The sequence below is a fragment of the Olsenella massiliensis genome (assembly GCF_001457795.1).
Classification (GTDB): domain Bacteria; phylum Actinomycetota; class Coriobacteriia; order Coriobacteriales; family Atopobiaceae; genus Olsenella_F; species Olsenella_F massiliensis.
On sequence record NZ_LN898209.1, the window covers coordinates 1 to 57,671 of the forward strand.

45 protein-coding genes and 1 tRNA gene are annotated in these 57,671 nt (G+C 67.3%); 39 read left to right on the forward strand and 7 right to left on the reverse strand.

The window, feature by feature from the left end:
- Positions 1 to 155 precede the first annotated feature (155 nt).
- From BN3001_RS01195 to hisS, 31 genes are all read left to right on the forward strand, one after another.
- A complete protein-coding gene (locus BN3001_RS01195) occupies positions 156 to 581 on the forward strand; it encodes a 6-pyruvoyl trahydropterin synthase family protein (RefSeq protein ID WP_235815003.1) in 426 nt (141 codons plus the stop codon).
- A gap of 221 nt (positions 582 to 802) precedes the next feature.
- Positions 803 to 1,843: a glycoside hydrolase family 5 protein gene (locus BN3001_RS01200; protein WP_058270016.1), complete on the forward strand. Its 1,041-nt coding sequence runs from the start codon at positions 803 to 805 to the stop codon at positions 1,841 to 1,843.
- Complete coding sequence (gene rsmI, locus BN3001_RS01205; RefSeq protein WP_328585279.1) at positions 1,840 to 2,745, forward strand: 16S rRNA (cytidine(1402)-2'-O)-methyltransferase; 906 nt, start codon at positions 1,840 to 1,842, stop codon at positions 2,743 to 2,745. Before BN3001_RS01200 ends, rsmI begins: the two co-directional genes overlap by 4 nt.
- A gap of 62 nt (positions 2,746 to 2,807) precedes the next feature.
- Positions 2,808 to 4,466, forward strand: coding sequence for a helicase HerA-like domain-containing protein (locus BN3001_RS01210; protein ID WP_058270017.1), 1,659 nt, complete (start codon positions 2,808 to 2,810; stop codon positions 4,464 to 4,466).
- Positions 4,467 to 4,735: 269 nt separating this feature from the next.
- Complete coding sequence (gene metG, locus BN3001_RS01215) at positions 4,736 to 6,358, forward strand: methionine--tRNA ligase (protein WP_058270018.1); 1,623 nt, start codon at positions 4,736 to 4,738, stop codon at positions 6,356 to 6,358.
- A gap of 2 nt (positions 6,359 to 6,360) precedes the next feature.
- Positions 6,361 to 7,245 (forward strand): 16S rRNA (adenine(1518)-N(6)/adenine(1519)-N(6))-dimethyltransferase RsmA, encoded by an 885-nt coding sequence (rsmA, locus tag BN3001_RS01220; RefSeq protein ID WP_058270019.1) that lies wholly within the window; start codon positions 6,361 to 6,363, stop codon positions 7,243 to 7,245.
- Between the two features lie 14 nt (positions 7,246 to 7,259).
- Entirely contained in the window at positions 7,260 to 8,243 is a 984-nt protein-coding gene (locus tag BN3001_RS01225) for a TatD family hydrolase (protein ID WP_058270020.1), read from the forward strand.
- 82 nt (positions 8,244 to 8,325) lie between these two features.
- Positions 8,326 to 9,102, forward strand: a complete 777-nt coding sequence (locus BN3001_RS01230) for a ComF family protein (RefSeq protein ID WP_082629882.1) — start codon at positions 8,326 to 8,328, stop codon at positions 9,100 to 9,102.
- Positions 9,103 to 9,479: 377 nt separating this feature from the next.
- The gene (locus BN3001_RS01235) at positions 9,480 to 10,520 is read left to right on the forward strand and encodes a substrate-binding periplasmic protein (protein WP_082629883.1); all 1,041 of its coding nucleotides are present in this window, start codon (positions 9,480 to 9,482) and stop codon (positions 10,518 to 10,520) included.
- A gap of 160 nt (positions 10,521 to 10,680) precedes the next feature.
- Positions 10,681 to 11,283 (forward strand): ribosome hibernation-promoting factor, HPF/YfiA family, encoded by a 603-nt coding sequence (gene hpf / locus BN3001_RS01240; RefSeq protein ID WP_058270022.1) that lies wholly within the window; start codon positions 10,681 to 10,683, stop codon positions 11,281 to 11,283.
- A 16-nt stretch (positions 11,284 to 11,299) separates the two neighbouring features.
- Entirely contained in the window at positions 11,300 to 12,331 is a 1,032-nt protein-coding gene (locus BN3001_RS01245) for a DegV family protein (RefSeq protein WP_058270023.1), read from the forward strand.
- A gap of 73 nt (positions 12,332 to 12,404) precedes the next feature.
- Positions 12,405 to 13,478, forward strand: coding sequence for an NAD(P)-dependent oxidoreductase (locus tag BN3001_RS01250; RefSeq protein ID WP_058270024.1), 1,074 nt, complete (start codon positions 12,405 to 12,407; stop codon positions 13,476 to 13,478).
- 60 nt (positions 13,479 to 13,538) lie between these two features.
- Positions 13,539 to 14,318 (forward strand): NYN domain-containing protein, encoded by a 780-nt coding sequence (locus tag BN3001_RS01255; protein WP_058270025.1) that lies wholly within the window; start codon positions 13,539 to 13,541, stop codon positions 14,316 to 14,318.
- Between the two features lie 8 nt (positions 14,319 to 14,326).
- A complete protein-coding gene (locus tag BN3001_RS01260; protein ID WP_058270026.1) occupies positions 14,327 to 14,899 on the forward strand; it encodes a hypothetical protein in 573 nt (190 codons plus the stop codon).
- Positions 14,900 to 15,140: 241 nt separating this feature from the next.
- The gene (locus tag BN3001_RS01265) at positions 15,141 to 16,208 is read left to right on the forward strand and encodes a hypothetical protein (RefSeq protein ID WP_058270027.1); all 1,068 of its coding nucleotides are present in this window, start codon (positions 15,141 to 15,143) and stop codon (positions 16,206 to 16,208) included.
- 33 nt (positions 16,209 to 16,241) lie between these two features.
- A complete protein-coding gene (locus BN3001_RS01270; protein ID WP_058270028.1) occupies positions 16,242 to 17,441 on the forward strand; it encodes a purine-nucleoside phosphorylase in 1,200 nt (399 codons plus the stop codon).
- Between the two features lie 109 nt (positions 17,442 to 17,550).
- Positions 17,551 to 17,626: transfer RNA gene (locus BN3001_RS01275), tRNA-Thr, on the forward strand.
- A gap of 550 nt (positions 17,627 to 18,176) precedes the next feature.
- Positions 18,177 to 20,048: an ABC transporter ATP-binding protein gene (locus BN3001_RS01280; protein WP_082629885.1), complete on the forward strand. Its 1,872-nt coding sequence runs from the start codon at positions 18,177 to 18,179 to the stop codon at positions 20,046 to 20,048.
- A 298-nt stretch (positions 20,049 to 20,346) separates the two neighbouring features.
- A complete protein-coding gene (locus tag BN3001_RS01285; RefSeq protein ID WP_082629887.1) occupies positions 20,347 to 21,852 on the forward strand; it encodes an aminotransferase class I/II-fold pyridoxal phosphate-dependent enzyme in 1,506 nt (501 codons plus the stop codon).
- A 42-nt stretch (positions 21,853 to 21,894) separates the two neighbouring features.
- Entirely contained in the window at positions 21,895 to 22,716 is an 822-nt protein-coding gene (locus BN3001_RS01290) for a histidinol-phosphatase HisJ family protein (RefSeq protein WP_058270029.1), read from the forward strand.
- Positions 22,717 to 22,977: 261 nt separating this feature from the next.
- A complete protein-coding gene (locus tag BN3001_RS01295; protein ID WP_235815004.1) occupies positions 22,978 to 23,679 on the forward strand; it encodes a GTP pyrophosphokinase in 702 nt (233 codons plus the stop codon).
- A gap of 41 nt (positions 23,680 to 23,720) precedes the next feature.
- The gene (locus BN3001_RS01300; protein ID WP_407938263.1) at positions 23,721 to 24,332 is read left to right on the forward strand and encodes a response regulator transcription factor; all 612 of its coding nucleotides are present in this window, start codon (positions 23,721 to 23,723) and stop codon (positions 24,330 to 24,332) included.
- Positions 24,333 to 24,359: 27 nt separating this feature from the next.
- Positions 24,360 to 25,589 (forward strand): sensor histidine kinase, encoded by a 1,230-nt coding sequence (locus BN3001_RS01305; RefSeq protein WP_058270031.1) that lies wholly within the window; start codon positions 24,360 to 24,362, stop codon positions 25,587 to 25,589.
- A gap of 197 nt (positions 25,590 to 25,786) precedes the next feature.
- Entirely contained in the window at positions 25,787 to 26,854 is a 1,068-nt protein-coding gene (locus tag BN3001_RS01310; RefSeq protein ID WP_058270032.1) for an inorganic phosphate transporter, read from the forward strand.
- A 75-nt stretch (positions 26,855 to 26,929) separates the two neighbouring features.
- Entirely contained in the window at positions 26,930 to 27,562 is a 633-nt protein-coding gene (locus tag BN3001_RS01315; protein ID WP_058270033.1) for a DUF47 domain-containing protein, read from the forward strand.
- Positions 27,563 to 27,736: 174 nt separating this feature from the next.
- Positions 27,737 to 28,768, forward strand: a complete 1,032-nt coding sequence (gene nadA / locus BN3001_RS01320) for a quinolinate synthase NadA (protein WP_082629890.1) — start codon at positions 27,737 to 27,739, stop codon at positions 28,766 to 28,768.
- Entirely contained in the window at positions 28,765 to 29,970 is a 1,206-nt protein-coding gene (locus BN3001_RS01325) for an L-aspartate oxidase (RefSeq protein ID WP_058270034.1), read from the forward strand. The genes nadA and BN3001_RS01325 overlap by 4 nt, the downstream gene beginning before the upstream one ends.
- On the forward strand, positions 29,967 to 30,878 hold the full coding sequence (gene nadC / locus BN3001_RS01330; protein WP_082629892.1) for a carboxylating nicotinate-nucleotide diphosphorylase: 912 nt from the start codon (positions 29,967 to 29,969) through the stop codon (positions 30,876 to 30,878). The genes BN3001_RS01325 and nadC overlap by 4 nt, the downstream gene beginning before the upstream one ends.
- On the forward strand, positions 30,875 to 31,429 hold the full coding sequence (locus tag BN3001_RS01335) for a transcription repressor NadR (protein WP_058270035.1): 555 nt from the start codon (positions 30,875 to 30,877) through the stop codon (positions 31,427 to 31,429). The genes nadC and BN3001_RS01335 overlap by 4 nt, the downstream gene beginning before the upstream one ends.
- 183 nt (positions 31,430 to 31,612) lie before the next feature.
- Complete coding sequence (locus BN3001_RS01340) at positions 31,613 to 32,644, forward strand: branched-chain amino acid aminotransferase (RefSeq protein ID WP_058270036.1); 1,032 nt, start codon at positions 31,613 to 31,615, stop codon at positions 32,642 to 32,644.
- Positions 32,645 to 32,871: 227 nt separating this feature from the next.
- Positions 32,872 to 34,185, forward strand: coding sequence for a histidine--tRNA ligase (hisS, locus tag BN3001_RS01345; RefSeq protein WP_058270037.1), 1,314 nt, complete (start codon positions 32,872 to 32,874; stop codon positions 34,183 to 34,185).
- Between the two features lie 33 nt (positions 34,186 to 34,218).
- Here the strand turns inward: hisS and BN3001_RS01350 are convergent, their stop codons facing one another.
- Complete coding sequence (locus BN3001_RS01350; RefSeq protein WP_058270038.1) at positions 34,219 to 35,778, reverse strand: efflux RND transporter periplasmic adaptor subunit; 1,560 nt, start codon at positions 35,776 to 35,778, stop codon at positions 34,219 to 34,221.
- Between the two features lie 268 nt (positions 35,779 to 36,046).
- On the opposite strand from BN3001_RS01350, the gene aspS reads away from it, so the two are divergent.
- From aspS to BN3001_RS01365, 3 genes are read left to right on the forward strand one after another with little or no spacing between them, the layout of a single operon-like run.
- Positions 36,047 to 37,834, forward strand: coding sequence for an aspartate--tRNA ligase (gene aspS, locus BN3001_RS01355; protein ID WP_148362914.1), 1,788 nt, complete (start codon positions 36,047 to 36,049; stop codon positions 37,832 to 37,834).
- Positions 37,835 to 37,875: 41 nt separating this feature from the next.
- Positions 37,876 to 38,433, forward strand: a complete 558-nt coding sequence (gene crcB / locus BN3001_RS08095) for a fluoride efflux transporter CrcB (protein WP_235815005.1) — start codon at positions 37,876 to 37,878, stop codon at positions 38,431 to 38,433.
- On the forward strand, positions 38,430 to 38,753 hold the full coding sequence (locus tag BN3001_RS01365) for a glutaredoxin family protein (protein ID WP_058270040.1): 324 nt from the start codon (positions 38,430 to 38,432) through the stop codon (positions 38,751 to 38,753). The genes crcB and BN3001_RS01365 overlap by 4 nt, the downstream gene beginning before the upstream one ends.
- A 112-nt stretch (positions 38,754 to 38,865) precedes the next feature.
- Here the strand turns inward: BN3001_RS01365 and BN3001_RS01370 are convergent, their stop codons facing one another.
- Positions 38,866 to 39,417, reverse strand: a complete 552-nt coding sequence (locus tag BN3001_RS01370; RefSeq protein WP_058270041.1) for a glutathione peroxidase — start codon at positions 39,415 to 39,417, stop codon at positions 38,866 to 38,868.
- Positions 39,418 to 39,549: 132 nt separating this feature from the next.
- The gene (locus BN3001_RS01375) at positions 39,550 to 41,031 is read right to left on the reverse strand and encodes a lipopolysaccharide biosynthesis protein (RefSeq protein ID WP_235815006.1); all 1,482 of its coding nucleotides are present in this window, start codon (positions 41,029 to 41,031) and stop codon (positions 39,550 to 39,552) included.
- Positions 41,032 to 41,207: 176 nt separating this feature from the next.
- Between BN3001_RS01375 and BN3001_RS01380 the strand changes: the two genes are divergently transcribed.
- From BN3001_RS01380 to BN3001_RS01395, 4 genes are all read left to right on the forward strand, one after another.
- Positions 41,208 to 43,991 (forward strand): phosphoenolpyruvate carboxylase, encoded by a 2,784-nt coding sequence (locus BN3001_RS01380; protein WP_082629896.1) that lies wholly within the window; start codon positions 41,208 to 41,210, stop codon positions 43,989 to 43,991.
- A 228-nt stretch (positions 43,992 to 44,219) separates the two neighbouring features.
- Positions 44,220 to 44,471 carry a FeoA family protein gene (locus BN3001_RS01385; protein WP_235815007.1) on the forward strand — a complete coding sequence of 84 codons (252 nt, stop codon included), beginning with the start codon at positions 44,220 to 44,222 and terminating at the stop codon, positions 44,469 to 44,471.
- Between the two features lie 130 nt (positions 44,472 to 44,601).
- Positions 44,602 to 44,841, forward strand: coding sequence for a FeoA family protein (locus BN3001_RS01390; protein WP_058270043.1), 240 nt, complete (start codon positions 44,602 to 44,604; stop codon positions 44,839 to 44,841).
- A 225-nt stretch (positions 44,842 to 45,066) separates the two neighbouring features.
- Positions 45,067 to 47,733: a FeoB small GTPase domain-containing protein gene (locus BN3001_RS01395; protein ID WP_058270044.1), complete on the forward strand. Its 2,667-nt coding sequence runs from the start codon at positions 45,067 to 45,069 to the stop codon at positions 47,731 to 47,733.
- A 120-nt stretch (positions 47,734 to 47,853) separates the two neighbouring features.
- On the opposite strand, the gene BN3001_RS01400 is transcribed toward BN3001_RS01395, so the two are convergent.
- The 3 genes from BN3001_RS01400 to BN3001_RS01410 all read right to left on the reverse strand — a co-directional run bounded on the left by BN3001_RS01400 (position 47,854) and on the right by BN3001_RS01410 (position 50,739).
- Positions 47,854 to 48,648 carry an ABC transporter ATP-binding protein gene (locus BN3001_RS01400; protein WP_058270045.1) on the reverse strand — a complete coding sequence of 265 codons (795 nt, stop codon included), beginning with the start codon at positions 48,646 to 48,648 and terminating at the stop codon, positions 47,854 to 47,856.
- Complete coding sequence (locus tag BN3001_RS01405) at positions 48,648 to 49,640, reverse strand: ABC transporter permease (RefSeq protein WP_058270046.1); 993 nt, start codon at positions 49,638 to 49,640, stop codon at positions 48,648 to 48,650. Before BN3001_RS01405 ends, BN3001_RS01400 begins: the two co-directional genes overlap by 1 nt.
- A 100-nt stretch (positions 49,641 to 49,740) precedes the next feature.
- Positions 49,741 to 50,739 (reverse strand): ABC transporter substrate-binding protein, encoded by a 999-nt coding sequence (locus tag BN3001_RS01410; protein WP_058270047.1) that lies wholly within the window; start codon positions 50,737 to 50,739, stop codon positions 49,741 to 49,743.
- Between the two features lie 498 nt (positions 50,740 to 51,237).
- Here BN3001_RS01410 and nifJ point away from each other — a divergent pair, with 498 nt between their 5' ends.
- Entirely contained in the window at positions 51,238 to 54,777 is a 3,540-nt protein-coding gene (gene nifJ, locus BN3001_RS01415) for a pyruvate:ferredoxin (flavodoxin) oxidoreductase (protein ID WP_058270048.1), read from the forward strand.
- A gap of 192 nt (positions 54,778 to 54,969) precedes the next feature.
- On the opposite strand, the gene BN3001_RS01420 is transcribed toward nifJ, so the two are convergent.
- Positions 54,970 to 57,138: a HelD family protein gene (locus BN3001_RS01420; RefSeq protein ID WP_058270049.1), complete on the reverse strand. Its 2,169-nt coding sequence runs from the start codon at positions 57,136 to 57,138 to the stop codon at positions 54,970 to 54,972.
- Positions 57,139 to 57,671: the final 533 nt, after the last annotated feature.

The window sequence follows — 57,671 nt, forward strand, 5'->3', positions numbered from 1 at the left end:
GCCCAGGCGTCGCCGCCGTCACCGGGGCCGCGGCAGGGGAGGAAGCGACGGCGCGGGGACGCAGGGCGGCGGCCCGGCCTTGCGGGGCGACGAGTGACGCCTCTCTGCCCGTGCCGTCACGCACGGTTTGAGGCGCCCATGCGCCCAGGGAGGCCATGATGTACGAGCTCTCCACGGAATACTGGTTTGACAGCGCCCACTTTCTGACCGACTATCATGGCGCATGCGAGAATCTCCATGGCCATCAGTGGCGCGTGACGGCCTACGTGCGCGCCGACGCGCTGGGGTCTTCTGGCACGGAGAAGGACATGGTCGTTGACTTCGCACGGCTCAAGCGCGTCGTGCGCGAGGAATGCGACGCTCTGGACCACACCTTCCTCGTCGAGGAGGGGTCCCTGAGGCCCAGCACCCTCGACGCCCTGCGCGAGGAGGGCTTCTCGCTCACGATCCTCCCCTTCAGGACCACGGCGGAGAACCTCGCGCGCCACCTTGCCGAGCGCCTTGCGGCACGTGGGCTTCCCGTGAGCCGCGTCGACTGCAACGAGACCCCCAACAATCGCGCAACATATCTCGTGGGCTAGGAGGCGCAAGCGCCCCGCCTCCCGCGTCCGGCGTCGAGGGGCCGCCATGAGGCGTCGTGCGGGCCCGGGCCGCTCACGCCCGCCCGCCGGCCTGAAAAAAGTATGAGAAAGTGCCCGTCATGGCGCCCTTTGACGCCGTGCGCGCCCGGCCGTGCACCTATACTTGACCCAGTCGGCAGGGGACGGCCTGTGAAAGGACGCCCCGCGAGAGAGGGGGCAAGATGCCGTCACGGGCACTTCATGGCGTGAACCTCACGGGTTGGCTCACGCTTGAGCCATGGGTGACTCCGAGCCTCTTCGCCGACTCCGGCGCCCTCGACGAGGACGCCCTCATCGCCTCCATCGGCAGTCGTCGCTACCATGAGCTGGTGCGCGCGCATCGCGCGAGCTTCCTGGGCCAGGATGACTTCACGCGCATCGCCGGCCGTGGCTTCAACGCCGTGCGCCTTGCCGTGCCGTGGTACGTCTTTGGCGCCGTGGGCCCCCACACCGGCCCCTATCTGGGTTGCCTTGACTACGTTGACCAGGCGTTTGACTGGGCCGAGGAGATAGACCTCAAGATCGTGCTCGTGCTCGCCATCACCCCCGGAGCCCCCGCGCCTGACGTGCCTCTCGTCCGCAACCATGACGACTTTCAGCACTATCGCGACGACATGCTCGTGGTCGTGGGCGCCCTCGCCAAGCGTTACGCCTATCGCATGGCCTTCGCCGGCATCGAGCCGGCCGACGACGTCATCGCCCAGGTGCGCAGGGGCCTCTCGCTCACGGACGGCGTGCCGCTGCACGTCATGCGCAACTACTACCGCGACGCCTACGAGACCATCCGGGCCAACGCCCCCGACGCCACCATCATCCTTCCGGACGCCGGCCAGCCGGGCGCCTGGCGGCACTTCATGGCGCCGAGGCGCTACCACGACGTCTGGCTGGACTGCCATCTCTATCACTACCTGGACAGGGCCGGCGGCTCGGGCCCCACGGGCATCCGTCGCCTCTCGGACGCCTCCAGAAGGTCGCTCGCGCTCGCACGGAAGAGCGGCCTTCCCGTCATGGTGGGCAAGTGGTCTGCGTCCCTGCCGTTCTCTGACTCCTCCACCACGCCCGAGGGTCGCATCGCCCTCGAGCGCGTCTTCGTCTCGGAGCAGATCGGCGCCTTCGAGGACTGCCCCGCGTGGTTCTTCAACACCTGGAAGACCGAGGGGCGTCTGACGAGCTGGGATGCGCGTGCGGCCCTCTCGTCCTTTGAGCGGGCGATGCTCTCGTGAGCCCCGCCGCTCGCGCGGGACGCCCCGCCGTCCCGGACGCCCGTCTTGGCGTGCTCTCGATGGTGGGGACGCCCATCGGCAACCTGGAGGACGTCTCGCCCCGGGTCAGAAGGACCCTGGGCGAGGCCCAGATCGTCCTGTGCGAGGACACGCGGGTCACGGCCAGGCTGCTCACCTGCCTGGGCCTCAAGGCGCAGCTCGTGCGCGCGGACGAAAACACCCTTGAGGAGCGCGTTGGCCTCGTGCTCGAGCGCGTCGCGGCGGGATGCCGGGTGGCGTTCGTCTCGGACGCCGGGATGCCGGGCGTCTCCGACCCGGGCCAGCGCCTGGTGGACGCCGTCCTCGACGCCGGCCTTCCCGTGGAGGTCATCCCCGGGCCCTCGGCCGTCACCTGCGCCCTCGTGGCCTCGGGGCTGCCCATGGACCACTTCTTCTTCGAGGGGTTCCTCCCGCGCAAGCAGGGCGCTCTCAAGGCCCGTCTGACCGAGCTCGCCACGATTCCCGGCGCCCTCGTGGTGTACGAGTCGCCCCGGCGGGTGAGCGCCACGCTCTGTGCCATCGCGCAGCTGCTCCCCCAGCGAAGGGTCGCCCTCGTCCGCGAGCTCACCAAGCTCCACGAGGAGTGTGCCCGGGGCCTGGCCCCTGAGCTTGCCGCCGGCATCGCCGAGCGCCCGACGCTGCGCGGGGAGTGCGTCATCGTGATCGCCGGCCCCAGCCCGGACGAGCTTTCCGCCCGTTGTGCGGCGGCACGCCAGGAGGCGCTTCCCCTTGAGGAGGCGCTGCGGGCGGGCGTCGCGGCCGGCGAGCCCAAGAGCTCCCTGGCGCGGCGCCTGGCGAAGACCTACGGCATGTCGCGCGGCGCTGCCTACGACCTGGTGATCGCCGCCGCGTCAAAACGCTGAGCCCGCGTTGCGCCGGCCTTCGCCCCCCTTGTCATCATCCCCCCCGATAGCGAGGAGACGTCATGCTCGTGAACGACAAGATCTGGATGGCCCAGGGCGAGGACCCCTGCTTCCTTCTGCTTGGCCAGGCAAACCGACACGGCCTCATCGCCGGCGCCTCGGGCACGGGCAAGACCGTGACCCTCAAGGTCATGGCCGAGGGCTTCTCGCAGGCGGGGGTTCCCGTCTTCATGGCTGACGTCAAGGGCGACGTCACCGGCATGGCCGAGGCCGGCCAGATGACCGACTTCATCCGGAAGCGCTGCCAGGACACCTTCGGGCTCGAGCCCGACCAGGTGAGCTTCGTGGGCTGCCCCGTGCGCGTGTGGGACATGCTGGGCGACGCGGGCCTGCCCGTGCGCATCACGATCAGCGACATGGGGCCCGTGCTCCTGAGTCGCCTGCTGGGTCTCACGGACGTGCAGGAGGGCGTCCTCACCATCGTGTTTAGGGTGGCGGACGACAACGGCCTGCTGCTCATAGACCTCAAGGACCTGCGCTCCATGCTCGCGTACGTGAGCGAGCACGCCAAGGAGTACCAGGCCACCTATGGCAACGTGTCCGCCGCCTCCGTCGGCGCCATCCAACGCGCGCTCATGGTCGTCGAGGACCAGGGCGGCGACGTCTTCTTTGGCGAGCCCAACCTGGATCTGGCCGACTGGTTCTGTCGCGCTCCCGACGGGCGCGGTTACGTGAACGTCCTCAACGCCGCCAGGCTCATCCAGACGCCGCAGATCTATGCCATGTTCCTGCTCTGGATGCTCTCGTCCCTCTTTGACGCCCTGCCCGAGGTGGGTGACCCCGACAAGCCCGCGTTCGTCTTCTTCTTTGACGAGGCGCACCTGCTCTTTGACGGCATGCCCAAGGCGCTCCAGGACAAGCTCGTGCAGGTCGTCAAGCTCATCCGCTCCAAGGGCGTGGGCGTGTACTTCATCACGCAGAGCCCGTCGGACATCCCCGACGAGGTGCTGGCGCAGCTTTCCAACCGCGTGCAGCACGGCCTGCGCGCCTATACGCCCGCCGAGCAGCGGGCGGTCAGGGCGGCGGCCGAGAGCTTCCGCGCCAACCCCGCCTTCGACAGCGTGCAGGCGCTTCAGGAGGTCGGCACCGGCGAGGCGCTCGTCTCGTTCTTGGACGAGGAGGGCGCTCCCTGCGTCGTGCAGAGGGCCAAGGTCCTCTTTCCCCAGTGCTCCATGGCGGCCGCCTCGGACGCCACGATGCTGCAGGTGCAGGAGGCCCAGGCCGACCTCATGGGCAAGTACGGCGACGCCGTGGACCGTCAGAGCGCCTTCGAGCAGATTCAGGACCAGAAGGCCAACGACGAGGCGAGCGCCCGGCTTGCGGCCGAGCGCGAGGCTCTCGAGAGGGAGAAGGCCGAGTTCGAGGCCAAGCGTCAGGCCGAGGCCGACGCCGCCGCCAAGCAGAAGGAGAAGGACGACGCCAAGGCCGCCGCAGCCGCCCAGAGGGAACTGGAGCGTCAACGGCGTCAGGCCGAGCGCGACGCCCAGGCCGCCCTCAAGCGCCAGCAGCGTGAGGCGGAGCGCGTCGCCCGCGAGGAGGCGCGCCGCCGCGAGCAGCTAAGCAAGCAGGCGCAGCGCGTCGTCGGCTCCCTTTTGGGCACCTTCGGGCGCGAGGCCACGCGCCAGCTCACCCGCGGCCTGTTTGGGGCCCTCAGGCGATAGCCCGTCTCGCCCAAGGAGCCCAGGGAGGCCCCTTGGGCGCACAACGGCCTTGCCCCGACCCCTGCGGATGACCATGGGCGCGTCGTCTTCGCGGGCCTCTCGTCCTGGTGCCGCCGCGTCCTGGCGACGTCGTGGGAAAGACGCCCGCGTCCCATGACGCCCGCCCGCCCTGCGTGCCGTGAGGTAGAATGAACAACCGTGCGACGTCCCGCCGCCGGGATGCCGTCGGCACTCGGCCGCCCCCTTCCTCACACCAGGAGCGCAAAACCATGGCACAGCCCATCGACCACAGCAAGAGGCCCTTCTTCATCACCACGCCCATCTACTACGTCAACGCCAGGCCCCACCTTGGCACGGCGTACTCCACGATCCTCGCCGACGTCCAGGCTCGCTATCGCATGTCCATGGGCTATGACGTCAAGTTCCTCACGGGCATGGACGAGCACGGCCAGAAGGTCGAGGAGGCGGCCCGCGAGCACGGCATGAGCCCGCAGGAGTGGTGCGACAGCCAGGCCCCCCTCTTCAAGGAGCTCTGGCATACGCTCGAGATCTCCAACGACGACTTCATCCGCACCACCGAGCCGCGCCAGGTGCGCGCCGTCCAGTACCTCTGGGAGCGCATGAGGGAGTCGGGCTACATCTACAAGGGCTCCTACGACGGCTGGTACTGCGTGCCCGAGGAGACCTACTTCACCGAGAACCAGGTGCGCAAGGCCGACGAGGGGCGCCACGGCGAGGGGGAGCACCTCTGCCCCGACTGCGGGCGGCCCCTGGAGCGCGTCCAGGAGGAGTCGTGGTTCTTCAAGCTTTCCGCCTTCCAGGATCGCCTCCTGGCCCTCTATGACGAGCGGCCCGACTTCGTGATGCCCTCCTTCCGCATGAGGGAGGTCCGCACCTTCGTCGAGGGCGGACTCCAGGACCTCTCCGTGAGCCGCACGAGCTTTGACTGGGGCATCAGGCTTCCCTTTGACGAGAGGCACGTGACCTACGTGTGGTTTGACGCGCTCCTCAACTACCTGACGGCCGTCGGCTACGGGCAGGAGGGCCAGGAGGCGGACCGCGAGCTCGCCTACCGCTGGCCGGCGCAGTTCCACGTGGTGGGCAAGGACATCATCCGCTTCCACTGCGTCATCTGGCCCGCCATGCTCATGGCCATAGGCGAGGCCCTGCCCGAGCACGTCTTTGCCCACGGCTTCCTCATGGTCAGGAACGACGAGACGGGCCAGGGCGAGAAGATGAGCAAGTCGCGCGGCAACGCCATCGCCCCCCAGGAGGTCATCGACCTTTTGGGCGTGGAGGGCTATCGCTACTACTTCATGACCGACGTCGTGCCCGGCGAGGACGGCGCCATCAGCTTCGCGCGCATGGAGCAGGTCTACAACGCCGACCTCGCCAACAGCTGGGGCAACCTCGTGAGCCGCGCCCTCAACATGAGCGCCAAGTACTTCGACGGCTCCACGCCCGCCTTCGACGAGGGCTGGGCCGCGCGCGAGAGCCCCCTGCGCGCCGTGGCCGAGGGCATCGCCGAGCGCTACTGCGCCCACATGGACAAGATCGAGTACGTGGCGGCGAGGGACGTCGTCATGGAGCTCGTCCATGCGGCCAACCACTACGTGGAGGACTCCGCGCCGTGGACCGTCGCCAAGGACCCCGCTCGCGCGCGCGAGCTCGCGGACATCATCTGCAATCTGCTGGAGTCCATCCGCGTCTGCTCCCATCTGCTCATGCCCTTCATGCCCCAGACCTCGGCGGAGGTGCTGGGCCGCATGGGGCTTGCCGACGAGGCCGCCACCACGGACCTTCGCGCCGCCTGCGCGTGGGGACAGATCAAGGGCGGCGTGGGCGTCACCAAGGGCAGCGCCCTCTTCCCGCGCCTGGGGGGCAGGGACTAGGCATGGCGTACTCGCGTCTGGCCAGCAGGGAGCAGACCATCGCGGCGCTTCGTCGCCACGGGCTGTACGCCAAGCATCGGCTGGGTCAGAACTTTCTGGTGAACGACGAGGTCATCGGAAAGATCCTGGACCTCGCCCAGCTGGGGGGCGAGGAGTGCGTCCTTGAGGTGGGGCCGGGCATCGGCACGCTCACGCTGGGACTGCTGCCCCGGGCGGGGAGGGTCATCGCCATCGAGGCGGACCGCGCGCTCGAGCCGGCGCTCGGCGAGCTTGCCGACGAGGCGCCGGGTCGGCTCAACCTCGTGTGGGGAGACGCCCTGGCCCAGGTGCCCGACGGCGTCCTGGCGCGCCTCGGCGAAGACGACGCGCCCCACGCCCTCGTGGCCAACCTGCCCTATCAGGTTGCGGCCACGCTCGTGCTCCAGGTGCTCCAGACCCTTCCCAGCGTCCGGCGGCTCGTGGTGATGGTGCAGGCCGAGGTCGCCGACCGCATGGCGGCGCGTCCCGGCGGCAGGGCCTACGGCGCCTACACGGCGAAGCTCGCGCTCTTTGGGCGGGTCACCGGGCGCTTCGAGGTGGGGCCGGGCAACTTCATGCCGCCTCCGCACGTTGACTCCGCCGTGCTGCGCATAGACCGACGTCCCGCCCGCGATCCGGCCTCGGGCGCGTGCCTTGCGAACGAGCAGGTCGTGGCGGTGACGCGCGTCATCAACGCCGCCTTCGCCCAGCGACGCAAGACCATCAGGAACAACCTGGTGGCGGGGGGCTACGACCCCGCCCGCGTCAGCGAGTCCCTTGAGCGCGCGGCCATTCTGCCCTCCGCGCGCGCGGAGACCCTCGCGCCCGAGGACTTCGTTCGTCTCGCTGCCGCATTGGACCGCCGATGAAGGGTTGGTGAGCCATGTCACGTCTCGCCCTTACCGATGCCAAGGGAAGGTCCGTCGAGACCCCCCGTCCCCTGGCCCCCCTCGCCGACACTCACGGCCACATAAACTGCCTTCGTGACCATGACGCCGCGGAGGCCCTGGTCAGAGCCGCCCTGGCGGGGGTCCGCCTTTTCGTGGTGCCCCTCGATGCCGTGGAGGACGTCGGCGGCCCCTGGCCCACGGCCTCTGACCTGCTCACGTGGCTGGACGACCAGGTCGAGCGTGCGCGGGAGCTGCTGGACGCCCGTGCGCGGGAGGGCGTCGTCCCCCCGACGCCTGACGGCTGGGATGCGCCGGATCTTCTGGACAACGTGCGCATCGTCGCGGGCGTGCATCCCTATGGGGCGGACCGGCTCGGCGCCGCGCGGCTTGCGACCTTGGACGAGCTGCTGGCGAGCCCCCGCGCCGTGGGCGTGGGAGAGATCGGCCTTGATTTGGGACCCTACGGCGAGCTTCCCCTGGCGCTGCAGGAAGAGGCCTTTCGCCGCCAGCTGCGCCTGGCCCATGAGCGCGGGCTTCCCGTGGAGCTCCACATCAGGGACGGACAAGACGACACGCGCGCCCATGATTTGGCGGCGCGGGTGCTCATGGAGGAGGGCGTCCCCGCCGCCGGCTGCGACCTGCATTGCTTCACGCAGGGGCCCGAGGTCATGGAGCCCTTCGTTCGGCTCGGCTGTTACGTGGCCTTTGGCGGCGCGGCAACGTTCAGGCGCTCGGACGACGTTCGCGCGGCGCTCGCCGCCTGTCCCGAGGAGCTTCTCATCACCGAGACCGACTGCCCCTACATGGCGCCCGTGCCCCTGCGCGGCCAGGAGTGCGAGCCTGCCATGGTTGCGTTCACGGCGGCGCTCGCGGCGCAGGTGCGCGCCGAGAGCTGCGGCGTCCCGCCAAAGCAGACCTATGCGGCGCTCTGGCGCAACGCCTGCGCGCTCTTTGGGCTTGACACGGGCGCGCGCTGACGCGTGACGCCAGCCGGACGCGAGCCTGCGGCACGTCAGGCGCCAGCCGTACCCCCTAGCCTGGGGATGCCGGGGGCGTCGGATGACCTTCGGCATCGTGGCCGGGGGAGGTGGCGCCGTGCTTCTGGGCCCTTCGGGCGACACGCCGGGCGGGCGGCTCGCGTCCGTGCTCGCCGAGCTGCTGTGGCCCACGCGCTGCGTGGGCTGCGACCGCCCCGGGGAGCTGCTCTGCGCCGGTTGCCGTCGGTCTCTCGCCTGGATCGACCAGCGATGGGCCTGCCCGGGCTGCGGCGCGCCCTTCGGTCATATCACCTGCACCGAATGCGACCACGACTGGGCGAGTCGCGCCACCGTCTGCGCCGTGCGCTTCGGGGGGCTGTCCGCCCGCCTCGTCACGACCTTCAAGGACCACCACGAGCGGAGGCTGGCCCGGGTGCTGGCGGCCGCCATGGTCGTCTCCCTTGACGAGGCGTCCGCGTGGCCCTCATGGTCGGGGACGCCCCGCTTTGACGTCGCCGAGACGGACGCCGTGTGCTTCGTGCCCGCCACGGGCGTCGCGTTTGCGCGACGCGGCTTTGACCACATGGAGCTCGTGGCGCGTGAGCTCTGCCGTCAGACGGGCCTGCCCCTGGCCGACGTCCTGGTGCGCGACAGCGCCCGCGACCAGCGCTCGCTCGGCCGCAGGCAGCGCGCCGTCAACCTTGAGGGCAGCGTGTGCGCCCTGGATGACCTGGACGGGCTCAGGCTCCTGCTTGTGGACGACGTGATCACGACCGGGGCGAGCATGCGCGCCGCGACTCGGGCGCTGCTCGCCCGCGGGGCCGCGTCGGTGACCTGCTGCGCGTTTGCCCGCGTTTGACGCACCCCCCTCCGACCTGCCGTCTGCAAACGGCATGGTTCGTGCGCGTCGCGCAAAGCTGGTATAATTACAAGGCCTTACTCAGGTCTGTGGTTGCGGGAGAGAGGCGCGCACGGCCGCGTCCTCGCTCCCTAGTCCATGGCAGACGAGGCCAAAAGGATCCACGTAAGCCGGGCGTGAGCGTTCCGGCGAGCATGGCTCGTCCTAGGGGTAAGCCGCACCGCCCGACACCTTCGGGGCATGGAGCCCCGCGGGCGAGAGGACCTACGGTGGGGGGCCGCAGCCCCGAAGCCAGAGTCCCGGTGCGCGAGTGTGGGGCCAAATACCAGGTCAGCTGAGTAAGGCGTCGGGACGGCACATCTGACACGGGGGATACGATGACAGCACGCAGCAGGACCGCGGCAATCGCAGGGGCGATGGCGCTCGCCATGAGCCTCGGCCTGACCGGATGCGACCTTCCCGACCTTTCCGCGGCTCAGGACGTCGCCGGCTCGGTCCTCTCTGAGGTCGCCAAGGTCCCCGGGGCCGTCATGTCCCTGCTGCCCGGATCGTCGCCCGACGCGGGCACGCCCTCTCGGCCGCAGGTCGAGCAGACGGTTCCCGATAGCGCGCTGGTCACGCCCGGCACGCTGACGGTGGGTGTCAACCTGCACGGCACCATGGTGCCGCTGTGCTATCAGGCCGACGGCGCGGTGGCCGGTCTGGACGTGGACCTTGCCTCAGCCCTGGCGGACCAGATGGGCCTCAAGGTCAAGTTCGTCGACGTGAGCGACCCCGCCAGCTCCCTGGGCACGGTATGCGACGTGGTCATGGGACAGCAGGCAAGCGACCAGGGCGTCTACACGCTCGTGGGCGCCTATGCCGAGACCGCCTCCGCCTTCTTCCACAAGGGCTCCATGGGCGTCGCCCGGGTCGAGGACCTCTCGTCCAAGAAGATCGGCATGCAGGCGGGGTCGGTCTCGTCGTCGGCGCTCGCCGCCACGGGGCTCAACGTGACGGTCAAGGACGGCTACGCCAACCTCAACGACGCCTTCGCGGCGCTGGATCGCGGCGAGGTCGATTACGTGCTCTGCGAGGCGTACTCGGGCGCCTATCTCGCGCGCGGCTACGGTGACGTCTCGTTTGCCGGGACGCTCGCCGCGCCCGTCGCGGAGGGCATGGCCTGCGCTAGCTCAAACGCCGAGCTCCAGACGGCCCTCGGCGCCGCGTTCGACACCATTCAGGGCAACGGTATCTATGACCTCACGCGCACGCGGTGGATGGGCGACTTTGCGAAGCTGACGCCCGGCGATGCCGTCAAGGACGTTCCCGCCAAGCAGCCGGACGCCGTCACGGAGAGCGAGTCGGTCTCGGCGGCGCAGGCCGCCCTGACGGGCACCCCCACGGCGGGAGCAAACGCCGTGTCCCTCTCCGACTAGTCGTTGCGACCCATCTAGGCGCAGCTCGCCCCCCTCGCTCGGGGGCGGCCCGGCGCCGCCCCGCCGCCGGGCGCCTGCGCAAGAAACCAGCTCACGCGGTTTGGGTAAGAGGAAGGTACGGGCGCTCCCTGCCAGTTCAAACGCACACGAGGAGGTACCGATGGTTGACATCAAGATCTCGGGACGCAAGGTCTCCGTCTCTGACGGCATGCGCGAGCGCGTCAACGCCAAGGTCGGAGATGCGCTCAAGGTCTTTGACATCAGCCCCATGAGCTGCGACGTGGTTCTGCGCGTGGGGAAGAACCGCTCCAACCCCGACCGCGCGTCCTGCGAGGTCACGGTGTTCGTGCGCGACACGGTCGTGCGCGTGGAGGCGAGCCACGCCGACATGTACGTCGCCATCGACGAGGCGGCCGACAAGGTCACCAGGCAGTTGCGCAAGTACAAGACGCGCGTCGTCGATCGCAGGCAGCGCAAGGCGGCCGAGTCCATTCGCACCGCCATGGGGTCGCCCGCCGACCTGGGCAGCCTCATCGAGCCCACCGAGGCCGAGCTGGAGGAGGACGCCCAGCTCGTGCGCGAGAAGCTGGTCGACCTGCGTCCCATGACCGAGGAGGAGGCGCTCGTCCAGACCGACCTTCTGGGCCATGACTTCTACGTCTTCGAGAATGCCGCCACGGGCCTCGTCAACGTCATCTACCATCGCGAGAACGGCGGATATGGCATCATCAAGCCCCGGGTCGAAGTTCCCGACGAGGCCTAAGTCAGGAGAGTCTCCTATGTCCCAGGACGTCAGTCAGACGGACCAGAGCCGCGTGGCCCCCAGCGACAGCCAGCCTGCCGTGGCGGGCCACCGGCGTCGTCACGCTCCCGCGGTGCGCATCATCGTGGACTCCTCGGCAGACTACGCCCCCGAGGTCGCCCGACGTCTTGGCGTCGAGGTCATCCCCTTTACCTACGTCACGCCCGAGGGCGAGAAGGTGGACGACCTCTGGACGACGAGCGACCCTCACGAGTTCTATGAGCGCATGCGACAGGATCCCAGCCTGCACTACAGCACCTGCGCCATCACGCCCGGCCGGTATCTCGAGGTCTTCCGCCGCGCCGCCCAGGAGGGCACGCCCAGCCTGTATCTGGGGCTCGCGGGCGGGCTCTCGTCGTCCATCGAGAACGCCCGTCAGGCCCAGGAGCTCGTGAGGGAGGAGTTTCCCGACTTTGAGCTCTACGTCCTGGACAATGCCGTTGACTCCGCCTGCGGGGAGCTTCTTGCCATCGAGGTCTGCCGTCAGGCGTCGCTGGGCCTCACGGCGCGCGAGCTGTACGCCTGGGCGGCCGACGCCCGCTACTTCGTGCACGGTTACTTCACGCTCGACGGCTTTGAGACCCTTGCCGCGGGAGGCAGGATCCCGCCTGCGGCCGCCAACGTCGGCGGAAAGCTCGACATCAAGCCCGAGCTCTCGTTCGACCTCAACGGGGCGCTCACGCTCAGGGGCATGTGTCGCGGGCGCAAGAAGGCCCTGCGCGCGATCATCCAGGACTTTCGTGAGAACTACGCGCACGACCCGTCGCTGCCCCTTGCCATCGTGTCCACCGACGCCGAGAAGGACGCCGACTGGCTCGAGCGCGAGGTCCGCAAGGAGAAGGGCTGCGAGGACGTCACCATCATCAGGAGCCAGGTGTCGCCCACCTTGGGCAGCCACGTCGGCCCGGGGATGGTGGCCCTCACGTTCTGGGGTGTCGACCGTCGCGAGAAGCTCTCGCTGACCGACCGCATCACGCGCAAGGTGCGCAAGGCATCCCTGGGGGCGTGACGACGGCGGTTCTGCCCCCCGTCCCAGAGGCCGGCGCGGCGACGTCCGGCGACACACATGAAAGGTGGCTCCCATGCAGGGCACAACCATACGCACGGTCTCCTTCATAGGCACGGGCATCATGGGCGCCCCGATTGCGGCTCATCTGATGGACGCCGGCATCGAGCTCACGGTGCACAGCCGCACCAAGTCAAAGGCCGACCCCCTCGTGGCCCGCGGGGCGCGCTGGGCTGCCGACGTGGCATCGGCCGTCCGGGATGCCGACGTCGTCTTCACCATGCTCGGCTATCCCGAGGAGGTCGAGGAGGTCTACCTCGCTCGAGACGGGCTCATCAGCAGCACCAGGCCCGGGGCCTGGATGGTGGACCTCACCACCAGCTCCCCAGAGCTTGCGCGTGACATTCACGACGCCGCGGAGGTCGCGGGCAGGCATGCCTTCGACTGTCCGGTCACGGGCGGCGAGCAGGGCGCCGTTGACGGGACCCTGACCCTCATGGCGGGCGTCTCCCAGCAGGAGGCGGCGGCGGTGCGCCCGCTGCTCGAGAGCTTCTCGGCGCACATCCACTATCTTGGCGGAGCCGGCAGGGGCCAGGCCGCCAAGCTATGCAACCAGGTGTCCCTGGGCGCGGCCATGGTGGGCTATGCGGACGCCCTCGCCCTCGCGGAGCGCGAGGGTCTCGACAAGTCCCAGATCATTGACATCGTCTCCCAGGGCATGGGAGGATCCACGGCGCTGCGCGCGCTGGCGCCCAAATCGGTCGCGGGCGACTACCGCCCCGGTTTCATGGTCGAGCACCTGCGCAAGGACCTGCGCCTCGCCCTGGCCGAGGCCGATGAGTTCGACGTCGCGTTTCCCAGCGTCCAGACCGCCGAGAGCCTCTACGACCTGCTCTGCAAGATCGGAGGCGCGCGGCTGGGGACGCAGGCCGTCACCCTGCTGTACGCCGATGACGCCACGGCTGCCGCCGCCGGGCTTGACTGGTCGGGCCTGGACGAGGAGGCCGAGGGCGAGCTCGATGACGCGGGTCACGGACATGCTCCCCACCAGGGCCATGAGGACGCGTGCGGCTGCGGCTGCGACGACGGCTGCGACGGCGACTGCGGCTGCGGCCATGAGCACGAGCCACACGAGCCTCGTCATCAGTAAGACGACAACGACCGCGGCGCCGTCCTGGCGCCCGCACGCACGAAAGGAACCGTACGAGGCATGAACGAGAACAACCAGAGCTCCCTCGCAGTCCTCATAGACTACGAGAACCTTGCGCTTGGGACGGGTAAGCGCAAACGCAACGGCCACCAGGAGCCGGGACCCCGTCCGGACGTCAAGCGCATCCTCGAGCGACTCGTCGACAAGGGCCGCATCGCGGCAAAGCGCGCCTATTGCGACTGGCAGCGCTTTGACGATGCCATCACCCCCCTCCACGAGCTGGGCATCGAGCTCATCGAGATTCCCGACCGCGCGTTCACGGGCAAGAACTCGGCGGACATCCGCCTGGCCGTGGACGCCGTCGAGATGTGTCTCACGAAGGAGCATATCGACACCTTTGCGATCCTCTCGGGCGACTCGGACTTCTCGCCCCTGGTGGCAAAGCTCAAGGAGTTCGGAAAGACCGTCATCGGCGTCGGCATGAAGGAGTCCACCAGCTCCCTGTTGGCCGAGGTCTGCGACGAGTTCCTCTTTTACGAGGACGTCGTGAGCACCAGCGGCATCCCGGACTACGCCCAGAAGGTCCCCAAGGAGAAGCACGGCTGCTACCAGCTGCTCTTTGAGACCATCGACGCACTTCAGGGCGAGAGCACGGACAGCGCCATCCTCGCCTCGCGGCTCAAGGACACCATGAAGCGCAAGCGCCCGCAGTTCTCGGAGCGCAGCTACGGGTATCGGTCGTTCTCGAACCTGCTGCGTGAGGCGTCAAAGCTCGGATTCATCGAGATCCACCAGGACCCTCGTTCGGGCACGGTCATGGTGGACGGTTTTAGCGAATAGGGGACAGCATGTCAGAGGAAACGCAGGAAACGTCCGTCGGCGACCTTGCCGCTGAGCTTGACGGCCCCAACCGCCGCCTGAGGCAGGAGGCGGCGCATCAGATCGCCCTCCTGGCCAAGGAGGACCCTAACCGGCTGTTTGACTATGCCGGCGAGATCATTGACGGGCTTGACCGTCCCGAGGCCCAGACCCGCTGGGAGCTGCTTGACGCCCTGAGCGAGATGGTGACCATCGACCCGGGCTGCCTCGAGGAGGCCTTCGAGGGTGCGGAGACCTCGTTGTTTGACGAGGACTCCTCAATCGTGCGCCTTGCGGCGTTTCGCTTTCTCGCCACCTACGGCTCGACGTCGCCCGAGCGCTCCGACCAGGTGTGGCGCATCCTGGACGAGGCCGTCCAGTGCTACCACGGGGACCCTGAGTACCGCGACATGCTCCGCAGCCTGGTGAGCCTGGCGGGCGGCAGCATCTCGGACCAGGCGGCGGAGGTGCTGAGGGCGCGCGTGAGCTTTGACGCCCAGAACGGCCGCGGGTACATCCGCGCGTATTCCAAGGAGATCATCGAGGTGCTGAGCAGGCGCTAGGGAAGGTGCGCCGTCGCCGGGCGGGCGCCGGAAGCTCGATGCCGACCGTCTGGGGCGCTCCATTTTGCCCCACGCCAGCGATGCGGCATTTTCATGCGCGTTCGCCCCTGGCATGGAGGACAGGCGCGTCTCTGCCGTACCATGTCTGCGTATTTTGCATCTGTGGGGTCTCGTGCGCCCTGGCTCACGTCAGCGCGACGCGAGGCGACGCGCCCCGTGGGCGTGACAGGAGGTTTGCATCGTGGCACACAAGAAGGATAAGGTCGAACTCGACGCCAAGGACGTGCCGATGGAGAGGGACTCCAAGGGCGACGTTGCCGATCCGGACGAGACTCCCGGCACGGACGAGGCGCCTGGCGCGGCGGGCAAGGCCAAGCGGGCCAAGAGGTCGGCCATGGTCTCCCGGACGCACGAGGACGGTGAGCCCGACGAGCTCCGCGAGACGTCGGCTGCGCCCGAGGGGACGCGCCGCGGCCTTGCCACCCCTGCCTGGATCGCCATCTGCGTCGCGGCGCTGCTGTTGGGCGCCGGCGTCTGCTATGCCACCCTTCGCCTGGTTCCCGCGGCGTCGGGGGCCTCGGCGCTCAGCGGCAAGACGACCGTGAGCGAATCCGAGCTTGACGCGCCGCTGGGAAGCTACACCTACAACGGCGTGACCCATGCCGTGACGGTGCGTGACGTCATCACGGCGAGCTCGACGCTCGACGCCGCAAAGGGGGACGACGGCAGCTACAAGGTGCCCGCCGCCGACGGCGTCCTCTCCGTGGCTCGCAACAACATCCTCATGGACCTCTGCGCCGCCAAGGGCATCAACGTCTCGGACGACGAGGTCAGCGCCTATGCCCAGCAGTTCACGGGGACCTCTGACTTCTCGCAGCTCGCGTCCACGTACCATCTGGACGAGGCGACGGTCAAGGCCCAGATCACCGCGGCGACCAAGATCTCAAAGCTGCGTGACGCCGTGGTGAGCGCCACGGTCCCCGCAAAGCCCACGGCGCCCAGCGCACCCTCTGACGGCAACAAGGACGCCGAGACGCCCGACTACGCCACCTACATCCTCAACCTGGCCGGCGACGAGTGGGACGCCGACGCCGGCGCCTGGAAGGACAGCAGCAGCCCCTACGCCACGGCTCTTGCCAACTATAAGGTGACCAGCGACTCCGCGTCCTACGCCGCGGCGCAGGCCGCCTATTACGTGGCCTTCCAGCAGTATCAGACGGCCCAGAACCAGTACACCTCCGAGTGGACGACTTACGTCAACGCCGAGCTCTCCAAGGCGAACCTGGTGCTCTCGACGCTGGTCGCCTAGCGTCACGCGAGGCAAAGGTGAGGTGCGTCGCTCATGCGCGTGCTGGTGAGCAGCTGCCTGCGAGGTGTCGCCTGTCGCTATGACGGCTCGGCAAAGCCCTCGGAGGCGGTGAGGGAGCTCTGCGGGAAGGTCGATGCCCTGGGGGTGTGTCCCGAGAGGGATGCCGGCCTTCCCGTCCCGCGTCCGCCCGCCGAGCGGCGGGCGGACGGGCGCGTGCTGCTTGCTGACGGCACGGACGTCACGGAGGCGTTCGAGCGGGGCGCGCGCGTGGCGCTGGAGCGGCACCTGCGCCGCGGGATGAAGGCGCCTCTCGCCGTTCTCAAGGCCAAGAGCCCCTCCTGCGGGTCGGGGCTCGTCTACGATGGAAGTCACACCGGTACGCTCGTCAGGGGGGACGGCGTGTTCGCGCGCCTCCTCAAGAAGGAGGGGGTCTGCGTGGTCAGCGAGAGGGACGTCGAGCTCTGCAAGCCGTCGGTCGAGCATCCCGTCGCGCTGGTCATGGGCACCGGCCTGGGACATCTTGCCCAGCTGGTCAAACCCGTGCGCCGCATCGACTACCATGACATCGACGGCTTCCCCGAGGACGCCGTGCCGGTGCAGGGGCACAGCTTCGAGGCCATCATCGGCACCGTGGACGGGGTGCCCGTGGTGGTCTATCCCGGCCGCATCCACCTGTATCAGGGCTACAGCGCCACGGAGGTGGCGTCGCTCGTGCGGCACGCCGAGCGCCTGGGATGCAGGGACATCGTGTTTGCCTCCGCGACGGGCGCCGTGCCCGGTAACGCCCAGGTGGGTCTGGGCATCATCACCGACCAGGTCAACCTCACGGGAAAAAATCCCCTGGCGGAGTGGGACGGCACGCGCGACGTCCAGACGCCCTTCGTGGGCATGACGGACGCCTACACCCCCTACCTGCGCACCCTGGCGCGCGGTGTCGCCGATGACCTGGGCATCACGGTCGAGGAGGGGGTGCTCGCCGGCGTGCTGGGACCCTGCTTCGAAACGCCGGCCGAGGTCGCGGCGATGCGCCTCATGGGTGTGTCGTACGTGGGGATGTCCACCGTCAACGAGGTCATCATGGCGCATGCCCTGGGCATGAACGTGCTGGGCCTCACGCTGGCGGCCAACCAGTCGGGCGACCCTGACACGTCGCACGAGTCCGTGCTCGCGGAGGCCGAGCGTCATGCCGCTGACTTTGAGCGCCTGGTGCGCGGGGTGCTCCGCCTGCTGTAGCGTAAGGCGCGTGCTGCCGGGCGCGGGAGAATTCCCCCTTGCGCAGAGAAGATTGTTTCGGGTATCATCCTTCTGTTGCGCCGCTGGTTGACGTGACGCCATATGGAACGCCAGCTTAGCTCAGTTGGTAGAGCACCGCTCTCGTAAAGCGGGGGTCATCAGTTCAAGTCTGATAGCTGGCTCCATGCAAACGTGCAGGCCGTCGGGGGTGTCCCGGCGGCCTGCTTTTCATGAAACGGCCTTTTCCCTGGAGCCGCACGTCCCGGCATCGTCGTTGCAGCCATGTTCCTATAGGTTTGAGAGCGGCGACGGCGCCCATTCCGGGATTCCTATAGGTTTGAGCGCTTGCCTGACGCAGAACTATACGTTTGAGAGCCGCCTCGGTGCAGAGTTATACGTTTGAGAGCCCCCCTTGGGACAGAGCTATAAACTTGAGGATTCAAGAAGATTTTTACCTGGGAAAACGCGCCGCCGATTCCTCAAGCCTATAGGTGTGTCTCCCCGACGCTCGCAAACCTATAGCCGTGTGGCTCGCGGCTCGCAAACCTATAGCTGCAAAGCAACAAAGAAACGTGTCGGGTGCGATGAGACGCGCCAGGTAGGCAAATGTCACAGTCAAGGCCCTAGGAAGGTCTTCTGTGACATTTGCGCAGGCAGCTTGGGTACCATTCTCACCTGAAGAAGAACTGTAGACAGCGCAAGATTTTGTCCGCGCAGCGCGAGAGAGGCCAACCCATGGCGTCAGGCAAGTCCGCGACGAGCGCCCTTCCCAACAAGGGCGATCGCCGCAACAAGGGCGACCGCACCACCATACGTCGCACGCTCCACTACTTCTGGCGGGTCACCAGGCAGAAGCCGGGTGCCTTTGCGCTCTCCATCATCAGCAGCGTGGGTTACATCGCCCTGCTCACCTTCGCAAACCCCTACATCATGGGCCTCATCGTGGACCGCGTCCAAGCATCTCCCGTCGCGCCTGACCAGGTCTTCTCGGTGTTTGGCCCCTACATCCTGGGGCTGCTCGTCGTCAACGCCGTGGGGCAGACCCTCTCCAAGCTCCAGGACTACTCCGTCTACAAGCTCGAGATCAACGGCGACTACCAGCTCTCGCGCCTGTGCTTTGACACCTTGTCCAATCAGTCCATGACGTTCCACAACAGTCGCTTTGGCGGCAGCCTCGTGAGCCAGACTTCCCGCTTCGTGAGCGGATACGCGGGTCTTGTGGACGTGCTCACGTATGCCCTGTGGCCCACCGTCGCCTCCGTCATCCTCACCGTCGGCATGCTGGCCCCCACGGCACCGAGCTTCGTCGCCGTGCTCATGGTCATGCTCGTCCTCTACGTCGTGCTTGCCTACCGCATGTACCAACGCATCCTCGTGCTCTCCGCCAACGCGTCAAAGGCCCAGAACAAGCTCTCGGGCGTGCTCTCCGACGCCGTAACCAACATCCTCGCCGTCAAGACCTACGGACGTGAGGACTTTGAGCGCGAGACCTTCACCGTGGCCAACCGAGAGGCCATGGTCGCCGCGAACGCCAACATGCGCGCCTCCGTGCAGCGCGGCTTCATGACCTCGTTTCTCATCACGGTGATCATGTTCATCGCCTCGATCTTCGTGTCCGGCGGCAACGCCTGGTTTGGCATCAGCGCGGGTACGCTGGTCATGATGTTCACCTACACCTACAATCTCACGATGCGCTTCAACTACTTCAACTCCATGATGGCCCGCATCAACCGCGCCCTTGGCGACGCCGCCGAGATGACCCGCATCCTCGACGAGCCCACGCTCGTGGAGGACGACGAGGGGGCGCCGGCGCTCAAGGTCTCCTCGGGCGACATCGACTTTGAGCACATCGGCTTCAGGTATCCCGACGCCCCGGCGGACGACAAGGTCTTCGAGGACCTCAACCTGCATATACCGGCGGGTCAGCGTGTTGGCCTGGTGGGCCGCTCGGGCTCTGGCAAGACGACCCTCACCAAGCTGCTCCTTCGCCTGGACGACGTGCAGGAGGGGCGCGTCCTCGTGGACGGCCAGGACGTGAGCCACTGCACCCAGCAGTCCCTGCGCCAGCAGGTGGCCTACGTGCCCCAGGAGGCGCTCCTCTTCCACCGGACCATTCGCGAGAACATCGCCTACGGCAGGCCCGACGCCACCGAGGACGAAATTCGCTCCGCCGCGCGTCAGGCGAATGCCCTCGAGTTCATAGAGCGGCTGCCCCGGGGCTTTGACACCATGGTGGGCGAGAGGGGCGTCAAGCTCTCGGGCGGCCAGCGCCAGCGCGTGGCGATCGCCCGCGCCATCCTGGTGGACGCCCCGATCCTCGTGCTCGACGAGGCGACCTCCGCTCTGGACAGCGAGTCGGAGGCCCTCGTGCAGGACGCCCTCGAGAACCTCATGCGCGGCCGCACCGCGCTGGTGGTGGCCCATCGCCTCTCGACCGTGGCGTCCATGGACCGGATCGTGGTGCTCTCGCAGGGCGCGGTCGTCGAGGACGGCACCCATCACGAGCTCGTGGAGGCGGGCGGCGAGTACGCGGGCCTCTGGAGCAGGCAGACGGGCGGCTTTCTGGAGGGAGACGCCGCGGACGCCGCCGAGGCAGCCGAGGACTAGGCGCGCGGCGGTCTCGCTCCCGCCGCCGCTCACCTCCCTGTTGCGACCCTTGAGAACGGCATCACCTCAAGGCTCCCGTCCACCAGCTCGCCCAGGAAGACCTGTCGCGTCGACGTGTACCCCTGCGCCCTACGCGATGTTCAATTTTTTATGTACCACGCAACAAAAATATTGAACTTCTCAACTGATGACGCCAAGTCGCGTGCTATGCTTTGCCTCAAAATTGAACTATAGGAACCGTAAAATTGAACAACGTACTAAATTGAACATCGAGTACATTGAACTTTGGAGGCACCCGATGACATCGACGACGTTCGCCGAACAGCTCAGGGCCGCGATGGACGTCCAGGGGCTCAAGCAGGTCGACCTTGTGCAGAGGGCGGCAGACCGGGGCCGCAAGCTGGGAAAGAGCCAGCTCTCGCAGTATCTCAGCGGCAAGACGGAGCCGCGGCCTGACATGCTCGAGACCCTGGCGGAGCTGCTGGGGATGCCGGTCGATCGCCTCTGCCCCCCGGCAGCGCCCCCCACGCCGGCCGCCGCCACCGCCGCACGGCCAACGACCACGCAGAAAGGCACGACCATGTCACGTCGCAGCTTCAAGAAGTCGAGCAAGCTCGAGAACGTCCTCTATGACGTGCGTGGGCCCGTCCTCGACGCGGCCAACCGCATGGAGGACGAGGGAGCCCACATCCTCAAGCTCAACATCGGCAATCCCGCGCCCTTCGGCTTCCGCACGCCTGACGAGGTCGTTCGCGACATGCAGCGCCAGCTCGTCGACTGCCAGGGCTACTCCTCAAGCCGCGGGCTCTTTTCGGCGCGCAAGGCGATCATGCAGTATGACCAGCTCAAGGGCATCGCCAACGTGGACGTGGACGACATCTACACGGGCAATGGCGCCTCGGAGCTCATAAACCTGTGCATGTCGGCCTTTCTGGACGACGGCGACGAGATCCTGATTCCGAGTCCCGACTACCCCTTGTGGACCGCCAGCGCCACGCTCGCGGGCGGCAAGGTCGTCCACTACGTCTGCGACGAGGACCAGGACTGGTACCCCGACATGGACGACATCCGCGCCAAGGTTACCGACCGCACCAAGGGCATCGTCATCATCAACCCCAACAACCCCACGGGCGCCCTCTACCCGCGCGAGGTGCTCCAGGAGATCGTCGAGGTCGCCCGTCAGCACCAGCTCGTGATCTTCTCGGACGAGATCTATGACCGCCTCGTGCTCAACGGCCAGGAGCACGTCTCCATCGCGAGCCTCGCGCCCGACCTGTTCTGCGTCACGTTCAACGGGCTCTCCAAATCGCACATGATCGCCGGCTACCGCATCGGCTGGATGACGCTCTCGGGCGACAAGTCGCTGGCCAGAGATTACATCGACGGCATCAACATGCTTTCGAACATGCGGCTCTGCTCCAACGTCCCGGCCCAGTCCATCGTCCAGACCTGCCTGGGCGGACATCAGCGCGTCAAGGACTACCTGGTGCCGGGCGGCCGCGTGCACGACCAGCGTGATTACGTGTATGAGCGCCTGAGCGCGATGGAGGGCGTCTCGGTGGTCAAGCCCAGCGCGGCCTTCTACATCTTTCCGCACCTTGATCCCGCACGCTTCAACATCACGGACGATGATCAGTTTGCCCTCGACCTGTTGAGGGAGAAGCGCGTCCTCGTCGTGGGGGGCAAGGGCTTCAACTGGGCGAAGCCCGGCTACTTTCGCATCGTCTACCTGCCGCGCATGCACACGCTGCAGGAGGCCATGGACGCCCTCGAGGACTTCCTCGGGCAGTATCGCCAGGGATAGGCGATAGGTCGCGGGGCACGCGAGCGCGTTCAGGGAGGTCACATGCTCAGGGCAAACTATCATACGCACACCGTGCTGTGCGACGGCGCGAACACCGCCGAACAGATGGTGAGAAGGGCCCTTGACCTTGGGTTTGAGCACCTGGGGTTCTCGGGTCACATGGACCCGGACATTCACATGGACTGGCCCGCCTACGTGAGCGAGATCGACCGGCTCAAGCGCGCCTATGGCGAGCGGATCGACATCCTGACGGGCGTCGAGCTTGACAACACGTTTGACCGGTCGTGCTGTCCGGGCGCCGAGTACGTCATCGGGTCAACTCACTTCCTGCCGGTCGCGACGGAGACGCCCATGAGCGTCGATGGCAGCCCTGAGACGCTCCGGCGGCTGTGCGACGAGTTCTACGGCGGAGACTGGTACCGGCTCACGCGCGCCTACTATGAGTTTGAGGCCCAGGTGCACGAGCGCACCGACTGCACCTTCGTGGGTCACTTCGACCTGGTGACGCGCTTCAACGACCAGATGCGCGCATTTGACGAGGGGGACCCGCGCTACCTCGCGCCGGCGCTCGAGGCCATGGAGCGGCTCGTGTCCGAGGGGGTCCCCTTCGAGATCAACTGCGGCGCGGTCAACCGCGGTCGCAAGCGCGAGCTGTATCCGCGCCATGAGCTGCTGCGGGCGCTGAACGACATGGGCGGGCAGATTCTGATCAACGCGGACGCTCACCAGGCGGAGAAGCTCGACGGGGGCTTTGACGTCGCGGTGCGCACGGCCCTGGCGTGCGGGTTCACGCACGTCAACATCCTGGCGCACGAGCCCGACGGCACGGTGGGCCTCAGGCAGCTGGCCCTTGACGCGCTGTAGGCGGCGTCTTGAGCGGGCCTGCGGCGCCGCCCGCGCAGACCTGCGCCGCGACCCGCCGCACCCCTCTCGCCGTCCGGCCTGAATAGGGTCCGCGCATCGGGGGCATACAATGGTTCAGGCGTTTTGGCGCCCGGGTGTACGGACGTCCGGGCGCGCACGCGAGCGGGCCCTGCGAGGCCCCTCGTCCGAGGGCAGGCCCCTCGGCCCAGGGCCGTGCCGCTCAGTGCGGCGCCGCAGGCAACGAACAGGCGGGAGTGCCGCGTGACAGGTACGATTGAGCCACAGAGGGCCGACGAGCGAGGGACGAGCCTGAACCCTGGCGTCCACCCGCAGGTTGAGGGCCCGTCCGAGGACGCCATCTACGGCGGGCGCTACCAGGACCTGGTCGCCCTGAAGGACCGTCTGCTCGCAGACGTGGACGCCCTGCGCGTCGAGCTCAAGGCCGAGCGGGGCGATGACCCCGTCGCCCATCTTCTCGGCCGCGTCAAGGGCCCCGCGAGCCTGCGCGAGAAGTGCGGCCGCAAGGAGGTCCCCGCGACGGCCGATGCCGCCTTCGGGCGCATCCATGACATCGTGGGGGTTCGCGTGGTGTGCACCTTTCTCAACGACGTCTACCTCATGCGCGACCGCATCGCGCGGCTGCCCGGCGTCAAGGTCGTCTGCGAGAAGGACTACATCCGCCACGTCAAGCCCAACGGCTATCGGAGCTACCACATGGTGGTCCGCGTGGACGGCGACCTCTGCGCCGAGTTTCAGCTGCGCACCATCTCGCAGGACACCTGGGCGGCCCTTGAGCATCAGATGAAGTACAAGCATGACCTCACGGGCAATCTCGCGCTCATCACGGCTGAGCTCAAGCGCTGCGCTGACGAGCTCGCCTCCACGGACCTCTCGATGCAGACGATCCGAGACATGATTCGCTCCTCTGACCTTTCGGGAGGTGACGTCCGATGCGACTGCTGATCGCCGAGGACACGCGTGACCTCAACCGCGCGCTCCAGGCCATCCTCGAGAACAACGGCTATGAGGTGTGCTGCGCCTTTGACGGCGAGGAGGCGCTCGAGCGGCTTCTGGCCGAGAGCTTCGACGGCGTCATCCTGGACATCATGATGCCCCGCAAGGACGGCATCGAGGTCCTTGGCGAGCTGCGCTCCCGCGGCGTCACCACCCCCGTCCTGCTCCTCACCGCCAAGGCGGAGGTGGATGACCGCGTGGCCGGCCTGGACGCCGGCGCCGACGACTATCTGCCCAAGCCCTTTGCCATGAGGGAGCTTCTCGCGCGGGTCCGGGCGCTGTGCAAGCGCCGTGACGCCTTTGGCGATGACGTCCTCACGCTGGGCGACGTCACCCTGAGCCCGTCAAGCTCGGAGCTCTCCGCCGAGAACGCGGTGCGCCTGTCCGTGAAGGAGTTCGAGCTCATGCAGCTTCTGGTCAAGAACGCGGACCGGCCCCTGACGCACTCCTTCGTCCTGTCCACCGTCTGGGGGGACGACCCCGACGCGACGAACGAGACGCTCGCCTTGTACCTCTCGTACCTGAGGGCCAAGCTCTCGTCAGTGGGCTCGTCGCTCAGGGTCGTCGAGGGCGAGGACCAGACCGTGCGTCTTGTCTCGTAAGGCTTGATGACTCAGGGAGGGACGACCATGGGAGAGCGATCCATCCAACGGCTGCGCCTCAAGATCATCGCCACGATGCTCGGGGCGTTCTTCCTCACCATGCTGCTCATAGCCGTGCTGGTCAACGGCGCCTACATGGGCGTCGCCCAGGCGCGCATGAACAACGTGCTGCAGTCCATCATCGAGCATGACGGCGTCCTGGTCGCGAGCGTCGCCGACAGCTCGCTCTCGATCGCGCAGCGCACCGCCCGCTACTTCATGGTCACCTTGGGCCCCGACGGGTCGCTCGTCTCGTATCAGGGCGGCAACGACCAGGACCTTGACCCCTCCCTAGGCGCCGACATGGCGCGTCAGGCGGTCTCCTCGATCTTTGAGTCCGGATCCGTCGGCGACTACTACTACAAGGTCGTCCACGCCTCCAACGGCGACGCCGTGGTGGCCTTCGTCGACGGCTCCATCGAGCTGGGGGAGGGGAGGCAGGTCCTCTCCTACACCCTCATCTTCCTGGGCGGCGGCCTGCTTCTTGCCTTCGTGCTCGTCTGGTTCATGTCCCGCCAGGCCATTCGCCCCGAGATCGAGGCGGCGCGGCGTCAGGGCGAGTTCATCACGAACGCGAGCCACGAGCTTAAGACCCCGCTCGCCGTCATCCGCGCCAACACCGAGCTTCAGGAGACGCTTCAGGGCCCCAGCGAGTGGGGGACCTCCACGCTGAGGCAGGTGGAGTATCTGGACGGCCTGGTCAGGCGCCTTGTCGAGTTCTCGCGTGACGAGGAGGACGAGTCGGCGCCGCTCGAGGATGTGGACGTGGCCGCCGTGGCGAGCGACGTGGCCGCCGGCTTTGCGTCGGTGGCCCGGCGTCGGGGCATATCACTCAGCTGCGCCCCAGAGGACGGCGTCGTCACCCCGGCGCGTCGGGACAAGGTCGAGCAGCTCGTCCGCCTCCTGTTGGACAACGCCACCAAGTACTGTGACGAGGGCGGGTCCATCGCGGTGAGGGTGTCGGTGCCGCGGCGCTCGAAGGTCTCGCTCAGGCGCCGTGGCGCGCGCCTGGTGGTGTCCAACAGCTATGCCAATGGCGGTGGCGTGGACTTCGATCGCCTCTTCGAGCGCTTCTATCGGGGCGATACGTCCCATTCGAACCAGTCGGGCTACGGCATAGGGCTCGCCGTCGCGCAGCGCATCTGCGAGCAGGCGGGCGGGTCGATTTGCGCCGGCTGGCAGGACGGCGTCGTGAGCTTCAGCTGCCTGCTGCCCTAGGGCCCGTCATGCGGCCACGGGCGCATCGGTGCGCCGTCTCCTCGTGCGACATGTCGGCTGACAATTGACTTACAATCTGATTACGATTAACTTACCAAGGACGTATGCCCGACGCGTCGCGACCGTCCGTGCGGCTGCGGCGGCCTGGAGGGTGCCCGTCGCCCGAATGACCGGGTTCTCAGGGGGAGGAACGCCGCATGCAGGCCTCACAGATCGCCATCTCCTTCTCCCAGTTTCTTGACATCCTTGGCCAGAACCCCTTCCTTGCCATCGTCATGGTCCTGATCATGGGGACGATCTTCGTCAACGGGGCGACTGACGCGGCAAACGCCATCGCCGAGCCGGTGGGGACGCGTTCGATCGGCGTGAACGAGGCCATAGCCATGAGCGTCATTTGCAACTTCGTGGGCCTCGTGGGCATGACGTTCATCACGACCGCGGTCGCCGACACCATGAGCGTGATGGTGGACTTCGGGGGAGACGCGCACGCCGCGCTCATCGCCCTTGCCGCCGCGACGGTGGGCATCGTGGCCTGGGGTCTCGTGGCCTGGGCCTTTGGCATTCCCACCTCCGAGAGCCATGCCCTCATAGCGGGCCTGACCGGCGGTGCGCTGGCGGTCTCGGGCGGTCTGGACGGCGTCAACGTCGCCGAATGGATGAAGGTCGTCTATGGCCTCGTCCTCTCCACGGTGCTCGGGTATGCCGCAGGATGGCTGCTCGCCAGGGTCATCCCCCTGGCCTGCCGTCACGCCGACCGTCGTCGGGCCAACGACCTCTTTGGCAGCATGCAGGTGCTGGGAGCGGCCGGGGTGGCGCTCATGCACGGCGCCCAGGACGGCGAGAAGTTCATGTCCACCGCCATGATGGCCGTCGTCCTCTCCACGGGCAGGACCAGCATGGAGGGCATCCAGTTTCCTCTGTGGATCATGGTGCTCTGCGCCGGCGTCATGGCCCTGGGCACGGCGGTGGGCGGCAAGAAGATCATCAAGACCGTGGGCATGAACATGGTGCGCCTTGACAAGTACCAGGGCTTCTCCGCCTCGCTCAGCGCCACCGTCTCGCTGCTCATCGCCACGCTCACGGGACTTCCCGTCTCCACCACCCACACGAAGACGGCGGCCATCATGGGGGCGGGCGCCGCGGAGAACGTTCGCTCCGTCAACTGGTCTATCGCTCGGGACATGGTCCTCACCTGGGTCTTCACCTTCCCGGGCTGCGGTCTTATCGGCTATCTTCTGGCGCGGCTCTTCCTGCTGTGGTTCTGAGCCATGCCGACGACATCCGCCCGGCGCGGCGGCGAGCGCGCCATCAGCATCGCAGGCTCTCGACGAGGGGGACACATGGCTCGCATCAAGAAGGAAGACCCGTTCTATGCGCTCTTCAGGGAGTTCTCCCAGGAGATCCTGAACGCGTCCGAGGATTACGTGAGGCTGGTTGGGGGGTATCCCGAGACCATCTCGATGATTCCTACGATGAAGTTGCATGAGACGCGCTCCGACGCGCACGTCCGCAAGATCATGAAGGAGCTGTATACCTCGTTCATCACGCCCTTCGACCGCGACGACATCAGCGACCTTGCGCTCAAGATGGACGACATCGTGGACTACATGGAGAGCGCCTGCACGGGGCTCGACCTGTTCAACATGAGCACGACGCGCGTCGAGGCGCACCAGATGGCCGAGCTCACGCACCAAGCCATCGTGGAGCTCGACGTGATGTTCAACCACCTGGCCAACTACAAGCGCGACCCACTCGTGCGCGAGAAGGCCATCGCCGTCGGCGAGATCGAGGACCAGGGCGACGCCGTCTATGAGCAGGGCATGCGCCACCTCTTCCACGACGACTCGCTTGACGAGGCGCGCCGCGGGCACGTGGTGGGCTGGCTGAGGGTCTTCGACCGCATGGAGGCCTCCCTCGACGCCTGCGACGCGGCGGCGGGCGTGGTCAGGTCCATCATCATGAAGAGCGCGTAGCGCAGCGGCCCACGCGACCACGCCCCGCGCGGCGGTCCCTTGCGCGCCCTGCCCTCACGTAGGCCTGTGCCAAGGCCGTGTTAACTGTCATGACACCTGTCTTGTCAGTTCGGACGACATGAGGCAGTTTCGGGTACCCTGGTCCCATGGGAAGGCGGCGAGGGAGGAGTTCCCATGGAGCGGCTGGCCGACAGCTATGAATTGTCCGAGCTTGAGAGACAAAGCCTGGACGCGGCCCTGCGGCGATATCGCGAGCGAGGCGCTTCACCCGCGACACGGGGCGATGCGGAATTTGAGGAGCTGCGCAGGCGGGTGGAGGAACTCAAGCGCCGCCGCAACGCCGTGGTGCTCGCGCACTACTACGTGCCGGCCGAGGTCCAGGCCCTCGCCGACCACGTGGGTGACTCCTTCCATCTGGCGCAGCTGGCCAAGACGCTCGACGCCGAGGTCGTGGTCATGTGCGGCGTGTCCTTCATGGCGCAGAGCGTGAAGCTGCTCAACCCCTACCTGCGCGTGCTGCTCGCCGAGCCCCGGGCCGACTGTCCCATGGCGCACATGGTTCTAAAGCGTGACGTGGACCGCGTGCGCCAGGAGTTGGGCGACGTCGCCGTCGTCGCATACGTCAACACCACTGCGGAAATCAAGAGCTGGGCGGACGTCTGCGTCACCTCGTCGAACGCCGTCAAGGTGGTGCGTGAGCTGCCTCAGGACAACATCCTGTTCATCCCCGACATGAACCTCGGCCGCTACGTGGCCCGGCAGGTTCCCGAGAAGAACGTGCTGCTCAACCGAGGCTACTGCCCCACTCACCAGCGCATCGTCCCCTCCGAGGTGGAGGAGCTCGAGCTGGCATATCCCACGGCCGAGGTGCTCGCGCATCCCGAATGCTCCGAGGAGGTGCTGGCGGAGGCGGACTTCGTGGGCTCCACCAAGCAGATCATCGACCACATAGCCGCAAGCGAGGGCAGGGACTTCATCGTCCTGACCGTCGTGGGCATCGCATACGCGATCGAGCGCGCCTGTGCGGGCCAGGGTAAGCGCGTCCACTTTCCCAGGACGCCGCCCATCTGTCCCAACATGGCCCTCGTCACCGCGGAGCGTCTCGTCTCATGCCTTGAGGACCTGTCGGGCGAGGTGGGGCTCCCACCCCAGGCCGATGCCGCCAACGCGCCCCTTGAGCGCATGCTCGAGCTGGCGTCCCGATGAGGGGGCGCCAGGCGGCCGGCCGGCCTGAGACCTCCTGCGACGTCGTGATCGTGGGCTGCGGGGTGGCGGGCCTCTATGCGGCCCTCAACCTGCCCCGCGCGCTCCGGGTCGTCATGCTCTCCAAGGAGGACCTCGCGAGCTGCGACTCTATGCTGGCGCAGGGGGGCATCTGCGTCATGCGTGACCATGACGACTACGGGCCCTGGTTTGACGACACCATGCGCGCCGGCCACAACGCCTGCCGCACCGCGAGCGTGGACACCATGATCTGGGAGAGCCGCGGCATCATCAACGACCTCATCCGCCTGGGCGTCTCATTTGACCGGCTGCCCGACGGCGGCCTTGACTACACGCGTGAGGGGGCCCACTCCCGGCCGCGCATCGTCCATCACGCGGACGTCACGGGCAAAGAGATCACCACCACGCTGCTGGCGCGCGTGAGGGAGCTTCCCAACGTGCGCATCCTGGCGTGGCGACGCATGGAGGACCTGGTCGTCGCCGAGGACGGCAGCTGCGCGGGCGTCGTCTGCCAGGACCCTGACGGGACGCGGGTCACGATTCGCGCCCATGACACGCTGCTCGCCACGGGCGGCGTGGGGGGCCTCTATGAGCGCTCGACCAACTTCGCCTGCCTCACGGGCGACGGCTGCCGCGTCGCCGCCGCGCACGGCCTTACGCTCGATCACATGAGCTGGGTGCAGGTGCATCCCACGACGCTCTACACGGGTCGTCCCGGACGCGCCTTCCTCATCAGCGAGGCCTGTCGCGGGGAGGGCGCCATCCTCCTCGACGCTCGTGGCGAACGCTTCGTGCAGGAGCTGCTTCCGCGCGACGTCGTGTCCGAGGCGATCAGGCGGCAGATGGAGGCCGACGGCCTGCCCTACGTCCGTCTCTCGTTCGAGCGCGTGGCGCCCGAGGTGGTGCGGGGCCACTTTGCCAACATCTACCAGCGCTGCCTCGAGGAGGGGCACGACCTGCTGCGCGAGCCCGTGCCCGTCGTTCCCGCCCAGCATTACCTCATGGGAGGCATCCGCGTGAACCGACACTCGCGCACGGGCATGGCGCACCTCTATGCCGCGGGTGAGACGAGCTGCAACGGCGTGCACGGCAAGAACCGTCTTGCCAGCAACTCGCTCCTCGAGAGCCTGGTGTTCTCCCGGCTGGCGGCACGAGACATCATACGAAGGAGGCATCACGCATGAACGACGTCACCCTGAGGCTCCACGCCGAGCCCCTGATCCTCTCTGCGCTTCGGGAGGACATCAGCTCAGAGGACCTGTCCACGGCGGCGATCGTCGGCGACGACGCACGGGGCGAGGTTCGCCTCATCGCCAAGCAGGACGGCGTCATCTGCGGGCTGGACGTCTTTGAGCGCACCTTTAGGCTCCTGGACGAGCGTGCCCGCCTGGAGGCGGTCGTGGGGGAGGGCGACGAGGTCCACGCCTCCCAGGAGCTGGGCGTCATGCGCGGCCGCGTCGTCGCGCTCCTCGCCGGCGAGCGCGTGGCCCTCAACTTCCTGCAGCGCATGAGCGGCATCGCCACGCTCACCCGATCGATGGCCCGCATGCTCGACGGCACGCGGACCCGTCTGGCGGACACGCGCAAGACCACGCCTAACCTACGTATCTTTGAGCGCGAGGCCGTGCGGGTGGGGGGAGGGGCCAACCATCGCTACAACCTCTCGACGGCGGTCATGCTCAAGGACAACCACATCGACGCGGCGGGCGGCATAGCCCAGGCCGTCGCCGCCGCGCGCCGCCGCGCGCCGTTCGTCTGCGCGGTGGAGGTCGAGGTGGAGACGCTCGGCCAGCTGAAAGAGGCGCTCGCCGCCGGCGCTGACGTGATCATGCTCGACAACATGGACCTGCCCACCCTGCGCGAGGCGGTGGCCGTCGCAGACGGCAGGGCGACGCTGGAGGTGTCGGGCAACGTGACGCCCGAGCGCCTGCGCGACCTTGCCGACCTGGGCGTTGACGTCATCTCCTGCGGAGCGCTCACGCACTCGGCGCCCATCCTCGACTTGAGCCTCAAGCACCTGCGGGTGCTTGGGACCGCCGGCGCGGGGCTCGACGGCGCGGCGACGGGCAGCGTGGGGGGCGCAGGACGATGAGGGGGCAGCCGGCGGGAGAGCGACGCCGCGAGCGTCTCCTCACGCTTTTGGGTGCGTCTCGCTCGGCGCTCACCGGCGCGCAGCTCGCGTGCCAGCTGGGCGTCAGCCGTCAGGTGATCGTGCAGGACATCGCCCTCATCAAGGCGCAGGGCGCGAAGGTCGTCCCCACCAGCCGAGGCTACCTCCTCGAACGGGAGCCGCCCGCCCGCCCGGTTCGCCTCCTCAAGCTGCGGCACGGTCTGGACCGGGTGGAGCTGGAGCTCAAGATCATCGTTGATTTGGGCGGCACGGTGGAGGACACGCTTGTGAACCATCGGACCTATGGTAGGCTGAGCGCCCCTCTCCATGTGTCCAGCCGCAGCGACGTCGCGCGCTTTTTGGACGACCTTGCGGGGAGTCGCTCCTCGCTGCTCTCCGAAGTCACCTCGGGCTATCACTTCCATCATGTGAGCGCACGCGACCAGGAGACGCTCGAGCGCATCGAGCGGGCGCTCGATGAGGCAGGCCTCCTCTGCGAGCCCACCGACTGGGAGCGCGCGGAGCTTAGCTGAAAAGCGCGCCCGCGTCTGCGCGGGGCGGGCCTCCCGGCGGGCGCTGCCGGCGTGCCGCATGATGTTTCGAGTGCGTCTCGGCTCCCTGTGGTCGCCCGAGGGTCCCCGTCGAGGCGCGTACACTTTTTGACAAGCGTGCCGCCGTGCGCACGGCGCGTACCCAAGATCCAAGGAGGACCACGCATGCAGAAGAAGGACCTCGACTGGGGCGGTCTCGGCTTTGCCTACCAGCCCACGGACTACAGCTATGTCTCGCAGTACCGGGACGGGGCATGGGACGAGGGGACGCTCACGAGCGACCACAGCCTTCGGCTTTCGGAGTGCGCGGGCATCTTCCACTACTGCCAGGAGATCTTCGAGGGACTCAAGGCCTATGCGACCGAGGGGGGCGACATCGTCTGCTTCCGCCCCGACCAGAACGCCGCGCGCATGTACGACTCGGCCAGGCGCCTGGTCATGCCCCCCTTCCCCAAGGAGCGCTTCGTGGAGGCCGTCGAGCGGGTCGTGCGCGCCAATGCCGCCTGGGTGCCGCCCTTCGGCTCCGGCGCGACGCTGTACATTCGCCCCTTCATGATCGCCACCGGCGACGTCATCGGTGTCAAGCCCGCTGACGAGTATCAGTTCCGCATTCTCGTGACGCCGGTCGGCGCCTACTACAAGGGCGGCGTCAAGCCCGTCAGGCTGCAGGTGTCCAAGTTTGACCGGGCGGCTCCGCACGGGACGGGCAACATCAAGGCCGGCCTCAACTATGCCATGAGCCTGTATCCCTCCGTCGAGGCCCATGCCGCGGGCTATGCTGACAACATGTTCCTCGACCCCCAGACGCGCACGTTCGTGGAGGAGTCGGGCGGCGCCAACTTCCTGTTCGTCGACAAGGGCGGGACGCTGGTCGTGCCGCAGTCCGCGACCGACTCCATCCTTCCCTCGATCACCCGTCGCTCGCTCGTCGATGTCGCAACGAGGCTCTTGGGCATGACCGTCGAGCAGCGTCCCGTCACCTTTGCGGAGATCGGCGACTTCGTGGAGTGCGGCATGTGCGGCACCGCCGCGGTCATCTCTCCCGTGGGTCAGGTTGACTTTGACGGGGGCTCCGTCGTCTACGGCATGGAGGAGGTGGGCCCCGTCATGCGCACGCTGCGCGAGACCCTGACCGGCATCCAGGACGGCTCGATCGAGGACACGTTCGGCTGGGTTCACAAGATCGACGTGGCGTAGGGACGCGGCGTAGGGCTCGGGGCCTTCTCGCGCGCCTCGGCCGGCTGCGTCGGCGTGGTCCCCATCGCCCCGGTCGGGGAGGCCTGCCGCAGGCTGGCGAACGGTGCCTCGCGCTCCTGGCGTATACTGACATGTCTGATGGCCGAGGAAGGCGACGTGCGCTCGCATGTCGCTCGTGGCCGCGGCCACGATGTCGCGCAGAGGGCGCGAGGAGGGGGCACGTCGCTATGGCACAGAGGATTCAAGGCACCGAGGACCTGGTGGGCGGCTACATGCGTGCCTGGCAGCATATGCAGGACGTGGCGCGCGAGCTTTTTGGCGCCTATGGCTTCGACCAGATCGAGACCCCGGCCATAGAGCAGGTTGACACCTTCGTCCACGGCATCGGCGCCTCCACGGACGTCGTGCGCAAGGAGATGTTCAGGGTGTTCTCGGGCGCCCTCATGGAGCGCATCCTGGCCGCCGGCGGCGAAGGCGGCCTCAAGGCAAGGCAGCGCATGGCGCTGAGGCCCGAGGGCACGGCCGGCGTGGTCCGCGCGGCCGTGGAGGGCAACTTCGTGCCCCAGGGCGCGGCGCCCGCCAAGCTCTGGTACGCGGAGGCCATGTTCCGCGGCGAGAGGCCCCAGAGGGGCCGCCTGCGCCAGTTCCATCAGATCGGCGTCGAGGTCCTGGGCGCACCCGACGCCGCCGTCGACGCCGAGTGCGTCATCATGCTCATGGAGTTCTACCGGCGTCTGGGCTTTGACGCCACCAAGCTGCAGCTGCGCGTCAACTCCATGGGCGACGCCAGCTGTCGCACCCGCTATCGTGAGAGGGTGCGCACCTTCATCCTCGCCCATCGCGACGAGATGTGCGACGACTGCCTGGAGCGTGCGGACATCAACCCGCTGCGCGCCTTTGACTGCAAGAACGAGCGCTGCCACGAGGTCATGCGAGACGCCCCCCTCGTCACGGACAATCTCTGCGACGACTGCGAGGCGCACTACGCGCAGGTGAAGGCCTATCTTGACGAGGCGGGCCTCGCGTACGTGGAGGACCCCACGCTCGTGCGCGGCCTGGACTACTACACGCGCACCGTCTTCGAGGTGGACGCCCTCGCGTCGGGCGTGGGCGCCATCGGCGGCGGCGGCCGCTACGACGGGCTCATGGAGCTGGAGGGCGGCAAGCCCACCCCGGGCATCGGCTTTGCCGTCGGCTTTGAGCGCATCGCTCTCGCCCTGGCGGCCCAGGGAGGCACGCTCGAGACCCCTGCGCCCGGCTGCGTCTACGTGGCCTGCGCCGCTCCCGAGCAACGTCAGGCCGTGTTCTCGGCGACCCTCGCGCTTCGTCAGGCGGGCGTCCGCACGGAAGCGGACTACCAGGGACGCTCGCTCAAGTCCCAGTTCAAGCAGGCGGACAGGCTGAGAGCAAGCGTCTGCGTCGTCATCGGCGCGGACGAGGTCGCGACGGCATCCGTGACCGTTCGCGACATGCGGACGCACGAGCAGCTGCTGGTGCCCGCCGCCGAGTTCGTCGGGAGGGTGAGGGCGCTTCTTGGCTAGCACGCTCGACGGCCCCTGAGGCCGCCGGCCGCGCTAGCGGGCGTCGCCTCCCTCGCCCGTGCCGACGAGCAGCTCGTCTCCCGCGTTGACGCCCTGGACGGCGGCCGATTCGCCGTCGCGGGCGAGGATGGTGACCTGCCTTCGCTCCCTGCTGGCAAGGTCCTTTCCGTTGCCCGCCAGGGTCACGACCTCCACGTAGCTCGTCTTGGAGGCGTCCGTCGTTATGGCGGCCAGAGGGATGACGACGGCGCTGGGTACGACCTTGGTGGTGATGGTGGCCGTCACGGCCGACCCCAGCCTGATCGTCGGGTCCGGGCTGCTCAGCAGCAGCGTGACGGCGTAGCTCGCGCCCTGCGCGTCGCCTTCTTCCGTGACCGGGGCGCTGTCGACGTGCGAGACGGTCGCCTGCGCGCTCACGTCCGCGATCTGGGGAAAGCACAGCGTCGCCGTCTGATTGAGTCCCAGCTGCCCGATGTCGTCCTGGCTCACCCGCACCTCTGCGCGCAGCGTGGAGAGGTCCGATATCTGGGCGAGCTGGCTCACCGCCCCCGCCGTCGCGCGCAGCTCCGCGTCAGACGAGCTGGTGCCCACCACGGCCGTCCCCTCCTTGACGAATAGCCTGGTGATTGTGCCGGAGGCGGGTGCGGTGATGGTTCGCCCGTCGGCCTGCGCGACCGCGCTCTCATAGCTGCCCTGGGCACCCTGGACGGCGGTCTCGGCCGCCTCCACCGCGCTGGCGAGCGAGCTGGGGTCGACGAGCCCGGCAGTTGCCGAGATGCTCGCCGCGCCGCCGACGCCCACGCCGCTTGCCTGGGCCTCCGCCCTGGCCTTGTCGGCCGCCAGGGCGGCATCCCAGGCCTGCTGCGCGGCCTGGTACTTGCCCTGCGCCTCCGCGAGGGCCGACTTCGCCGCGCCCAGCTGCGCCTCGGCCCTGCCGACCGCCGCGTCGAGGTTGTCGTTCTTGAGCACGAAGAGGACGTCGCCCTCGGTGACGTCTTGGCCCTCCGTCACCCGCATCTCCGCCACCGTGCCGTCGACCTCCGACGCCACGTCGGCGGTCGACCCCGCGACGATGGTGCCCGTCGCGCTGACCGTTGACGTGAAGTCCCTGAGCTCGGCCGTGACGACGGACGGCGCGGGCCTCCGTGCCTCCTGTTGGGCCGCCATGAAGGCGTCCAGCTGCTTCTTGGCGTACGTTGCCAGCACCAGGGCCAAAAGTGCGCACAGCGCCGCCCCGACGCCGACGAGCACTCGCGTGCGCCGCTGGCGCCTCGTCCTGCGGCGCGTCTGCGCCATGGCGAGTACCTCGGCGGGCGCGCGGTTGTCAACGCGGACGCCCCCGATGTCGGCGGTGTCGCCGACGCCCGCATCCGCAGCCGTGGCGTTTTGCGCGGACTCAGACGAGACTGCGTCGTCCGCGTCGGCGGGCTCGCTCGGCGCGGTTCCGTCGGTCAAGGCGGCATCCCCTTGCGCGCCGCCGGCGTGGCCGGTCGCGCCAACGATGCCTGACGATTCCGGGGCGTCCTCGCCCGCCTCGGGCAAGACGGGCGACGGTGCCGCGTGCCGTGCGGAGGATTCGTGGGTCTCTGGCATGGGGACTCCTTGCAAGCTGCGTGTACGTCGCTTGCCCCTAGCATACGGCATTGGGTTTGTCAGCCGAAGCATCCCTGGTAGACGGCTCGCCTGACAAAGACGGCACGGCTGTGTTTCTCCTGGGTAAGACCGTTCGCGCGCCGACGCCAGGGGCCATGAGGGCTGCTATCATGATTCGTCGCGTGCGTCGTCGCAGTCTACGCCGACGCATGGTCTGCTGATGGGCCGCCCGTACGGCACGGGGCGGCAAGAGACGAGAGGAAGAGCCATGCCCACGACCGACCCCATGCATGTCCACAGCATGCACACCCACACCTGCGGAGAGCTGCGCCTGGAGGACATCGGCCGCGAGGTCACGCTCACGGGCTGGGTGTGGCATCGCCGCGACCACGGCGGGCTGATCTTTGTTGACCTGCGCGACCGTGACGGCGTGACGCAGGTCTCCTTTGACCCCGAGCACTCCGGCGGCACGGCCTTCCACGTCGCCGAGACCATTCGCTCCGAATGGCCCGTCAAGGTCACGGGCGTGGTGCGCGAGCGCCCCGAGGGCCAGGACAACGAGAAGCTCGCCACCGGGCGGGTCGAGGTGCTCATCTCGGACATCGAGGTCCTGGGCGGCGCCAGGACGCCCGCCTTCCAGATAGAGGACCGCATCGACGCCGCCGAGGACGTGCGTCTGCGCTACCGCTACCTTGACCTGCGCCGCCCCAAGATGATGGGCAACCTCAGGCTGCGCTCCGACTTCACCTTCGCCATGCGCCAGGCGCTGCACGACCGCGCCTTCATGGAGGTCGAGACGCCCGCGCTCTTCAAGTCGACGCCCGAGGGAGCCCGCGACTTTCTGGTGCCGAGCCGCACGCAGCCGGGTCACTTCTACGCCCTGCCGCAGTCGCCCCAGCTGCTCAAGCAGCTGCTGATGGTGGGCGGCGTGGAGCGCTACTACCAGGTGGCCAAGTGCTTCCGCGACGAGGACCTGCGCGCCGACCGCCAGCCCGAGTTCACGCAGGTGGACATCGAGATGAGCTTCGTGTCGCAGGATGACGTCATGGGCGCGCTCGAGGAGGTGCTCGCCTCCGCCTTCGCCTCGATGGGTGTCAGGATGGAGCTGCCCCTGCGTCGCATCAGCTACTGGGACGCCATGGACAGCTACGGCACCGACAAGCCCGACACCCGCTATGACATGCGTCTTCATGACGTGACGTCCATCTTCGGCTCGTCCAGGTTCAAGCTGTTCGCGAGCGCCGCGGCGAACCCCGACCTGTTCGTCAAGGCCATCAACGCCAAGGGCGCCGGCGCCTGGCCCCGTGCCCAGATTGACAAGCTTGCCGACGTGGCCTCCGGCTTCGGCGCCAAGGGCCTCGCCTACATCGCCTTCCGCGAGGATGGCTCGGTCACGAGCCCCATCGTCAAGTTCTTCTCGGACGACGAGATGGCGGCGCTCAGGGCCGAGATGGACGTGGAGCCCGGCGACCTCGTGATGTTCGCGGTCGAGGGCCGTCTTGCCGCCGACGAGATCCTGGGCGGCATGCGCGCCCACATGGCGCAGGCGCTGAACGTGCCGCGCGAGGGTCACGACTTCCTCTGGGTCGTGGACTTCCCGCTGTTCCACTGGGACGAGGACCGCAAGGCATACGCCGCCGAGCACCAGCCCTTCACCCAGCCGGTCGAGGACGACGTCGAGCGCCTGGACACCGACCCGCTCTCCGTGGGTTCGCACACCTATGACTTCGTGATGGACGGCTTTGAGGCCGGCGGCGGCGGCATGCGCATCCATGACGCCGACCTCCAGATGCGCGTCCTCGAGAAGCTCGGCTTCACCAGGGAGCGGGCGCAGGAGCAGTTTGGCTTCCTCATGGAGGCGCTCGAGTTCGGCGCTCCTCCGATGGGCGGCTTCGCCCTGGGCCTGGACCGCGTGTGCATGCTGCTCGCGGGCGCGGACTCCATCCGCGAGGTCATGGCCTTCCCCAAGACCTCGAGCGGCTCCGACCTCATGAGCGCCGCCCCGAGCGAGGTCTCGGGCAAGCAGCTCAAGGAGGTCTCGCTGCGCCTGCTGTAGGGGCAGGTGGCAGGGGGCGTGATGGCCGAGAGAGGTTTGCGATGATGCACGAGACGATCGTCCAGGCGCTGGCCGTGGGGTTTGGCGGCTTTGCGGGCAGCGTGGGCCGGTGGGGGATAGGGGCGGCCCTTGAGGATCTCGCCCCTGGGCTTCCCGCCGGGACTCTCGCCGCCAACGCGCTCGCGGGACTCATCATCGGCGTCGTCACGGGCATGGACCTCGCGAGTCCGCTTGACGCGCGTCTGAGGCTGCTTTTGGCAACGGGGCTCTGCGGGGGCCTATCGACGTTCTCGACCTTCTCGGCGGAGACGCTCGCGCTCGCGGGCGCGGGGAATCTGCGCGCCGCGGCGGCAAACGTGATCGCCAACGTCGCGAGCTGCCTGCTGGCCGTGGCCGCGGGCCTGGCGCTTGGCAGGGTGCTCGCGGCGGGGGAGGCGTTGACGAGACGGATGTCGTGCGAGGGGCGCATGGGCGCCTCGGGCGTGAGCGCGTTGCGAGGGCTAGGGCGCCCGGCGGCGGGGTATACGACACTCGACCCAACAGACCTAGCGCCGCGCCGTCCGTCAGCGCGGCGCCTCGAGGAAGGCGAGAGCCCATGACCACGAAGGACCTCCAGCTATACGTCAAGGACGCCTGCCCCTACTGCCGGCGCGTCGAGTCGTTCATGAGCAAGGCGGGCATCGAGCTGCCGCTGCACGACATCGACGAGAGCGACGAGGACAGGGCGTACCTCATCGAGCACGGCGGCAAGCGCCAGGTTCCCTGCCTGTTCGTCGACGGACGGGCGCTCTATGAGTCCGATGACATCATCGACTTCCTGAGCAGGGAGTTTGACGTCAAGCCCGCCGGTCCCGCCGCCGCCGGCGAGCCCGCCGCGGGCGGGGCATGCTCGCTGGACGGGAGCGGCTGCAGCTTCTAGGCGCGCCGTCACGCCTGACGTCGCGCGTCTGACATGAGGAGGGTCCGACCCTTCCGGGCCGGACCCTCCCTTTGCCTCCCCGTGAGGCGGCGGTGCCCTGGCCGTGCGGCTTCTAGAGCAGCTTCTCCACGGCCGGCTTCACGACGCCCTCGACGTCGGCGGTGGGCTCAAAGCGTTCGACGACGTTGCCCTCGCGGTCGATGAGGAACTTGGTGAAGTTCCACTTGATGTCCGCGCTCTGCTCCCAGTTGGGGTCGGCCTTGCCGAGGATGTCTTTCAGAATCGGCGTGATCTTGTGGTTGGGGTCAAAGCCGGCATAGCCCTTCTCGCCCTTGAGCCACACATAGAGGGGGTCGGCGCCCTCGCCGTTGACCTCGATCTTGCCAAACTGGGGGAAGGTCACGCCAAAGCGACCGGTGCAGAAGGTGTGAATCTCGTCGGCGGTGCCGGGTGCCTGCTCGCCAAACTGGTTGCAGGGAAAGTCCAGGATCTCAAGGCCCTTCTCGTGCTCCTGCTCGTAGAGCTTCTGAAGGTCGGCGTAGGTGGGGGTGAAGCCGCACTCGGTGGCCGTGTTCACCACCAAGAGGACCTTGCCCTTGTAGTCGCCCAGGTTGACGTCCTTACCCTCGCGGTCCTTGACGGTGTAGTCATAGATGCCTGCCATGCGAGCCTCCAAAGTCAGTGGTGTGAATAAAATGATACTTAGACGCAATCATTTACGCCCTGATGGAGGCATACCCGTTTTGCGCTGCGGATAGGCCGAACATTCCGCGAATGGTCAGGTGCCGTCGAAGTCTTATGACCGCACGCGAACAACGACGTATTGCGATGCCAGCAGCAGGAACAGGGCCGCCATCGAGAGCGCATAGGCGTAGACCGCCCCCTCGAACCCGATGACTCTCACCAGCGTCATGCTCAGAAGGACGGAGACGCCGAACGCGATGAGATAGAGGCGGCTTGCCAGCTCCTGGCGCCGCTGCACGGTTATGATCTGATAGAGGAAGTCGACGACGGCGGAGAGGCCCCCCGCCACGACCATGAGATACAGCTGGTTGCGCAGAGGCTCAAAGTCGGTGCCGTATAGCAGGTTGAGCAGGGGTATGCCCACGAGCGCGTTGAAGGCGACCATGGCCACGGTGATGCCCACGGCCAGCGCGATGACCACGATGACAATCAGGTCAAAGCGCTTGCGGTGCGACGGGTTGGACCAGATGGTGGCAAGACGGACGAGCTGGGGCCTGTAGATGAGGCTCACGCTCATGGCGATGCCCTGGGCCGGAAAGTAGATGGCGTTGAAGAAGAGCTGGCTGTCGTAGGGCAGGCTTCCCTCCATGGCAAACTTGGGGACGGTCTCGATAAGCGAGAAGAGGAACGTCGCCAGGAACGTGGGGGCGCAGTCGACGAAGATCTGCCTGACCTCCACGAGCTCCCAGCCGCGCGAGCGCTCGGTCTCGAAGTAGGTGAGGGGTATCGTGACGAGCAGAAGGGACGCCGCCGCGACGCCCGCCATGGCCATCGAGGAGGTCGCGACCCCACGGGTCAGCACGAGGGCAAGGCAGAACGCCACGATGCCGCCCGCGCAGCGCAGCACTTGGGAGAGGCCCGAAAGCCACAGCTTGTCCTGCTGCTGAAGACGACCCTCGTACACGTCGGCGATGGAGTCGACGACCCTGAAGGAGAAGGTGCCCAGGCAGATGGTGAGCATCTCGCCCTGCCCATAGCCGCGCAGGGCGCACAGCAGCCATCCCGCCCCCGCCATGAAAAGGCAGGTCAGGACTCTCTGGAGCTGGTAGGCGCCAAAGGAGTTGGTCTCGTCGACGTCGGACACCTGATATGTCCGCACCCCGTACATGCCCACGAACTGGATGAGGTTGGCATACACGAAGGCCATGGAGAACATGCCCGCCTGCTCGGTACCCACGAGCTGCGAGGAGACCATCGTGAGCAGGGGAAAGAGGGCGCCCCAGACGCCCAGGCCGACGCTGTTGAACGCATAGTCGAGCGTCGTGCTATGGCTGGCGTAGCGAGCCGTCTGGTCGGCGAGCGAGCCCGAGAACACGGCGGCGATCAGGCGGTCCCACCACTGGTTGGCAAGACGCGCCAGCAAGGGCTGGCGCGGGCCCGAACGCTCGCGGTCCCCCTCGCGGGACTGCGGCATCACGAGGCTGCCGTAGCGAAACGCCCGTTGCGACGCCGCGTCCCGTGCGCCCCCGCGCCCGCCTCGCCCCATGTCCAGATGACGCCGCGCGGACGTCGGCCGAAAGGGAAGGTGGGGCATACGCGCTCCTCGCTCGGGTCGGGATGAGGGTCTGAACTGTCATTCTAGCGCGCCGTCGCGGTGCGGGGAGTTGATGGAAGCGTAAAGATTGGGTTTCGCCCGCCGCCATCGTCGGCGAGGGCGTGACCGAGGGTCTAAGCTACTGTACGGTCTTTTCTCATGCTCGTCCGACAGCGATGGAGGGTGTAGTGACCCAGATACGCCAGCACGCAGAACAGGTGTCCGTCCCGGTTGAGCGGCGGGGGGCGAGCGCACCCGACGCCGAGCAGGACGCGGCCCGCAGGACCGTCTCCGTGGTGAGCGTGCCCGATGACCTCAAGGAGAACCTCGCGCTCTTCCTGCGCCTCGTGCGCAAGGTCCTCACCGAGTACGACCCCTCGATTCGCGCGACCTTCGACCGCCTTCTGGCAGACTCCTTCGACGTGAGCGCCCGCAGGGATGAGGAGACGGGCCCGTCTGCGTCCGACGAGTCGGTCAGGGACGCCATCAGCGCGCTCGAATCCCTTGACGTCGAGTCGTCCGTCATGCTGACGCGTGCCTTCGCCACCTTCTTTCACCTGGCCAACATCTGCGAGGAAAACTACCGCGTCTCCACCCTGCGCAAGCGCGAGGGGGCCGTTCCCGTCACGGCCGACATTGACCCCATCAACGACATCACGGTGGCCTATCGGCGCCTTGTCGACGAGTGCGGCCGCGGCAAGGCGCTGGCCCTGCTCAATCGCCTGGAGTTTCATCCCGTCTTCACGGCGCACCCCACGGAGGCGCGTCGCAAGGCCGTCGAGGGCAAGATTCGTCGCATCTCGGCCCTGCTTGAGGAGCGCACCCTGCTGGCGGGCGCCGCGCTGCGCGAGAACGAGCGCAAGATGCTCCAGGAGATCGACGCGCTGCTGCGCACCTCGCCCATAGCCATCAAGAAGCCGACCCCCGTCGAGGAGGCCGACACCGTCATCGACATCTTCGACAACACGCTCTTTGACATGATCCCCGAGGTGTATCGCCGCTTTGACGACTGGGAGCTTGGCGAGAAGGCCGGCACGGTCAGCCCCATCTGCCCCGCCTTCTTCCATCCCGGTAGTTGGATCGGCTCCGATCGCGACGGCAACCCCTACGTGACGGCGAGGGTGTCGCGCAAGGTCGCGGAGAAGTACCGCGTGCACGTGCTCGAGACGCTGGCGGACGCCACGCACGCGGTGGGTCGCAACCTGACCTTGGACGCCGCCTCCACGAAGAGGTCGGACGAGCTGCTCAACCTCTGGAGCCATCAGGTCGAGATGAGCGAGGCCATCACGGCGCGCGCCCAGGAGGTCTCCGCCTCGGAGCTGCATCGCGCCACCATGATCGTCATGGCGCAGCGCCTGCGTGCCACCATCACGCGCACGGCCGACCTCATGTACCGGGACGCCGACGCCTTCATCGAGGACTTGCGCGTGGTGCAGCGCTCCCTTGAGCGGGCCGGCGCCGTCCGCTCCGCCTACGGGCCGCTCCAGAAGCTCATCTGGCAGGTCCAGACCTTCGGCTTTCATCTCGTCGAGATGGAGTTCCGCCAGCACTCGCTCGTTCACACCCGCGCGCTCGACGACATTCGCGAGCACGGGCGCTGGGGCGAGCGGGGCGAGCTCGACCCCATGACCCGTGAGGTCCTCGACACCTTCCGCGCCATCGGCTCCATCCAGAAGCGCAACGGCGTCAAGGCGGCGCGCCGCTACATCATTTCGTTCACGCAGAGCGTGCAGAACGTCGCCGACGTCTACGAGCTTGCGCGCCTGGCGTTTGCCCACGAGGAGGACGTCCCCACGCTCGACGTCATCCCCCTCTTCGAGCAGATCGAGGACCTCGAGAACGCGGTGGAAACCTTGGACGGCATCATCAGGCTTGACGCCGTCCAGAGACGTCTGCGCCAGACGGGCCGCCGGCTCGAGGTCATGCTGGGCTACTCGGACTCCTCCAAGGACGAGGGCCCCACGGCGGCCACGCTCGTGCTGCATACCGCGCAGGCAAACATCGCCGCCTGGGCCGAGGAGAACAACATCGACCTGGTCCTGATGCACGGCCGCGGCGGCGCGGTGGGCCGCGGCGGCGGTCCTGCGAACCGCGCGGTCCTCTCGCAGCCCAAGGGTTCCGTCAACTGCCACTTCAAGCTCACCGAGCAGGGTGAGGTCATCTTTGCCCGCTACGGCAATCCCACCTTGGCCCTGCGCCACGTGGAGTCCGTCGCCGGCGCCACGCTGCTGCAGAGCGCCCCGTCCATCGAATACGTCACCACGGAGTCCACGGCCAAGTACGCCGACCTCGCGGCCGCTCTGGACAAGGCCTCACGCGCCTGTTACCTGGACCTGCTGAACACGGACGGCTTCGTGAGCTGGTTTGGCACCGTCACGCCGCTGTCCGAGATCGGACTCATGCCCATCGGCAGCCGTCCCGCCAAGCGCGGCCTGGGCGCCTCGTCCCTGGACGACCTGCGCACCATCCCGTGGATCTTCTCCTGGTCGCAGGCGCGCGTGAACCTGGCCGCCTGGTATGGCCTTGGCACGGCCTGCGAGAGCTACGGCAGGATCGACCGTCTCAGGGAGGCCTACGCCGAGTGGCCGCTGTTCACGACCTTCATCGACAACATCGAGATGTCTCTGGCCAAGACCGACGAGCGTCTGGCCAAGATGTACCTCGCGTTGGGGGAGCGAGAGGACCTCGCGCGGAAGGTGCTTGACGAGATGGCCCTCACGCGCTCGTGGGTGCTGTCCATCACGGGCAACGAGTGGCCGCTCTCGAGCCGCCGCATCCTGGGGCCCGTCATTCGCCTGAGGCTGCCGTTCGTCAACGTGCTGTCGCTGACGCAGGTGCTGGCGCTCAAGGTCATGCGCGAGCGGGGGGACAAGCTGACGCCCGAGGAGCGCGAGCGGTTCATCTACCTCATTCTCTGCACCGTGAGCGGGGTCTCCGCCGGCCTGCAGAACACCGGCTGAGGCAGGCAGGACCACATTATCTTGCGCCGTCACCCGTGCGCCCGCGCTGCTGGCGCGGGCGCATTCGGCATGGGGCGCGCGAAAAAAGTTTGCCGCAGATTCCTTTCTACCCTTGTGTCCGCAGAAGTAAACCGTATAATACTTTTTGATAGGGCTTACTAACACCTGTCGGAGTTCACGTCGGTCACCTGGGGGTGCGTCATGGAAGCGGTGCGGAGCGGAGCGCGTGTGAGTGCGGTCCAGCAGCGGTGCTCGGCAGGGGAGCAGCTTCCCCTTGCCCTGGTCAGCGAGGGTTCGACGGTGCGCGTCCTCAAGGTCAGGGGCGCCTTGGAGCTGCGTCAGCACCTTCAGGAGCTGGGATTTGTCCCGGGAGCCAACGTCGACGTCGTGGCACGTGCCGGCCGCGACGTCCTGGTGAGCGTCAAGGGATCCAGCATCGCCCTCGGGCGCGACATGGCCCTGCGCATCATCACGACATAGGTCATCCTCATCGCCCTCGTGCTCCGCGCGGCCCCCGCGGCCAGTCGCGCGCGGCGTCATGCGGGCGAATCTCATCTTGAATCGGTATCGACGCGACGCCTGCGGGCGGCGTATGACGAAGGGAGCACACATGGCGAGTCTGCGGGACGTGAGGGTGGGGGAGGCCGCCACGGTCACCAAGCTGGGTGGCACGGGGGCGGTCAAGCGACGCATCATGGACATGGGCGTCACCAAGGGCACGCGGATCCTCGTGCACAAGGTCGCGCCCCTGGGCGACCCCATCGAGGTCACCGTGAGGGGGTTTGAGCTGAGCCTGCGCAAGGACGAGGCGGGATGCATAGAGGTCGCAGACGTCAGGCGGGGAGCCTGAGGGCGACGTGGCGCACGCCCGCCGGTAGAGGGGGCAGCGCGTGACGAGGGCTGCGGCCCCTCTTTTTTCGCCGCCTAGTTATCCTGAGCTAACAGACGCATGCCCTCGGGCATGTCCTCAGGGAGCAGTTGTGAACGTCTGCGACGACCGTCGCAGGCCCGTGACATGCGGTCGCCGACCGGGCGCCGTCATCGCAGGGCCACTCACGAATCGATTGGAGATGCAATGCCCGCACCAACGACCATTGCCCTGGCTGGTAATCCCAACTGCGGCAAGACGACTCTATTTAATGAGCTCACGGGCTCAAACGGCTACGTGGGCAACTGGCCGGGGGTGACGGTCGAGAAGAAGATGGCCTCTTGGCGCTCCGACCACGACGTGATCTTCGTAGACCTTCCCGGCATCTATTCGCTGTCGCCCTACTCCCCGGAGGAGGTCGTCTCGCGGGACTATCTCGTGAAGGAGCGCCCCGACGCCGTCATCAACCTCATCGACGTCACCAACCTCGAGCGCAGCCTCTATCTTGCCACACAGGTGCTCGAGGCCGGTCGTCCCATGGTCGTGGGACTCAACATGTGCGACCTGCTCAAGGGGCGCAAGGACAAGATTGACGCCGAGCTTCTGTCCGAGCGCCTCGGTGTTCCCGTGCTCGAGGTCTCGGCGTTGCGCAACACCAACCTTGACGCCCTCGTCAATGCGGCGGTGGATGCCGGGAGGTCCGGCAGGGCGCCAGGCGGCGTCGCGTGCTTCACGCCCGAGCTCGAGAAGGCGCTCGAGGACATCCAGTCCATTCTGGGGGATGCCTGCGCGCCCGAGCTCGCCCGCTGGTATGCCATCAAGGTCTTCGAGCGCGATGCCGAGGTCCTGCAGGAGCTGGGGCTCGACGAGGCAAGGCGCGCGCGAGCCGAGGCCGTCATCGCGGCCGTCGAGAAGGACCGCGACGACGACGCGGAGTCCATCGTCACCTCGGAGCGCTATGAGTGGATCGCCACGGTCGTAGACGACTGCGTGAAGAAGGCCCCCAAGCAGCTCACCACCTCGCAGAAGATTGACCGCGTGGTCACCAACCGCGTCCTGGGCCTGCCCATCTTCGCGGCCGTCATGATCGCCGTGTACTGGTTTGCCCTGGTCGCCGTGGGAACTCCCGCCACGGACTGGGTCAACGACAATCTCTTCTCGGACGGCTTCTTCATAAGCGCGCAGGGGTCGGCGGACTACACGCAGGCCAAGGAGGCGTGGGACGAGCATCATTACGCCGACCAGATCGGCGGCTATCTTGACGCCGCCAAGGAGGCGGGCGTCGATGTCGATGGCGTCCAGGAGGCCATCGACGCGGAGGAGAGAGGCGACGAGGACGTCGCCACCATCTCCGCGTTCATGAAGGCGGCAAAGGACGCCGGCGTGACCGCCGAGGACGTGCCCATAACCGACGAGGACGGCAACTTCGTGGACGACGAGGGGGAGGCCATCACCAAGGAGGACGCCGACGGCAACCCCATCCTCGACGAGGGCCAAAGGCAGGGGCTCATTCCCTCGGTGAGCCTCGACCAGTTCAAGGAGGCCGTCGAGACCCCCGAGCCCGACCAGCATGACTACCCGGGGTTCGTGGACTCCCTGCCCAACGCGGCGAGCGGCCTGCTCGACGGCGCCGGCGCGTCCGACCTCGTGAAGTCGCTGGTCATTGACGGCATCATCGGCGGCGTCGGCTCCGTGCTCGGCTTCATTCCCCAGATCTTCTTTCTCTTTGTGGCGCTCTGCTTCCTTGAGGACTGCGGCTACATGAGTCGCGTCGCCTTCGTCATGGACCGCGTGTTCCGTCGCTTCGGCCTGTCGGGCAAGTCGTTCATCCCCATGATCGTCTCCTCCGGCTGCGGCGTCCCCGGCGTGCTCGCCACCAAGACCATCGAGAACGAGCGTGACCGTCGCATGACCGCCATGCTCACCACCATGATTCCCTGCTCGGCCAAGCTTCCCATCATCGCCCTGGTCATGGGCGTCCTCGCCGGGGGCTCCAACATGTGGTGGGTGGCGCCCCTGTTCTATCTTATGGGCATCGTAGCCATCGTGGTCTCGGCCGTCATGCTCAAGAAGACCAGACCTTTTGAGGGCGAGCCCCTGCCCTTTGTCATGGAGCTGCCCGCGTACCACTTCCCAGCCGTCCGCTCGTGGTTCCTGCACGTCTGGGAGCGCGTCGGCGCCTACGTCAAGAAGGCGGGCACGATCATCTTCGCGGCGGCCGTGGGCATCTGGTTCCTCTCCAACTTTGGCGTCGCGGGCTGGGAGGGCGGCGACGGCGGCTTTGGCTTTTTGCCCGGCATGGAAGGCGTGCCCGACAGCTTCATGGACTACTCCATCCTCGCCGGCTTCGGCGGCGCCCTGAGCTTCCTCTTCGTTCCCCTGGGCTTTGGCAACTGGCAGGCGGCGGCATCCTCGATCTCGGCCCTCATCGCCAAGGAGAACCTTGTGTCCACCTTTGGCGTCCTGTACGGCCTTGGCGGCGCCACCGAGAACTCCGTGGGCATGTGGCAGGGCTTTGCGAACATGTTCACCATTGGAGGGACGCTCCACGTGGGTGCCATGTGCGCGTTCGTCGCCTTCAACATGCTCTGCGCTCCGTGCTTCGCGGCCATGGGCACCATCCGCAGGCAGATGGAGTCGGCGCGCTGGACGGCGTTCGCCATCGCCTATGAGTGCATCTTCGGCTGGGTCATCGGCCTGTTCATCAACCAGTTCTACGAGCTGGTGGCGTTCGGTCAGTTCGGCTTCTGGACGGTCGTCGCGTTTGTCCTGCTTGCCGCGATGCTCTTCCAGATCTTCCGTCCCGCGCCCGTCTGGGACAAGCCGGACGAGAAGGTGCTCTCAAGCCTCACCGACCCGGGAGAGGCGGCGTAGCCTCTCGGCGCCGTGCGGGCCCGGCGAGCCTGGGCCCGTGCGCGCCCGGAGGGAAGCACGAGACACGAAGGCCCCCGGCGCATCGTCGCCGGGGGCCTTCGTACGTGGGCGAAGGGACGCCTACGAGAGGAGCATGCGGTCGTTGGCAAGCTCGCCGCCCGAGACCTCCTCGAACTTCTGAAGCAGGTCGGCCACCGTGAGGGCGGCCTTCTCGGCGCCGGCGACGTCGTAGATGACGTTGCCCTCGTGCATCATGATCAGACGGTTGCCCAGCCTGATGGCGTCGTTCATGTTGTGAGTGACCATCAGGGTGGTCAGGCGGTCCTCGTCCACCACGCGCCGCGTGAGGCTGAGCACCTTGGCGGCGGTCTTGGGGTCAAGGGCGGCGGTGTGCTCGTCCAGCAGCAGGAGGCGCGGCTTCTGGATGGTCGCCATGAGCAGCGTCACGGCCTGTCGCTGCCCGCCGGAGAGCAGCCCCACCTTGGAGCTCAGACGGTCCTCAAGGCCCAGGTCGAGGGATGCAAGGCGCCTGGCGTAGTCCTCGCGCTCCTCGCGGGTGATGCCCCAGGCCAGGCCGCGCGGCCTGCCGCGCCGCTTGGCGAGGGCGAGGTTCTCCTCGATCTGCATGTCGGCGGCGGTGCCGCGCATCGGGTCCTGGAACACGCGACCCAAATATCGAGCGCGGCGGTGCTCCGAGAGCAGGCTGACGTCCACGCCGTCCAGCTCGACCGTGCCGCCGTCCAGCGGGTAGACGCCCGCGATCATGTTCAGGAGCGTGGACTTGCCCGCGCCGTTGCCACCGATGACGGTGACGAAGTCCCCGTCATCGAGCGTGAGGCTCACGCCGGTGAGCGCGGGCTTCTCGTTGACGGTGCCCCTGTTGAACGTCTTGGTGACATCCGTGAGCCTGAGCATCAGCGCTCGCCCCCCTTCTCCTGTCGAGCAGGCGCGCCATCGCGACCGTCCCTGCCGCGCGCCCCGGCGTCGCCCATGGCGGGCGTGCCCCTGCGATACGCGCGCCTGCGCTGCTGCCTCTCGAGGACCACGGGCACGGCGAGCGCCAGCGCCACGATGACGGCGGACAGCAGCTTCATGTCATTGGCGTCGAGGCCCATCTGCAGGACCACGGCGCGGATGATGAAGTACACGATGGAGCCCATGACCACGGCGGTGAGCCTGCTGCCGAACGAGATGAGCCGGCCGGGCGCGAAGCGGCCCAACACCTCGCCGATCACGATGGCGGCCAGGCCGATGACGATGGCGCCCGTGCCCATGCCGACGTCGGCATACTTCTGGCTCTGGCAGATGAGCGCGCCGGAGAGGCCCACGAGCCCGTTGGAGAAGGCCAGCGCGATGACCTTGGTCACGCGCACGTCGATGCCCAGGGCGCGGCACATGTCCTCGTTGTTGCCCGTGGCCCGAAGCGCGCTGCCGACCTCGGTGCCAAAGAACCAGTACATGAGGACGATCGTGGCCGCGGCGATGACGACGCCCACGACGAGCGTGGCCGCGGCCTGCGTCACGCCCAGGAGGGCGGCCAGCCGCGTGAAGACGGTGTCCACGTTGAGCAGGGGAACGTTCGACTTGCCCATGACGTGCAGGTTCACGGACCAGAGCGCGATCTGGGTGAGGATGCCCGCGAGGATGGCGGGGATGTCAAAGAGGGCATGCAGAAGGCCCGTCACCAGGCCTGCCATGAGGCCCGCGACGACGCCCAGCAGCACGCCCACCACGGGGTCGAGCCCCAGGGCGACGGCCGCGACGGCCGCGACGCTGCCGCCGAGCGCGAAGCTGCCGTCCACGGTCAGGTCAGGGATGTCGAGCATCCTGAAGGTGATGAAGACGCCGAGGACCATGATACCCCAGAGTATTCCTTGGGAGAGGGCCCCCATCAGGGCGAGCTGCATATGGTTCCTCCAATGGCTTGTTACCGCGACCCGTTCGCACAGGGAGGGCGCCGGCGGTCGTGCGGACCACAGGCGCCCCCTGGCCAACTTTACGTGTTCACTATACCTGTGTCTGGCTGTCGCCGAGCACGGAAAGGTCCACGTCGAGCTTCTCGGCGACCTTCTTGTTGGAGACGAGCGCGCACTTGCTCACGTCAAGGTGCTGGATGGGCATGTCGGCCGGCTTGCTCTCGCCCTTGAGGACCTTGACGGCCATCTGGCCGGCGAGCTTGCCCAGCTCCTCGTAATTGATGCCATAGGTGGCCAGGCCGCCGTTTTCGACCATGCCCACGTCGCCCACGATGACGGGGAGCCCGTTGTCATTGGCGACCATGGCGACGGTGGTCATGCCTGCGGCGATGGTGTTGTCGGTGGGGGCGTACGCCACGTCCACCTTGCCCACCATGGACTCGACCACCTGCTGGATCTCGTTGGAGCTCGAGACCGAGAAGTGCGTGACGGCCAGGCCGTGGGAGGCCGCCGCCTCGTCGGCGAGCTTCACCTGCACGTCTGAGTTGGACTCCGCGGTGCAGTAGAGGACGCCCACGGTCCTCGCCGCAGGGAACAGCTTTGCCAGCAGGTCGAACTGCTCGGCGACGGGCGTGAGGTCGGAGCTGCCGGTGACGTTGTTGCCAGGCTTTTCGTTGGAGGCCACGAGCCCCGAGGCGGCAAAGTCGGTGATCGCCGTGCCGATGATGGGAATGTCGGTGGTGGCGCCCGCGACCGCCTGCGCCGCAGGGGTGGCGATGGCGAGGATGAGGTCCTCGCCGGCGTTCACGAGCTTGGTGGCGATGGTCTGGCAGGCGGACTGGTCGTTCTGCGCGTTGTTGTCGTCCACCTGGTACGCGATGCCCGACGCGTCCAGCGCCTTAAAGAAGCCCTTGTGCGCCGCGTCGAGGGCGGCGTGCTCGGTCAGCTGCAGCACGCCGATCTTATACCCGTCCGCGCCGGCCGAGGGGGCCGCTCCCGAGCAGGCGGAGAGGGCGGGGAGGGCGACGCCGAGGGCGCCGAGGCCTCCCATGAGCCTGAGGGCGTCGCGACGGGTGAGCTTGTTGTCCATGAGTCACTCCTTGCTGTGTGCCGCCAAGACGCGTGCCCGCGCCAGACGAGCCCGGGATCGACCGGATGGGGCCGGGGCTGCGGGCGTCGCGGGACGCGCCTCATTGATGAGTTGCATCCTATGCCCTGACTGCCGTCGGCGGCACGGGTGAGAGGCATCTACTAACAGAGTTGTAACTGCCGCGCAAACCGCCGCGCCCGCCTCGCGCCGCCCGCCAGCCTCGACGTCGTCATGTTCGATCTGCCCGCGCCCGTGACGCGGGATGCCGGCAGGGGAGGCCACTGTCCGAAGGCGGGGCGTTTTCCACAAATACCTGTGTTTGGGTGGGAATATATCCGCCCCGTCGGTCGCAAGATGGCTCCGATTATCAAAAAAGATTGCGCTATAGTAAATATGTCTGGGACGCGTCTGCGTCTAGGGGTAGGGGCACGTGCCGGGCGTCAGTGGAAACCCCACCAGAAAGACTGGTGGACCGTATCGCTTTTCTAAGGAGAGGATATGGCGAGAAAATTCAAGTCGATGGACGGCAACGAGGCCGCCGCCTGGGTCTCGTACGCCTTCACCGAGGTGGCGGGGATCTACCCGATCACGCCATCCAGCCCCATGGCCGACCATGTCGACCAGTGGGCCGCGCACGGCCTGAAGAACGTCTTCGGCACGCCCGTCAAGGTCGTCGAGATGCAGTCCGAGGCCGGCGCCGCCGGCACGGTGCACGGCTCTCTGGGCGCCGGCGCCCTCACGACGACCTACACGGCGTCGCAGGGCCTGCTGCTCATGATCCCCAACATGTACAAGATGGCCGCCGAGGGCCTTCCCACCGTGTTCCACGTGTCCGCCCGTACCGTGGCGACACAGGCGCTCAACATCTTCGGTGACCACTCTGACGTCATGGCCTGTCGCCAGACCGGCTTCGCCATGCTTGCCGAGGGCAACGTCCAGGAGGTCATGGACCTCTCGCCCGTGGCCCACCTCTCCGCGATCGGCGGCGGCGTGCCCTTCATCAACTTCTTTGACGGCTTCCGCACCTCCCACGAGATCCAGAAGGTCGCCGCCTGGGACTTTGATGACCTCGGCGAGATGGTCGACATGGATGCCGTCCAGGCCTTCCGTGACCACGCCCTCAACCCCGAGCATCCGCACGCCCGCGGCTCCCACGAGAACGGCGACATCTTCTTCCAGCATCGCGAGGCCTGCAACGCCACGTACGACAAGCTTCCCGCCGTCGTCGAGGCCTACATGGAGAAGGTCAACGCCAAGCTCGGCACCAGCTATCACCTGTTCGACTACTACGGCGCCGAGGACGCGGACCGCGTCGTGGTCTGCATGGGCTCCTTCTGCGACACGCTCGAGGAGACCATCGACTACCTCAACGCCCACGGCGAGAAGGTCGGCCTGGTGAAGGTTCGCCTCTACCGACCCTTCTCCATCGAGCACTTCGTGGCCGCCCTCCCCAAGAGCGTCAAGAAGATCGCCGTCCTCGACCGCACCAAGGAGCCCGGCTCCATCGGTGAGCCCCTGTACCAGGACGTCGTGAACGCCCTCTATGAGGCGGGTCGCTCCGACCTCGCCGTGATCGGCGGCCGCTACGGCCTCGGCTCCAAGGACACCAGGCCCGAGGACGCTTTTGCCGTCTACGCGGAGCTCGAGAAGGACGAGCCCAAGCGCGAGTTCACCATCGGCATCGTGGACGACCTCACGAACCTCTCGCTCCCGCGCGCGGAGCACACGCCCAACACCTCCGCCCCCGGCACCATCGAGTGCAAGTTCTGGGGCCTGGGCGGCGACGGCACCGTCGGCGCCAACAAGAACTCCATCAAGATCATCGGCGATCACACGGACAAGTATGTTCAGGCGTACTTCCAGTACGACTCCAAGAAGACGGGCGGCGTGACGATCAGCCACCTACGCTTTGGCGACTCGCCCATCCGCTCGCCCTACTACGTCACCGCCGCCGACTTCGTGGCCTGCCACAACCCCAGCTACATCGTCAAGGGCTTCAGCATGGCCCGCGACCTCAAGCCGGGCGGCACCTTCCTCGTCAACTGCCAGTGGAGCGACGAGGAGTTTGCCAACCAGATGCCCGCCGTCGGCAAGCGCTACATCGCGCAGAACGACATCAACGTCTACCTCATCGACGCCATTGACCTGGCCGAGAAGGTCGGCATGGGCAAGCGCACCAATACGGTCCTCCAGTCCGCGTTCTTTGCGCTGGCCAAGGTGCTTCCCGCCAAGGAGGCCCTCCAGTACATGAAGGACGCCGCGGAGAAGTCCTACGCCAAGAAGGGCCAGAGCGTCGTCGAGTCCAACTGGAAGGCCATCGACGCCGGCGCCACCGCGTTCCGCAAGTTCGAGGTTCCCGCCGACTGGGCCAACGCCACCGACGACGCCAAGCCCGTCGTGCTCGAGGGCCGCGAGGCCGTGGTCAGGCAGGTCAGGGAGCTCCTTGGGCCCATCAACCTCATGGAGGGCGACAGCCTGCCCGTCTCCGCGTTCAAGAACAACCCGGACGGCCAGTGGGAGCTCGGCGCCAGCGCCTACGAGAAGCGCGGCACCGCCGTCATCGTTCCCCGCTGGGACGAGAGCAAGTGCATCCAGTGCAACCAGTGCGGCTACGTGTGCCCCCACGCCACGATTCGCCCGATTGCGCTGACCGCCGAGGAGGCCGCCGCCGCGCCGGAGAACATGCGCATGGTCGACCTCAAGATCCCCAAGGGCACCGGCTACCAGTTTGCGATCGCCGTGTCGCCGCTCGACTGCATGGGCTGCACCAACTGTGCCTACATCTGCCCCGTTGACGCCCTCACCATGGTGCCGCAGGCGGACGAGGCCGACATGATTCCCGTGTGGGACTACGCGGTCAACAAGGTCACCGAGAAGCGCGACCTCTTTGACAGCAAGACCGTCAAGAACTCCCAGTTCTCCAAGCCGCTGCTCGAGTTCTCCGGCTCCTGCGCCGGCTGCGCCGAGACCAGCTACGCTCGCCTGATCACCCAGCTCTTTGGCGACCGCATGTTCATCTCCAACGCAACCGGCTGCTCCTCCATCTGGGGCAACCCCGGCGCCACCTCGCCGTTCACCTGCAACGCCGAGGGCAACGGCCCCGCGTGGAACAACTCGCTCTTCGAGGACAACGCCGAGCATGGCTACGGCCTGGCCCTGGGGTACGAGGCCATCCAGAACAAGCTCGTCTCTGACACCGAGAAGCTCATCGCCGCCGAGGGCGTCAGCGAGGACTTCAAGGCCGCGGCCCAGGCATGGATCGACACGCGCACCAAGGCCGGCGAGTCCGAGCTCACGGCCGAGGCGTACGTCCAGCAGCTCGAGAAGCTCGGCACGCCCGAGGCCAACAAGATCCTCGCCGACAAGTCGTACATGAGCAAGAAGTCGTTCTGGATCTTCGGCGGCGACGGCTGGGCCTACGACATCGGCTTCGGCGGCCTGGACCATGTCCTTGCCTCCGGCGACGACGTCAACGTCTTCGTCTTTGACACCGAGGTCTACTCCAACACCGGCGGTCAGGCGTCCAAGTCGTCCAACCTGGGCCAGGTCGCCCAGTTTGCCGCGGCGGGCAAGTCCGTCAAGAAGAAGGCCCTGGGCGAGATCGCGATGTCCTACGGCTACGTCTACGTCGCACAGGTCGCCATGGGCGCCAACCCCACGCAGACCCTCAAGGCCATCGCCGAGGCCGAGGCGTACCCCGGACCTTCCCTGATCATCGGCTACAGCCCCTGCGAGATGCACTCCATCAAGAAGGGTGGCATGAAGCACGCGCAGGCGGAGATGAAGCGTGCCGTCGAGTGCGGCTACTGGAACCTCTACCGCTTCAACCCCTCCGCCCCCAAGGGCAAGAAGTTCATCCTGGATTCCAAGGAGCCCAAGGGCGGCTATCGTGACTTCCTGATGAACGAGGCGCGCTACGCGAGCCTGACTCGGTCCTTCCCCGAGCGCGCGGAAGAGCTCTTCGCCGCCAACGAGAAGGCCGCCATGGACCGCTACGAGCACCTCACCAAGCTCAAGGACCTGTACGCCGAGCTGTAGGCAAGACGTCCCGACGGCGTGCGTCGCATAGGCGCCGTCGTCGGGACCACCCTCACGGACACGGCCCGAGACTGATTGCATGAGAGGGGCCGGAGGCGCACGCCTCCGGCCCCTCCTCGTCAGAGGCGCGTCAGCTGCGCCCCTTCGCGCCCCGCCCTCGCCGGGGTTCTGGACGTGCCTTTCCGACGCGCCCTAGGCCTCCCGCCCGGACAGCAGCGGTGTCATGGCCCCCTGGGAGAGGATGACCACCTGATGCATGGCGCGGCTGATGGCCGTATAGAGCCTCCTGCGCGCCAGCTCGGTGGCAGGGTATGTCTCGGCCTGGGCGTCAGGGATGATGACCTGGTCAAACTCAAGACCCTTGGCCAGCGCGAGGTCAAGGACGACCACGCCCGTGGCAGGAAGCCCCTCGCCCGGCCTGATGGCGCGCACCGCAGGCCCAAGCTGCTTGCGCAGCCAGTTGGCCCGGGGCTTGTCCGCCGCGACGACGGCGGTGAGGAAGTTCTCGCCGGCGTCTTGTGCCTCGGCGGCCTTCTGGTGGGCCAGCTCCACCTGGGCGCCCAGCTCGCGCAGGTATCCCTCCCTGTCCTGGGGGCAGGCGCGAATCACGGGCGGCACGCCCTCCCTCTGCACGGAGTTCAGGTTCTGTCGCTCGTCGGGGCGCAGCAGGCTCGTGAAGAGCTCCGTTATCTCGGGGCTCGAACGATAGCTCGTGAGCAGGCGGCACTCCTCGACGGGGCCCCGCGCGGCGCCAAAGATGGCGCGGACCTCATCAAAGCTCGCGCTGTTCTCCTTGATGGCCTGGTGCTCGTCACCCAGCAGCAGGAAGTGCGCGTTGCCAAAGTAGCGGGCGAGCAGCATGAGCTGCGTCGCCGTATAGTCCTGGACTTCATCCACCATCACGAAGCGGGCGTCTCGGGCGTGCCCGCCCGTCAGGAGCATCTGGGTGTACAGCCATTGGGCCGCGTTGAGGTTGCCGACGCCAAGGATGCGCCGGCCCAGGTGGTCAACGTCCAGCCAGGCGGCCCGCTCTATGTCCTCGTGGACCTGCCCGTAGCGCTCGTCGACGTAGCGTCGGGCCCAGGCGTCAAGCTCCTCCTTGTCGGAGGGGTCAAGGTCGAGCGTCGTGCCAAAGATGCGCATCTGCTCGTCGAGGTCAAGCGAGAGGAGCTCGTCTCGCAGCTCCTCCTTGCGGGAGAGTGCCGCCAGCTTGCGGTCGAGCCTCTCGTGCAGATCCTCGATCGCCAGGGCGCAGCGACGTGCGCCCAGCGGGACGCGGGGAAACTTCTCGAGCGCGTCCTTGCACTGCGCGGCCTTGAGGAGGGTCTCCTCGCCGACGCGCAGGTCCTTGAAGTTCTGCGGCTCGAGCTCAAGGGAGGGGAGGGCCGCCTCGAGCCGGGCGAAGTCATCGGCATCGCCGTCCCCGCCCAGGGCCCTGCCCGCAAGGCCCAAGGACGCCACGAACTCCCTCCAGGTGAGGATGTGGGGATTGCGCTCGCCCAGGGAGGGCAGCACGGTGTCGATGTAGCTCTCGAACACCGCGTTGGGGGTGAAGAGGTAGACCTGGCTGGCGTCCAGGGTGTCCTTCTGCTGGTACAGGAGGAAGGCGATGCGCTGGAGGAGGACGGAGGTCTTGCCCGAGCCGGCGATGCCGCTCACGAGCAGCACCGGCACGTCCTTATGCCGCACGACCTCGTTCTGCTCGCGTTGGATGGTCGCCGTGACGGCCTTGAGCTTGGGGGAGTGATTATGCTTGAGGGCGGACAGGAGCAGGGAGTCCTGGATGGCGACGGTGGTGTCGAAGTAGGCGTTGAGCCTGTCGCCGCGGATGTCAAACTGGCGCCTGAGCCTGACGTCGCAGGCTATGTCACGGCCCTTGACCTCATAGGTGCAGGGGCCCATCTTCTGGTTGTAGTAGGTCTCGGCGATGGGGCTGCGCCAGTCAACGACCAAAGACTCGTAGCGGTCGTTGATCACGCCCGCCGCGCCCAGGTAGACGTCCTTGTCGCGGCCGTCGGGATAGCGCAGCGACACCTTGGCGAAATAGGGCTGGCCCAGCAGCAGCAGAACCTTGGTCAGGCGCTCGACGTCAAAGTCATGGGCCTGGTTGTATGCGTCGATGACGGCGTTGAGGGTCTCGATGGCGGCGAGGGTCTCCATGGTCTCGTCGTCGCCGCTGAAGTCGCGCCTGACCTCCTCGGACATGTCCCTGAGGTCCTGCGCGGCGCGCCGATGGCTCACCTCGAGCTCGCGATTGAGACGGTCTCGTATGGCGACGAGCTGGGCATAGACGTCAGAAAGGTGCGCCTGCTCACGCGCCAGCTCAAGGTCCGCGCCCGATGCTGCCGACAGGTCCTGCATGCTGCCTCCCACGCTGCGTGTCTCTGATGAAACGACGATATGATAGTGTACCCGTCGCGCGCGACGTCCTGTCGGTCGCGTGACCCGCGTCCCCTCGTCCGCGGCGTACGTGCCGTATCGCGGCCGCCACCTGCGGATCGTCTCCGCCTGCGGCTCAAACTGACCGTTCGCGGAGGACGTGCGAGGATGGGTGTACGGCCCGGCGTCGGAGGGTAGTATGAGAGTACCAGCAGGAGCCGCAACGTAGCGCGGCCTACCAGGGAGGTGATGCCAATGTACAGCGAGGATTCGGATTCATCGGCTTGCGTGTCTGGTGTCATCAGTCCCGTCCCTTTTGCTTAGGCCATAGTTTTTACGGCCTTGTCTAGCGGTACGAGCACCGCACTATTCTCACAAGAGATGGACGGCAGGCGAAACACCAGCACGCACGGCCAGAGCGCCACCCGCTAAGGCGCTGGTTGCGTGCTCCATGTCCTATCAACGTCATCGCACTTCGATAGAAGGTGATGGATCGTAAGGAGTTGAGTCCAAAG

What these genes read in the sequence shown, in the direction of transcription:
- BN3001_RS01200 (WP_058270016.1), top strand. Translation starts at nt 803, where the DNA reads ATGCCGTCACGGGCACTTCATGGCGTGAACCTCACGGGTTGGCTCACG.
- BN3001_RS01270 (WP_058270028.1), top strand. Translation starts at nt 16,242, where the DNA reads ATGCGCGTGCTGGTGAGCAGCTGCCTGCGAGGTGTCGCCTGTCGCTAT.
- crcB (WP_235815005.1), top strand. Translation starts at nt 37,876, where the DNA reads ATGATGCACGAGACGATCGTCCAGGCGCTGGCCGTGGGGTTTGGCGGC.
- rsmA (WP_058270019.1), top strand. Translation starts at nt 6,361, where the DNA reads ATGGCGTACTCGCGTCTGGCCAGCAGGGAGCAGACCATCGCGGCGCTT.
- BN3001_RS01410 (WP_058270047.1), bottom strand. Translation starts at nt 50,739, where the DNA reads ATGGACAACAAGCTCACCCGTCGCGACGCCCTCAGGCTCATGGGAGGC.
- hisS (WP_058270037.1), top strand. Translation starts at nt 32,872, where the DNA reads ATGGCACAGAGGATTCAAGGCACCGAGGACCTGGTGGGCGGCTACATG.
- BN3001_RS01305 (WP_058270031.1), top strand. Translation starts at nt 24,360, where the DNA reads ATGGGAGAGCGATCCATCCAACGGCTGCGCCTCAAGATCATCGCCACG.
- aspS (WP_148362914.1), top strand. Translation starts at nt 36,047, where the DNA reads ATGCCCACGACCGACCCCATGCATGTCCACAGCATGCACACCCACACC.
- BN3001_RS01225 (WP_058270020.1), top strand. Translation starts at nt 7,260, where the DNA reads ATGTCACGTCTCGCCCTTACCGATGCCAAGGGAAGGTCCGTCGAGACC.
- BN3001_RS01250 (WP_058270024.1), top strand. Translation starts at nt 12,405, where the DNA reads ATGCAGGGCACAACCATACGCACGGTCTCCTTCATAGGCACGGGCATC.
- BN3001_RS01195 (WP_235815003.1), top strand. Translation starts at nt 156, where the DNA reads ATGATGTACGAGCTCTCCACGGAATACTGGTTTGACAGCGCCCACTTT.
- BN3001_RS01255 (WP_058270025.1), top strand. Translation starts at nt 13,539, where the DNA reads ATGAACGAGAACAACCAGAGCTCCCTCGCAGTCCTCATAGACTACGAG.
- hpf (WP_058270022.1), top strand. Translation starts at nt 10,681, where the DNA reads ATGGTTGACATCAAGATCTCGGGACGCAAGGTCTCCGTCTCTGACGGC.
- BN3001_RS01405 (WP_058270046.1), bottom strand. Translation starts at nt 49,640, where the DNA reads ATGCAGCTCGCCCTGATGGGGGCCCTCTCCCAAGGAATACTCTGGGGT.
- BN3001_RS01315 (WP_058270033.1), top strand. Translation starts at nt 26,930, where the DNA reads ATGGCTCGCATCAAGAAGGAAGACCCGTTCTATGCGCTCTTCAGGGAG.
- BN3001_RS01260 (WP_058270026.1), top strand. Translation starts at nt 14,327, where the DNA reads ATGTCAGAGGAAACGCAGGAAACGTCCGTCGGCGACCTTGCCGCTGAG.
- BN3001_RS01210 (WP_058270017.1), top strand. Translation starts at nt 2,808, where the DNA reads ATGCTCGTGAACGACAAGATCTGGATGGCCCAGGGCGAGGACCCCTGC.
- BN3001_RS01235 (WP_082629883.1), top strand. Translation starts at nt 9,480, where the DNA reads ATGACAGCACGCAGCAGGACCGCGGCAATCGCAGGGGCGATGGCGCTC.
- BN3001_RS01310 (WP_058270032.1), top strand. Translation starts at nt 25,787, where the DNA reads ATGCAGGCCTCACAGATCGCCATCTCCTTCTCCCAGTTTCTTGACATC.
- metG (WP_058270018.1), top strand. Translation starts at nt 4,736, where the DNA reads ATGGCACAGCCCATCGACCACAGCAAGAGGCCCTTCTTCATCACCACG.
- BN3001_RS01335 (WP_058270035.1), top strand. Translation starts at nt 30,875, where the DNA reads ATGAGGGGGCAGCCGGCGGGAGAGCGACGCCGCGAGCGTCTCCTCACG.
- nadC (WP_082629892.1), top strand. Translation starts at nt 29,967, where the DNA reads ATGAACGACGTCACCCTGAGGCTCCACGCCGAGCCCCTGATCCTCTCT.
- BN3001_RS01350 (WP_058270038.1), bottom strand. Translation starts at nt 35,778, where the DNA reads ATGCCAGAGACCCACGAATCCTCCGCACGGCACGCGGCACCGTCGCCC.
- BN3001_RS01340 (WP_058270036.1), top strand. Translation starts at nt 31,613, where the DNA reads ATGCAGAAGAAGGACCTCGACTGGGGCGGTCTCGGCTTTGCCTACCAG.
- BN3001_RS01290 (WP_058270029.1), top strand. Translation starts at nt 21,895, where the DNA reads ATGCTCAGGGCAAACTATCATACGCACACCGTGCTGTGCGACGGCGCG.
- BN3001_RS01230 (WP_082629882.1), top strand. Translation starts at nt 8,326, where the DNA reads ATGACCTTCGGCATCGTGGCCGGGGGAGGTGGCGCCGTGCTTCTGGGC.
- BN3001_RS01400 (WP_058270045.1), bottom strand. Translation starts at nt 48,648, where the DNA reads ATGCTCAGGCTCACGGATGTCACCAAGACGTTCAACAGGGGCACCGTC.
- BN3001_RS01380 (WP_082629896.1), top strand. Translation starts at nt 41,208, where the DNA reads ATGGAGGGTGTAGTGACCCAGATACGCCAGCACGCAGAACAGGTGTCC.
- BN3001_RS01245 (WP_058270023.1), top strand. Translation starts at nt 11,300, where the DNA reads ATGTCCCAGGACGTCAGTCAGACGGACCAGAGCCGCGTGGCCCCCAGC.
- BN3001_RS01395 (WP_058270044.1), top strand. Translation starts at nt 45,067, where the DNA reads ATGCCCGCACCAACGACCATTGCCCTGGCTGGTAATCCCAACTGCGGC.
- BN3001_RS01420 (WP_058270049.1), bottom strand. Translation starts at nt 57,138, where the DNA reads ATGCAGGACCTGTCGGCAGCATCGGGCGCGGACCTTGAGCTGGCGCGT.
- BN3001_RS01285 (WP_082629887.1), top strand. Translation starts at nt 20,347, where the DNA reads ATGACATCGACGACGTTCGCCGAACAGCTCAGGGCCGCGATGGACGTC.
- BN3001_RS01365 (WP_058270040.1), top strand. Translation starts at nt 38,430, where the DNA reads ATGACCACGAAGGACCTCCAGCTATACGTCAAGGACGCCTGCCCCTAC.
- BN3001_RS01370 (WP_058270041.1), bottom strand. Translation starts at nt 39,417, where the DNA reads ATGGCAGGCATCTATGACTACACCGTCAAGGACCGCGAGGGTAAGGAC.
- BN3001_RS01280 (WP_082629885.1), top strand. Translation starts at nt 18,177, where the DNA reads ATGGCGTCAGGCAAGTCCGCGACGAGCGCCCTTCCCAACAAGGGCGAT.
- nifJ (WP_058270048.1), top strand. Translation starts at nt 51,238, where the DNA reads ATGGCGAGAAAATTCAAGTCGATGGACGGCAACGAGGCCGCCGCCTGG.
- nadA (WP_082629890.1), top strand. Translation starts at nt 27,737, where the DNA reads ATGGAGCGGCTGGCCGACAGCTATGAATTGTCCGAGCTTGAGAGACAA.
- BN3001_RS01375 (WP_235815006.1), bottom strand. Translation starts at nt 41,031, where the DNA reads ATGCCCCACCTTCCCTTTCGGCCGACGTCCGCGCGGCGTCATCTGGAC.
- BN3001_RS01325 (WP_058270034.1), top strand. Translation starts at nt 28,765, where the DNA reads ATGAGGGGGCGCCAGGCGGCCGGCCGGCCTGAGACCTCCTGCGACGTC.
- BN3001_RS01390 (WP_058270043.1), top strand. Translation starts at nt 44,602, where the DNA reads ATGGCGAGTCTGCGGGACGTGAGGGTGGGGGAGGCCGCCACGGTCACC.